The 57,671-nt window shown below is 64.8% G+C and carries 44 protein-coding genes and 1 pseudogene (1 of these 45 running past the window's edge); 21 read left to right on the top strand and 24 right to left on the bottom strand.

What is annotated here, in order from left to right; all coding sequences use genetic code 11:
- From IAE37_RS16475 to yddG, 6 genes are all read left to right on the top strand, one after another.
- Positions 1–431: the 3' end of a nitrate reductase subunit alpha gene (locus tag IAE37_RS16475; RefSeq protein WP_201175252.1), read on the top strand. It extends 3,334 nt beyond the left edge of the window; 431 of the gene's 3,765 nt are visible here — the last part of the coding sequence; its start codon lies off the left edge, out of view; its stop codon occupies positions 429–431.
- Positions 428–1,984 (top strand): nitrate reductase subunit beta, encoded by a 1,557-nt coding sequence (gene narH / locus IAE37_RS16470; protein ID WP_201175250.1) that lies wholly within the window; start codon positions 428–430, stop codon positions 1,982–1,984. The genes IAE37_RS16475 and narH overlap by 4 nt, the downstream gene beginning before the upstream one ends.
- On the top strand, positions 1,977–2,744 hold the full coding sequence (gene narJ / locus IAE37_RS16465; protein ID WP_201175248.1) for a nitrate reductase molybdenum cofactor assembly chaperone: 768 nt from the start codon (positions 1,977–1,979) through the stop codon (positions 2,742–2,744). Before narH ends, narJ begins: the two co-directional genes overlap by 8 nt.
- A 13-nt stretch (positions 2,745–2,757) precedes the next feature.
- Complete coding sequence (gene narI / locus IAE37_RS16460) at positions 2,758–3,441, top strand: respiratory nitrate reductase subunit gamma (RefSeq protein WP_201175246.1); 684 nt, start codon at positions 2,758–2,760, stop codon at positions 3,439–3,441.
- Between the two features lie 12 nt (positions 3,442–3,453).
- A complete protein-coding gene (locus IAE37_RS16455) occupies positions 3,454–4,236 on the top strand; it encodes a peptidylprolyl isomerase (RefSeq protein WP_201175244.1) in 783 nt (260 codons plus the stop codon).
- Between the two features lie 224 nt (positions 4,237–4,460).
- The gene (gene yddG / locus IAE37_RS16450; RefSeq protein WP_201175242.1) at positions 4,461–5,357 is read left to right on the top strand and encodes an aromatic amino acid DMT transporter YddG; all 897 of its coding nucleotides are present in this window, start codon (positions 4,461–4,463) and stop codon (positions 5,355–5,357) included.
- Between the two features lie 62 nt (positions 5,358–5,419).
- Here yddG and IAE37_RS16445 read toward each other — a convergent pair whose 3' ends face one another.
- The 5 genes from IAE37_RS16445 to gtdA form a co-directional block, all read right to left on the bottom strand.
- Positions 5,420–6,613 (bottom strand): 3-hydroxybenzoate 6-monooxygenase, encoded by a 1,194-nt coding sequence (locus tag IAE37_RS16445; protein WP_201175240.1) that lies wholly within the window; start codon positions 6,611–6,613, stop codon positions 5,420–5,422.
- Positions 6,614–6,649: 36 nt separating this feature from the next.
- Positions 6,650–7,291, bottom strand: coding sequence for a maleylacetoacetate isomerase (maiA, locus tag IAE37_RS16440; protein WP_201175239.1), 642 nt, complete (start codon positions 7,289–7,291; stop codon positions 6,650–6,652).
- An 18-nt stretch (positions 7,292–7,309) separates the two neighbouring features.
- Entirely contained in the window at positions 7,310–8,662 is a 1,353-nt protein-coding gene (locus IAE37_RS16435; RefSeq protein WP_201175238.1) for an MFS transporter, read from the bottom strand.
- A 179-nt stretch (positions 8,663–8,841) separates the two neighbouring features.
- Positions 8,842–9,540, bottom strand: coding sequence for a fumarylacetoacetate hydrolase family protein (locus IAE37_RS16430; RefSeq protein WP_201175237.1), 699 nt, complete (start codon positions 9,538–9,540; stop codon positions 8,842–8,844).
- Between the two features lie 17 nt (positions 9,541–9,557).
- Positions 9,558–10,613, bottom strand: coding sequence for a gentisate 1,2-dioxygenase (gene gtdA / locus IAE37_RS16425; protein ID WP_201175236.1), 1,056 nt, complete (start codon positions 10,611–10,613; stop codon positions 9,558–9,560).
- Positions 10,614–10,742: 129 nt separating this feature from the next.
- Here gtdA and IAE37_RS16420 point away from each other — a divergent pair, with 129 nt between their 5' ends.
- The 5 genes from IAE37_RS16420 (at position 10,743) to IAE37_RS16400 (ending at position 18,426) form a co-directional block, all read left to right on the top strand.
- Entirely contained in the window at positions 10,743–11,669 is a 927-nt protein-coding gene (locus IAE37_RS16420) for a LysR substrate-binding domain-containing protein (RefSeq protein WP_201175235.1), read from the top strand.
- Positions 11,670–11,810: 141 nt separating this feature from the next.
- The gene (gene treS / locus IAE37_RS16415; protein WP_201175234.1) at positions 11,811–13,877 is read left to right on the top strand and encodes a maltose alpha-D-glucosyltransferase; all 2,067 of its coding nucleotides are present in this window, start codon (positions 11,811–11,813) and stop codon (positions 13,875–13,877) included.
- A gap of 95 nt (positions 13,878–13,972) precedes the next feature.
- The gene (locus IAE37_RS16410) at positions 13,973–16,957 is read left to right on the top strand and encodes an autotransporter outer membrane beta-barrel domain-containing protein (protein WP_201175232.1); all 2,985 of its coding nucleotides are present in this window, start codon (positions 13,973–13,975) and stop codon (positions 16,955–16,957) included.
- Between the two features lie 128 nt (positions 16,958–17,085).
- On the top strand, positions 17,086–17,715 hold the full coding sequence (locus tag IAE37_RS16405) for a riboflavin synthase subunit alpha (RefSeq protein WP_201175230.1): 630 nt from the start codon (positions 17,086–17,088) through the stop codon (positions 17,713–17,715).
- Between the two features lie 9 nt (positions 17,716–17,724).
- Positions 17,725–18,426 (top strand): YoaK family protein, encoded by a 702-nt coding sequence (locus tag IAE37_RS16400; RefSeq protein WP_201175228.1) that lies wholly within the window; start codon positions 17,725–17,727, stop codon positions 18,424–18,426.
- 7 nt (positions 18,427–18,433) lie between these two features.
- Here IAE37_RS16400 and proP read toward each other — a convergent pair whose 3' ends face one another.
- Both proP and IAE37_RS16390 read right to left on the bottom strand, forming a co-directional pair.
- The gene (gene proP / locus IAE37_RS16395) at positions 18,434–19,939 is read right to left on the bottom strand and encodes a glycine betaine/L-proline transporter ProP (RefSeq protein ID WP_201175226.1); all 1,506 of its coding nucleotides are present in this window, start codon (positions 19,937–19,939) and stop codon (positions 18,434–18,436) included.
- A 260-nt stretch (positions 19,940–20,199) separates the two neighbouring features.
- Positions 20,200–21,033: an oxidoreductase gene (locus IAE37_RS16390; RefSeq protein ID WP_201175225.1), complete on the bottom strand. Its 834-nt coding sequence runs from the start codon at positions 21,031–21,033 to the stop codon at positions 20,200–20,202.
- A gap of 108 nt (positions 21,034–21,141) precedes the next feature.
- Between IAE37_RS16390 and IAE37_RS16385 the strand changes: the two genes are divergently transcribed.
- Entirely contained in the window at positions 21,142–22,098 is a 957-nt protein-coding gene (locus tag IAE37_RS16385) for an AraC family transcriptional regulator (protein ID WP_201175223.1), read from the top strand.
- A gap of 26 nt (positions 22,099–22,124) precedes the next feature.
- Here IAE37_RS16385 and hemB read toward each other — a convergent pair whose 3' ends face one another.
- The 12 genes from hemB to IAE37_RS16325 all read right to left on the bottom strand — a co-directional run bounded on the left by hemB (position 22,125) and on the right by IAE37_RS16325 (position 41,606).
- Positions 22,125–23,099, bottom strand: coding sequence for a porphobilinogen synthase (gene hemB / locus IAE37_RS16380; protein WP_201175221.1), 975 nt, complete (start codon positions 23,097–23,099; stop codon positions 22,125–22,127).
- 163 nt (positions 23,100–23,262) lie between these two features.
- Positions 23,263–28,551 carry a S8 family serine peptidase gene (locus IAE37_RS16375; protein ID WP_201175220.1) on the bottom strand — a complete coding sequence of 1,763 codons (5,289 nt, stop codon included), beginning with the start codon at positions 28,549–28,551 and terminating at the stop codon, positions 23,263–23,265.
- Positions 28,552–28,623: 72 nt separating this feature from the next.
- Positions 28,624–29,391: a hypothetical protein gene (locus IAE37_RS16370; protein ID WP_201175219.1), complete on the bottom strand. Its 768-nt coding sequence runs from the start codon at positions 29,389–29,391 to the stop codon at positions 28,624–28,626.
- Positions 29,392–29,717: 326 nt separating this feature from the next.
- Positions 29,718–30,494 (bottom strand): hypothetical protein, encoded by a 777-nt coding sequence (locus tag IAE37_RS16365; protein WP_201175218.1) that lies wholly within the window; start codon positions 30,492–30,494, stop codon positions 29,718–29,720.
- A gap of 3 nt (positions 30,495–30,497) precedes the next feature.
- Positions 30,498–31,916 (bottom strand): HlyD family type I secretion periplasmic adaptor subunit, encoded by a 1,419-nt coding sequence (locus IAE37_RS16360; RefSeq protein ID WP_201175217.1) that lies wholly within the window; start codon positions 31,914–31,916, stop codon positions 30,498–30,500.
- Positions 31,913–34,054, bottom strand: a complete 2,142-nt coding sequence (locus tag IAE37_RS16355; RefSeq protein ID WP_201175216.1) for a type I secretion system permease/ATPase — start codon at positions 34,052–34,054, stop codon at positions 31,913–31,915. The genes IAE37_RS16360 and IAE37_RS16355 overlap by 4 nt, the downstream gene beginning before the upstream one ends.
- A 240-nt stretch (positions 34,055–34,294) precedes the next feature.
- Positions 34,295–35,188 (bottom strand): PA4780 family RIO1-like protein kinase, encoded by an 894-nt coding sequence (locus tag IAE37_RS16350; RefSeq protein ID WP_201175215.1) that lies wholly within the window; start codon positions 35,186–35,188, stop codon positions 34,295–34,297.
- Between the two features lie 90 nt (positions 35,189–35,278).
- A complete protein-coding gene (locus IAE37_RS16345) occupies positions 35,279–36,235 on the bottom strand; it encodes a 2-hydroxyacid dehydrogenase (protein WP_201175213.1) in 957 nt (318 codons plus the stop codon).
- Between the two features lie 9 nt (positions 36,236–36,244).
- Complete coding sequence (locus IAE37_RS16340; protein WP_201175210.1) at positions 36,245–37,576, bottom strand: MFS transporter; 1,332 nt, start codon at positions 37,574–37,576, stop codon at positions 36,245–36,247.
- A gap of 100 nt (positions 37,577–37,676) precedes the next feature.
- Positions 37,677–39,251 carry an aldehyde dehydrogenase (NADP(+)) gene (locus tag IAE37_RS16335; RefSeq protein ID WP_201175209.1) on the bottom strand — a complete coding sequence of 525 codons (1,575 nt, stop codon included), beginning with the start codon at positions 39,249–39,251 and terminating at the stop codon, positions 37,677–37,679.
- 29 nt (positions 39,252–39,280) lie between these two features.
- Entirely contained in the window at positions 39,281–40,270 is a 990-nt protein-coding gene (gene araD1, locus IAE37_RS16330) for an AraD1 family protein (protein WP_201175208.1), read from the bottom strand.
- Between the two features lie 28 nt (positions 40,271–40,298).
- Complete coding sequence (locus tag IAE37_RS16325; protein WP_201175205.1) at positions 40,299–41,606, bottom strand: MFS transporter; 1,308 nt, start codon at positions 41,604–41,606, stop codon at positions 40,299–40,301.
- A 184-nt stretch (positions 41,607–41,790) separates the two neighbouring features.
- Between IAE37_RS16325 and IAE37_RS16320 the strand changes: the two genes are divergently transcribed.
- Positions 41,791–43,524 carry an IlvD/Edd family dehydratase gene (locus IAE37_RS16320; protein WP_201175203.1) on the top strand — a complete coding sequence of 578 codons (1,734 nt, stop codon included), beginning with the start codon at positions 41,791–41,793 and terminating at the stop codon, positions 43,522–43,524.
- A gap of 233 nt (positions 43,525–43,757) precedes the next feature.
- On the top strand, positions 43,758–44,480 hold the full coding sequence (locus IAE37_RS16315) for a FadR/GntR family transcriptional regulator (protein WP_201175200.1): 723 nt from the start codon (positions 43,758–43,760) through the stop codon (positions 44,478–44,480).
- A gap of 9 nt (positions 44,481–44,489) precedes the next feature.
- Here the strand turns inward: IAE37_RS16315 and IAE37_RS16310 are convergent, their stop codons facing one another.
- The 5 genes from IAE37_RS16310 to IAE37_RS16290 are packed head-to-tail and all read right to left on the bottom strand — an operon-like array spanning position 44,490 to position 50,064.
- Positions 44,490–46,001 carry a 3-hydroxyacyl-CoA dehydrogenase gene (locus IAE37_RS16310; protein ID WP_201175198.1) on the bottom strand — a complete coding sequence of 504 codons (1,512 nt, stop codon included), beginning with the start codon at positions 45,999–46,001 and terminating at the stop codon, positions 44,490–44,492.
- Between the two features lie 10 nt (positions 46,002–46,011).
- Positions 46,012–47,145, bottom strand: a complete 1,134-nt coding sequence (locus tag IAE37_RS16305; RefSeq protein ID WP_201175197.1) for an acyl-CoA dehydrogenase family protein — start codon at positions 47,143–47,145, stop codon at positions 46,012–46,014.
- An 11-nt stretch (positions 47,146–47,156) separates the two neighbouring features.
- Positions 47,157–48,353 (bottom strand): acyl-CoA dehydrogenase family protein, encoded by a 1,197-nt coding sequence (locus IAE37_RS16300; protein ID WP_201175196.1) that lies wholly within the window; start codon positions 48,351–48,353, stop codon positions 47,157–47,159.
- A 31-nt stretch (positions 48,354–48,384) separates the two neighbouring features.
- Positions 48,385–49,248 carry an enoyl-CoA hydratase-related protein gene (locus tag IAE37_RS16295; RefSeq protein WP_201175194.1) on the bottom strand — a complete coding sequence of 288 codons (864 nt, stop codon included), beginning with the start codon at positions 49,246–49,248 and terminating at the stop codon, positions 48,385–48,387.
- 39 nt (positions 49,249–49,287) lie between these two features.
- On the bottom strand, positions 49,288–50,064 hold the full coding sequence (locus tag IAE37_RS16290) for an enoyl-CoA hydratase (protein WP_201175192.1): 777 nt from the start codon (positions 50,062–50,064) through the stop codon (positions 49,288–49,290).
- A 285-nt stretch (positions 50,065–50,349) separates the two neighbouring features.
- Here IAE37_RS16290 and IAE37_RS16285 point away from each other — a divergent pair, with 285 nt between their 5' ends.
- From IAE37_RS16285 to IAE37_RS16255, 7 genes and pseudogenes are all read left to right on the top strand, one after another.
- A complete protein-coding gene (locus IAE37_RS16285; RefSeq protein ID WP_236410004.1) occupies positions 50,350–51,951 on the top strand; it encodes an AMP-binding protein in 1,602 nt (533 codons plus the stop codon).
- Positions 51,948–52,715, top strand: a complete 768-nt coding sequence (locus tag IAE37_RS16280) for an SDR family NAD(P)-dependent oxidoreductase (protein ID WP_201175188.1) — start codon at positions 51,948–51,950, stop codon at positions 52,713–52,715. Before IAE37_RS16285 ends, IAE37_RS16280 begins: the two co-directional genes overlap by 4 nt.
- Positions 52,716–52,744: 29 nt before the next feature.
- Positions 52,745–53,527: a 2-ketocyclohexanecarboxyl-CoA hydrolase gene (gene badI, locus IAE37_RS16275; RefSeq protein ID WP_201175186.1), complete on the top strand. Its 783-nt coding sequence runs from the start codon at positions 52,745–52,747 to the stop codon at positions 53,525–53,527.
- Positions 53,528–53,584: 57 nt separating this feature from the next.
- On the top strand, positions 53,585–54,724 hold the full coding sequence (gene aliB, locus IAE37_RS16270; RefSeq protein WP_201175185.1) for a cyclohexanecarboxyl-CoA dehydrogenase: 1,140 nt from the start codon (positions 53,585–53,587) through the stop codon (positions 54,722–54,724).
- Between the two features lie 54 nt (positions 54,725–54,778).
- On the top strand, positions 54,779–55,261 hold the full coding sequence (locus tag IAE37_RS16265) for a MarR family winged helix-turn-helix transcriptional regulator (RefSeq protein ID WP_201175184.1): 483 nt from the start codon (positions 54,779–54,781) through the stop codon (positions 55,259–55,261).
- A gap of 188 nt (positions 55,262–55,449) precedes the next feature.
- Positions 55,450–56,717 (top strand): annotated as a pseudogene (locus IAE37_RS16260) (OprD family porin).
- A 143-nt stretch (positions 56,718–56,860) separates the two neighbouring features.
- On the top strand, positions 56,861–57,580 hold the full coding sequence (locus IAE37_RS16255) for a TorF family putative porin (protein WP_201175183.1): 720 nt from the start codon (positions 56,861–56,863) through the stop codon (positions 57,578–57,580).
- The last annotated feature ends 91 nt before the right edge of the window (positions 57,581–57,671 follow it).

The following is a 57,671-nucleotide window of genomic DNA, read 5'->3' as shown; positions in this document are numbered from 1 at the left end:
ACCTGCTGATGCAGACCCTGTCGCGCGGTGGGCCGATCGTCTGGATCAGCGAGGACGACGCCCGACGCATCGGTGTGGCGGACAACGACTGGATCGAGCTGTTCAACGCCAACGGCGCGATCGCCGCCCGCGCCGTGGTCAGCCAACGGGTACGCCCCGGCATGGCGATGATGTACCACGCCCAGGAACGCATCGTGAACATCCCCGGCTCCGAGGTCACCGGCACCCGTGGCGGCATCCACAACTCGGTGACCCGCGTGTGCCCCAAGCCGACCCACATGATCGGCGGCTACGCCCAGCTTTCCTATGGCTTCAACTACTACGGCACCGTCGGCTCGAACCGCGACGAATTCGTCATCGTGCGCAAGATGAAGCGGGTCGACTGGCTGGACGGCGAAGGCAACGACTACCAGCAGGAGGCGGTGAAATGAAGATCCGTTCCCAGGTCGGCATGGTCCTGAACCTCGACAAGTGCATTGGCTGTCATACCTGCTCGGTGACGTGCAAGAACGTCTGGACCAGCCGCGAAGGCGTCGAGTACGCCTGGTTCAACAACGTCGAGACCAAGCCCGGCATTGGCTACCCCAAGGAGTGGGAAAACCAGAAGAAATGGCGCGGTGGCTGGGTGCGCAATGCCGACGGCTCGATCAACCCGGGCATCGGCGGCAAATTTCGAGTGCTGGCGAACATCTTCGCCAACCCCGACCTGCCGGAGATCGACGACTACTACGAGCCCTTCACCTTCGACTACGAGCATCTGCATACGGCCAAGAGCGGCGATCACCAACCCGTCGCCCGGCCCCGCTCGCTGATCTCCGGCCAGCGCATGAACAAGATCGAATGGGGTCCCAACTGGGAAGAACTGCTGGGCAGCGAATTCGCCAAGCGTCGCCGCGACGTCAACTTCGACCAGGTCCAGGCGGACATCTACGGCCAATTCGAAAACACCTTCATGATGTACCTGCCGCGCTTGTGCGAGCACTGCCTGAACCCCGCCTGCGTGGCTTCATGCCCGAGCGGAGCGATCTACAAGCGCGAGGAAGACGGCATCGTGCTGATCGACCAGGACAAGTGCCGGGGCTGGCGCATGTGCGTCAGCGGCTGCCCGTACAAGAAGATCTACTACAACTGGAAGAGCGGCAAATCGGAGAAGTGCATCTTCTGCTACCCACGCATCGAGACCGGCCAGCCCACGGTCTGCTCGGAAACCTGCGTCGGGCGCATCCGCTACCTGGGCGTGCTGCTGTACGACGCCGACCGTATCGAGGATGTGGCGGCCTCGGCCGATGACCGCGACCTGTACCATCGCCAGTGCGAGATCTTCCTCGACCCACACGACCCAGCGGTGATCGAGCAGGCCCGCAGGGACGGCGTGCCGGACAACGTGATCAGCGCCGCCCAGGCTTCGCCGGTCTACAAGCTGGCCATCGACTGGCAGTTGGCCCTGCCCCTGCACCCGGAGTACCGCACCTTGCCAATGGTGTGGTACGTACCACCTTTGTCACCCATTCAGTCCGCGGCAGAGGCCGGCCACGTTGAGTTCGACGGTGTACTGCCGAAGATCGAATCCCTACGCATCCCGGTCCGCTACCTGGCCAACATGCTCACCGCCGGTGAAGAAGCCCCGGTGGTGCTGGCGCTCAAGCGGTTGATGGCGATGCGCGTGTACATGCGCGGCAAGCATGTCGACGGCACCCTCGACATGGCCGTGCTCGAACAGGTCGGCCTGAGCCAGCAGCAGGTCGAGGAGATGTACCGCTATCTGGCCATTGCCAACTACGAAGACCGCTTCGTCATCCCCACCGGCCACCGCGAACAGGTACCGGACGTATTCGCCGAGCGTAGCGGCTGCGGTTTCACCTTCGGCGACGGCTGCAACGGTGGGCGCAACGAATTGAGCCTGTTCGGCGGACGCAAGCAGACCACCACGCTGGTCAAGCCGGTGCAGACCTTCGACCCGCTGGAGGACAGCCGCCATGAATGATCATGACCCCAACATCGAGGCTGCCAGCGGCATGCTCAGCCTGCGCGTGTTGGCCCGGCTGCTGGACTACCCCAGCGCCGAGCTGCTGGCGGCCCACGCTGAACTGGCCTGCCTGATCGAAACCGAGACCCGCTGGCCGCCTGCCCTGCGCGCCGAGCTGGTGCGCTGGTGCCAGGACCTGGCCGGCAGCGAGCTGCTCGACCTCGAGGAGGCCTACGTGGCAATGTTCGACCGCGGCCGCGCCGTGTCACTGCTGCTGTTCGAGCACGTCCATGGCGAGTCGCGCGACCGTGGCCAGGCCATGGTCAACTTGCTCGCCGAGTACGCCGCCGCGGGCTTTCACCTCGACGCCCGCGAACTGCCGGACCACCTGCCGCTGTTCCTCGAATACCTCTCCACCCGTTCGCCCACCGAGATCGGCCAGTGGCTCGGTGAAATCCAACCGATCCTGGCACTGCTCGGCGCTCGCCTGGAGGAACGCGGCAGCCGCTACGCCCTGGTCCCTCGCGCGCTGCTCACGCTGATTGGCGCGAGCGACAGCATTGCCGCCCAGCGTCCGGCAGCCAGCGCCGAACCCGCCGACAACACGCCCCAGGCATTGGACGCGGTGTGGGAGGAAGAAGCGGTGCGCTTCGAAGCTCAGTCGGACCAGGACTGCAGCCTGCAATCAGCCGAAGGCAGGCGCCTGGCCGAACGCAAGTACCAAGCCATTCCCCAGGTCATCCAGCTCGTGCCGCCTACCCCGGCTCCAGGCCAATGAACGGAGGTGCATCATGTTCAAGGAATACCTGCTCCACCTGATCTACGGCTACTACCCCTACCTGGCGGGCACCGTGTTCCTGCTCGGCAGCTTGTTTCGCTATGACCATGGCCAGTACACCTGGAAGACCGGTTCCAGCCAGATGCTGTCGAGCAAGCACATGCGCCTGGCCAGCAACCTGTTCCACATCGGCATCCTGACCATCTTCTTCGGCCACCTGTTCGGCCTGCTGACGCCGCACTGGGTGTACGGGCCGTATCTGTCCGCCGGCCACAAGCAACTGCTGGCCATCGTCATTGGCGGCATCGCCGGTGTCTTGTGCGTGGCTGGTGGCGCCATGCTGCTCTGGCGGCGGTTCTTCAATCCGCGAGTGCGGGCATCCTCCAGCCTGATGGACAACCTGATCCTCAGCCTGCTGCTGTTGCAGGCGTGCCTGGGCCTGACCACCATCTTCTTCTCCGCCGGGCACCTGGACGGCAGCACCATGCTGACCCTGGCCGAGTGGGCACAGGCGATCGTGTTCTTCAACGGCGATGCGGCCAACTACCTGGTCGAGACCCCCTGGATCTTCAAGCTGCACATCTTCCTCGGCCTGACCATCATCCTGCTGTTCCCGTTCACCCGGCTGGTGCACGTGTGGAGCATTCCCCTGGGGTATTTCGGGCGCAACTACCAGATCGTGCGGCGACGCCACTGAGGAGCAACAGGCATGGACATGATTGCCGTGGAAAACCTGCCACAGGGACCAGCGACAGTGATTCGGGTAGGCGATACCCTGTTGAGCGAGGCGGACATCGCCGCCGAGACACCCTTTCACCCCTCGGCGTCGCTCTACGAGGCCCAGCGCAGCGCAGCCCGGGCGCTGGTGGTGCGCGAACTGCTCAAGCAACGGGCGACGATGCTCGGCCTGGCCGATGGCGACGAGGCAGTGGCACGCCTGCTGGAGGACGACCTGCAGGTACCCGACGCCTCCGACCAGGACTGCCAACGCTACTTCGACAGTCACCGCGAGCGCTTCTGCCTGCCGGCACGGATCAAGGTGCGGCACATCCTGCTAGCCGCCGCACCGGAAGATGCCCATGCCCGCGACGCCCATTACCGGCTGGGCGTGCAACTGCTCGAAGCGCTCGGCGAACACCCGGAGCGCTTTACCGAGTTCGCTCAACGCCACTCCGCCTGCCCGTCCAAGGACCAGGGCGGGGAGCTGGGCTGGCTGAGTGCAGGCCACACCGTGACCGAACTGGACCAGGTGCTGCAGCGCTTGCCGGTGGGCCTGCATGATCGACCACTGGCTTCGCGGTATGGCTGGCATGTGGTGTGGGTCGACGAGCGCGTGGAGCGCAGCCCATTACCCTACGCCCAGGTAGCTGAACGGGTGCGCCAGAGCCTGCGTGAAGAGGCGACGCGACGGGCGCTACGCGAGTACCTGCTGGCGCTGGAGGCGGAGTTTGGCGTACAGGGGTTCAGCCTGGAGGATTCGACGGTGGTGTAACCTGCGCGGGGCTATCTGGAGGCGCTTCGCGCCCCATCGCGGCGCAAGGCCGCTCCTACAGGGGGATGCAATACCTGCCGAAGTTTGGCGAAACACGATCAAGGAGCGGCCTTGCGCAGCAGCCCCTGGCCTAGTGGGTGAGGATCCAGACAGTATCTGCACCGATGACCACAAGCCTCACAACCGCTAGACTTGCCCGCCCTTCCCCGATCCGAGAACAAGCAATGCGCATCACCAGCGGCCCCGCCGCCACCGCCTGCGGTCTGGCGGCGATCCTCCTGTGGAGCACGGCCAGCGGCCTGATCCGCAGCGTCAGCGAATACTTTGGCCCGATCGGCGGCGCTGCGCTGATCTATACCTTCGGCTCTGCCCTGCTGGTGATGTTGCTCGGTCGCCCGCGGCTGCGCCACGCTTCACGCTTCTACCTGGTCACCGGCTCGCTGCTGTTCGTGACCTATGAGATCTGTCTGTGCCTGGCCCTGGGCTTTGCTGTCAGCCGCACCCAGTCCATCCAGCTGGGCGTGGTCAACTACCTGTGGCCGAGCCTGACAGTGTTGCTGGCGATCTTCATGAACCGCCAGCCGGCGCGCTGGATCATCGTGCCCGGCACCGCCATCGCCCTGCTCGGGATTCTCTGGGTGGTCAGTACCGATGGCGTATCGCTGGCCAGTATCGCCAGCAACGTCGCCTCCAACCCGCTGAGCTACAGCCTGGCGGCCACCTGCGCGATCACTTTCGCCCTGTACTGCAACGTGACCCGGCGCTATGCCAATGGGCAGAGCCATGTGGTGCTGTTTTTCCTGCTGACCGCCGCCGTGCTGTGGGCGAAGTACCTGATCAGCAGCGAGACGCTGCCGCCCTTCGCCCTGCGCCCGAGCCTGGAGCTGCTGGCGGCGGGGCTGGGCATGGCCGGGGGCTATGCGCTGTGGAACATCGGCATCCTGCGCGGCAACCTGACCTTGCTGGCCACCGCTTCGTATGCAGGGCCGGTGCTGTCGTCGGCATTCGCCGCTACCTGGCTCGGGGCCGAGCTGGGCATGCAGTTCTGGCAGGGGGCGTTGCTGGTGACGGCGGGGTCGTTGTTGTGCTGGCAGGCGACTCGGCAGCGCGGGAAGGATTGATTGCCGGGGATTGGCTTGGGATCAATCAGCCCCGCCGCCGATCCCAAGCCCCCCCGAGAACCTCAGCGCTTCATGCAGCTATCGATGCTCCAGCCATACAGCCACTGCACCGCATCATAGAACTGCTCCTGCCCGCGCCCTTCCCACAACTGGTTGCGCACCAGCCGCTCGACGCCCTTGGCATGGTAGAGCCGGCCCATTTCCCGAGCCGACCACAGCACCCGCGCGGTGCGCGGGATGCGAATCGACTCGTACAGGCGAAACGCCGCTTGCAGGTCGTGGTCGCAGGCCTTGACCGCCTCGCCCAATACCACCGCGTCTTCCAGCGCCATGCACGCTCCCTGGGCCAGGTACTGGGTCATCGGATGCGCGGCATCCCCCAGCAGGGTCGCGCGGCCTTCGCCCCATTGCTCCACCGGGTCGCGGTCGGCAGTGGCCCAGCGGCGCCAGGAGGTCGGACGGTCGAGCATCTGCCGTGGGCGCTCGTGGATGCCCTCGAAGTACGACAGCACCTCTTCCTTGCTGCCATCGGTCACGCCCCACTGCTCCTGGTTGCGGCTATGGAAGGTCACCACCAGGTTGTACTGCTGGCCGCCACGCAGCGGGTAATGCACCAAATGGCAATGCGGGCCGGCCCAGAGCATCGGCGCGTTGACGCGCAGGTCCTCGGGCATGTTCTCGCGCTCGACCACCGCGCGGTACACCACGTGCCCGGTAACCCGTGCCGGGTCGCCGACCATGCGCTCTCGGATCACCGACTTCACGCCATCACAGCCGATGACCGCGTCGGCCTGGTAGCGATTGCCCTTGGTGTCGGTCAGGGTCACGCCCTGGTCGTTCATCTCCATGCCAGCGATAAGGGTGGAGGTCTGGAAGCGGATCAGTGGGTTCTGGCGTACCGCCTCGAGGATCGACAGGTGGATATCGGCGCGGTGGATCACGCCGTAGGGGTTCCCGAAACGCTGACGGAAGCGCTCGCCGACATCGACCCGGGCCACTTCGTGGGCATCGATCGCATCCATCATGATCAAGTGATCGGTAAACACCGAGCGGTTGCGCGCCGCCTCGCCGACGCCCAGGGCATCCAACGCCGAGTAGGCGTTGGGGCCGAGCTGGATGCCTGCGCCGATCTCGCCGATCTGCTCGGCCTGTTCCAGCAGCAGCACCTGGATACCTTGGGCAGTCAGGGCCTGGGCAGCGGCGAGGCCGCCGATGCCGCCACCGACGATGATGATTTTTTGTTGTTGGGCAGTCATGGTTAGGGTCTCCGTGCAAGGCAGGCTTGCAGATTCTTATTGGATGAAATCAGGTTGGCGCCCGGGCGCGGCGCGCTGGAACGCGGGCTGGGCCTGGCAGTGCTCGTACACCGCCATCACCCGCGGGTAGGCCGACAGGTCGCAGCCCATGCGCTCGGCATTGGCTACCTGCGGCACCAGGCAGCAATCGGCCAGGGTCGGCCGCGCACCGAAGCAGTACGGGCCATCGCCATGGCGCTGCAGCAGCACTTCCAGTGCCGCCAGCCCTTCGGCGACCCAGTGGGCGTACCAGCGGCCCTTGTCTTCGCTGCTGACCTTGAGCTCGCGCTGCAGGTAACCCAGCACGCGAACGTTGTTCAGCGGGTGGATATCACAGGCGATCAGCTGCGCGGCTTCCAGCACCCGGGCGCGCTGCAGCGGCTCGGTGGGTAGCAATGGCGCCTGCGGGTAAAGGGCGTCGAGGTAGTCGAGGATCGCCAGCGACTGGGTCAGGGTGACGCCGTCGTCACGCACCAGCACCGGCACGCCACCGATCGGGCTCAGCTCACGGTGCTGCGCCTGACGTTGCTCGCCGGCCCGCAGGTTGACGCCGTGGTAGTCCACTTCCAGGCCTTTGAGGGCCAAGGCGATGCGCACCCGGTAGGACGTGGAACTGTTGAAGAAACTGTAGAGCTGCATGACAGGTTTCCTGTGCGTTCAGTGGGTGATGTGAGGGGTAACGGGCAAGGCCGGGGCCTGGCGCATGCCCTTGAAAAGAATCGCCAGGGCGGCCACCACCGCCGGCAGCATGAGCACGCTGAACATCGCCTCGAAGGACAGCCCGGCGTTTACCAGCAAGGCGCCGCCAAAGGTGCCGCAGACCGAGCCGATGCGCCCTACCCCATGGGCCCAGCTGACGCCGGTGGCGCGGCTGGCGGTGGGATAGAACGCCGCGGCGAGGGCGTTGGCACCGACTTGCGAGCCGCTGATGCAGAAGCCCATCCCGGCCACGCTCAGACCCAGCAAGGCGTAGTCGGCGTGACACTGGCCGATGGCGAACAGGCAGCCCGCGCCACCGAGCAAGGCCAGCACCAGCACCCGGTGCGGGTCGAAGCGGTCCATCGCCGCGCCCAGGCAGAGCGCCCCGACAGTGCCGCCCAGCTGGAACAAGGCGCTGATCAGCGCGGCCTGGCTCAGGCTCAGGCCGGTGTCCTTGACCAGCAGCGGCAACCAGTTGGTCATGCCATAGATGATCAGCAGGCTCATGAAGAACGCCAGCCACAACGCCAGGGTGCCGCGACGCAGCGGCGCGGCGAGGATCTGCCGTACCGGCGACACCGCCAGCTCGGGCTCGTCGATGCCCAGGCCCTGGCAGCCGGCCGGGAGGTCGCCGATCCGTTGCAGGATGGCCTTGGCCTGGGCGTCGTTGGCATTGCGCCGGGCGAGGAAGCGTACCGATTCGGGCAGCGCCAGCAGCAACACCGGCAGCAACGCCAGCGGCAGCACGCCACCCAGCGCCAGCACGCTGCGCCAACCGAACAGCGGCAGCAGGTGCGCGGCAACCACCCCACCCAGGGCCGAGCCAAGGGTGAAACCGCAGAACATGCCGGTGACCATCAGCGAGCGACGGCGCTGCGGGCAGTACTCGGAGGTCAAGGTGATGGCATTGGGCATCGCCCCACCCAACCCCAAGCCGGTGAGCAGGCGCAGCAGCGCCAGGCTGTGCAGGTCGTGGGCGAAGGCGGCGGCCAGGCTGAAAGTGCCGAAACAGGCCACCGACCCCAACAACACGCGCTTGCGACCGAAGCGATCGGCCAGGGGGCCGGCCATGAAGGCGCCGAGCATCAGCCCGACCAAGGCAGCGCCCAGCACCGGGCCCAGTTCAGCGGCGCCGATCTGCCAGTGCTCACGCAGGGCCGGGGCGATGAAACCGATGGCGGCAGTGTCCAGGCCGTCAATGGCCGTGACCAGGAAGCACAGCAACAGGATGCGCCACTGGAAGGCGCGCACGGGTTGGCTGTCGATGAAGGCTTGTACGTCCACTGTATTGTTCTTGTCGGTGGAAGCCATGAGCGAAACCTCCGGGCCAGCGCACGCACGCAGGCCACGTATAGAATCCGGAGCGAGGGGCCGCGGCGCCCGCCCCCGCCCCGGGGCCCCCCCGGCGCGGGAAAAAGCCCCCCCCCCCCCCCCCCCCCCCCCCCCCCCCCCCGCCCCGGGGGGGGGGGGGGGCCCCCCCCCCGGGCCAGTCAGACGACGCGGACGGAAATCTCGCCGAGACCGTCGACACCACCGACCATCAGTTCGCCGGCCACGACCGGACCGACACCTTCGGGGGTGCCGGTCATGATCAGGTCGCCTGGCTGCAGCTCGAAGAAGCGCGACAGGTAGGCGATGGTTTCCGGCACCGACCAGATCAGCTTGTCGATGTCGCTACGCTGGCGGTCCTGGCCTTCGACCTGCAACCAGATACCGGCCTGCGCCGGGTGACCGACCTGGCTGGCGGGATACAGCGGAGCGATCGGCGCGGAGGCGTCGAAGGCCTTGCCGATTTCCCACGGGCGACCCATTTCACGCATCTTCATCTGCAGGTCGCGACGGGTCATGTCCAGGCCCACGGCATAGCCCCAGACGTGCTCTTCGGCCTGTTCCAGTGGAATGTCGCGCCCGCCCTTGCCGATGGCCGCGACCAGCTCGATCTCGTAGTGGTAGTTCTCGGTCTCGGCTGGATACGCCAGTTCCAGGGTCTGGCCGGCAGCCACCGGCACCACCGCGTCGGCAGGCTTGCAGAAGAAGAACGGCGGTTCGCGGTCAGGATCGAAGCCCATTTCGCGGGCGTGGGCGGCGTAGTTGCGGCCCACGCAGTACACCCGGCGCACGGGGAAGCGTTGCTCGCTGCCGGCGATCGCCAAACTGGTAGGGGCTGCGGGTTCGAACAGGTAAGTCATGGCAGTGGTTCCTCGGTTCAATGGTTTTCGCGGCTTTCGCGCAGCAGCCCCAGGGCTTCCTGGACAGGCCGGTCGGAATAGCTGAACAGCACGCACTCGTCGTCCGCCTGCAGGCTCAGCGGCGCCCAACTCGGCACCACGAAGGTGTCCTTGGGCTCGAAGTGGAAGACCTGGCCGCCGATGACCGCCCGGCCACGGCCCTCGACCACCGAGTACACGGTGGCGTCGGTGCAGCGGGCGGTCTTGCCGACGAAGCCTCGCGGCAACAGCTGCATGCAGGTGCCGATGGTCGGCATCGCCCAGCCCCCTGTGACCGGGTTGACGTAGCGCAGCTTGACGCCGTCCCAGGCGTCGATCTCGCCTTGGCGCTCCAGGGTGGCAAGGGCCTCGCGGGTACGGGCGTAGGGGTAGCTGAAGATCGGCGAAGTCACGCCTTGCACCTGGTGGCGCAGCGGCAACATGTTGGCGCCGTAGCGGGCCAGGCTATTACCCTCGGGGCGGCTGACCGGCTGCACGGCCTCTGGGTAGTTCTCGGCGAAACCGGCACCGAAGAAGCGCACGGTGGGGATGTCCAGGCCGTCGAGCCAGATCACTGGCTCGCCACCTTCGGCCTCGCTCGGGTTGCCGTGGTCATGCCAGGTCCAGGACGGCGTGATGATGAAGTCGCCCGGATGCATGGTGGTGCGCTCGCCGTCAACGGCGGTATAGGCACCACGGCCTTCGACCACGAAGCGCAAGGCAGACTGGCTGTGGCGGTGGCTGGGGGCGATCTCGCCCGGCAGGATCAACTGCAGCCCGGCATAGAGGCTCGGCGTGATCGAGGCCTGCCCGCGGATGCCAGGGTTTTCCAGCACCAGAACGCGGCGTACGGCCTCTTCGGCACTGATCAGCTGGCCGGCTTCCATGAGGTGGGGACGCACTTCGCTGAAACGCCAGAGCGCAGGCACGCAGGCGCTGGTGGGCTGGGGCGGAACCAGGTTGTGCAATTGCTCCCACAGCGGGAACAGCGCCTGGCTGTCGATGCGTTGATAGAATTCGGCACGTGCAGCGCCGATGGCGTCATTGTTATTCATCGCTTCACCTGTGGTGGGCTGTAACGGGCGTCGAGCACCCTGTGTGAAGCCGATTAAACGCCTGCGTGACATATAGAAAAAATGATATTTTCTTATGCACCCATACCTAAAACAAGATGAGTCATCGCCATGCACTGGACACGCCGCCTGCGCCCCCGCCACCTGCAGCTGCTGGTCACCCTGGCCGAAACCGGCAACCTGAGCGATACCGCACGGCAGGCCTACACCACCCAACCGGGGCTGTCGAAGTTCCTCAAGGAACTGGAAGAAGACGCCGGCGCCCTGCTCTTCGAGCGCCATGCCCGTGGCCTGCGGCCCACCGCGGAGGGCCTGTTGCTGGTCAACCATGCGCGGCGCATCCTCAGTGAAATGGAGCGTGCGCAGAGCAACCTCGACGCCTTGCGCGAGGGCAACACGCCGAACGTGGCGATCGGCACCTCGCCGGCCTCGGCGCCCAGCCTGGTGCCCGACGCCATGCTGTATTTCCTCGAAAAACACCCCAAGGCCCATGTCTCGCTGCAGGAAAGCACCATGAACGTGCTGCTCGAGCGCCTGCAACTGGGCCAGCTCGACGTGGTGGTCGGGCGGGTCGACAACTATCAGCCGAGCCAGGCGCTGCACAGCGAGATGCTGTTCCGCGAGCCGATGCAGGTGGTGGCCCGCCCCGATCACCCGTTGCTGCAGCGCACGGCGTTGAGCTGGGATGACCTGTACCAGTACGACTGGGTGCTGTGGCCACCGGCCACGCCGATCCGCAACCGCCTGGATGCGGCGCTGAGCAACGCCGGGCGCAAGCCCCTGCCCTGCCGTATCGAGTCGTCGTCGCTGATGGCCAACCTGTGGTTGATGCAGAACAGCGACATGCTTTCGGTGGCGTCGGGGCGAGTGGCCGAGCACTTCCATGGGCGTGGGCTGTTGCGCCAACTCGACTTCCCGCTGGAAGCGGAAGGCTCGATCGGCATGTGCTGGCGGGACGAGCCGCATATCGAGGGCGCCGTGCTTGATTTGCTGGACAGCTTGCGCAGGGCGGCGCATGAACCGATTCGCAAGGTTTGAGCACTACCCCCTCTTCGCGGGCAAGCCCGCCTTGTGGGAGCGGGCTTGCCCCGCGAAGGCACCCACCAAACCCCAGCCGAACGTTCCACTCGCAATATCGTCTTAACTTGGGCCGGTGCCGACACGCAAAGAGGACGCGCAATGACCCAACCCGACCCATCGTACGTCAAGTGGCTCGAAGACCGCTCCATGCTCAAGGCTTCCCAGGACCGCGCCCGTCAGTATTCCGGGCAGTCGCGTCTGTGGATCAACCCCTACGCCGAAGCCCAGCCCCGCCGCGCCACCGAAATCGCCTCGGTGTGGCTGACCGTCTACCCCGACGCCATCATCGCCCCCGAAGGCTGCTCTGTGCTCGCCGCCCTGGGCCACGAAGCCCTGTGGAAACGCCTCTCGGAACTGGGCGTGCAAGGCATCCACACCGGCCCCATCAAACAATCCGGCGGTATGCGTGGCCGCGACTACACACCCAGCATCGACGGCAACTTCGACCGCATCGGCTTCGACATCGACCCGCTCTACGGCAGCGAGCAGGAACTGGTGCACATGAGCCGCATGGCCGCCGCGCACAATGCGGTGACCATCGACGACCTGATCCCCTCGCACACGGGCAAAGGTGCTGATTTTCGCCTGGCGGAAATGGCCCATGGCGCCTACCCCGGCCTCTACCACATGGTGGAGATACGCGAAGAGGACTGGCATCTGCTGCCCGAGGTGCCGCCAGGCCGGGACGCGGTCAACCTGCTGCCGGCCCTGTGCGACGAACTCAAGCTGCGCCACTACATCGTCGGCCAACTGCAACGGGTGATCTTCTTCGAGCCTGGCGTCAAGGAAACCGACTGGAGCGCCACCGCGCCGATCACCGGCGTAGATGGCAAGACCCGGCGCTGGGTGTACCTGCACTATTTCAAGGAAGGCCAACCCTCGCTCAACTGGCTGGACCCGACCTTCGCCGCCCAGCAGATGATCATCGGCGATGCCCTGCATGCCCTGGACTGCCTGGGCGCGCGCGGCCTGCGCCTGGATGCCAACGGTTTTCTCGGGGTCGAGAGCCGCGCCGACGGCCCGGCCTGGTCCGAGAGCCACCCCCTGTCGATCGTCGGCAACCAGCTGATCGGCGGCATGATCCGCAAGGCCGGCGGCTTCAGTTTCCAGGAGCTCAACCTGACCCTGGACGACATCGCGCAGATGTCCAAGGGCGGCGCCGACCTGTCCTATGACTTCATCACCCGGCCGGCCTACCAGCATGCCCTGCTCACCGGCGACACCGAATTCCTGCGCCTGATGCTCAAGGAGATGCATGCCTTCGGCATCGATCCGGCGTCGTTGATCCATGCCCTGCAGAACCACGACGAACTGACCGTCGAGCTGGTGCACTTCTGGACCCTGCATGCCCACGACATGTTCATGTACAAGGGCCAGACCCTGCCCGGCAGCATCCTGCGCGAGCACATTCGCGAGGAAATCTACGAACGCCTGTCGGGCGAGCATGCCCCCTACAACCTGCGTTTCGTCACCAACGGTATCTCTTGCACCACCGCCAGCCTGATCACCGCAGCGCTGGGCATTCGCGACCTGGATCAGATCAGCGCGGCGGATATCGAGCGGGTGCAGAAGGTGCACCTGCTGCTGGTGATGTACAACGCCATGCAACCGGGCGTGGTCGCGCTGTCCGGCTGGGACCTGGTCGGCGCCCTGCCGCTGGCCGCCGAGCAGGTCGCCGAGCGCATGGCCGATGGCGACACCCGCTGGATCCACCGCGGCGGCTACGATCTGGCAGGGCTCGACGACCAGGCCCAGGCGTCGGTACGCGGCATGCCCCGTGCCCGGGCGCTGTACGGCAGCCTCGACAGCCAGCTGGAAAACCCCGGCTCGTTCGCTTGCAAGGTGAAGAAGCTGCTGGCGGTGCGCCAGGCCTACGGCATCGCCACCAGCCGCCAGGTGCTGGTGCCCGAGGTGAGCAGCCTGGGGTTGCTGGTGATGGTGCACGAGCTGCCGGCGGGCCGAGGCATCCAGATCAGCGCGCTGAACTTCAGCCAGGAGGTGATCGCCGAGGAGTTGCAATTGACCGGCTTCACCCCGGGTCCGGTGGTGGACATGATCAACGAGACGCTCGAGGGGGACCTGACCGAAGATGGCCGGCTGATGATCAACCTCGACCCTTACGAGGCACTGTGCCTGCGGATCGTCAGCAGCAGTGGCCATGTCTGACAGCGACAATGAAATAAAACACCGAGGCAATCAATGAAACCGTAATATCCAATGGCCATATTGGGCGGCCTTGTCCAACGAACCCAGGTCGCCCAATGCATTTCACGCCTCATCGCCTGGCCCTGTGCATCGCACTGGCCAGCGCTACCCTCGCCCCCGACGCCTTCGCCAAGGACTATCGGGTCGATAGCGCCACCACCGAGACCCTCGAGCTGAAGAAGTCCGACACCCTGGTGGTTGCCAGCGACGGCAGCATCGTGGCCAGCGACGACGACGGCGTGATCCTGCCCAAGCACACCAGTGGCGCCACCGTCAGCATCGGCAACGCAGGCATCATCGCCTCCACCGATGGCCGTGGCATCGACAGCAAGGACGATGGCGAAGACCTCAGCCACTACCTCATCGACAACCAGGCTGGGGCGCTGATCCAGGGCAGCAACGACGGCCTGCGCCTGCAGACCAACCCGAGCGCGGGCGGCACCTTGAGCATCATCAACGCCGGCACCATCGAGTCGACCGTCGAGGGCCAGGCCATCGACCTGGAGAGCCTCGACAATCCAGCCTTCACCACCACCCTGGTCAACCAGGCCACGGGGGTGATCCATGCCGTGGGCAACGACGCGATCAAGACCGGCTCCAACGCCACCATCACCAACTACGGGCTGATCTACACAGACACCGCGCCACAGGACGAGGACGGCCTCGACCAGAAGTGGGACGGCATCAAGATCGGCACCGCCACCGGCGTCACCATCTACAACCACGGCACCATCAGCGCCGACCGCCACGGCATCGACCTGAAGACCGACGCCACCCTCTATAACTACGCCGGCGCCAGTGTCACCGGGCGCAACGGCTCGGGCTTCGGCTCCGATGGCAGCGGCACGGTGTACAACTGGGGCACCATCACCGGGGCCATCGCCGACGGCAAGATCAATGGCGACGGCGACGGCGTCGACATCGACAACCTCGGCTACGTGTACAACGCCGGCACCATCCAGGGCCTGGGCGCCAAGGGCGTGGACAGCGGCGGCCGGCCCAACGGCAGCGAAGGCATCGCCATGGGCGGCGGCACCGTGATCAACACCGCCAGCGGCATCATCCGCAGCGTCGACAACGGCATTCTGGTCGATGACGGCGCCGAAGGCTCGGGGGTCGCCGCCACCAGCATCAGCAACGCCGGCCTCATCGAGGGCCAAAGCGGCTTCGGCATCAAGCTGATCGGCGACTTCGCCGACACCGTGATCAACAGCGGCACGATCCGCGGCGGTAATGGCCTGGCGCTGAGCATGGGCGCCAGCGACGACACCCTGGTGGTCGAGACTGGCGGGGTGTTCGAGGGCCTGGTCGATGGCGGCGAGGGCATCGACAGCGTGACCCTGAACGGCACAGGCAACTTCGGCAACAGTGCCAACTTCGAGACTCTGCAGGTCAGCGGCGGCAGCTGGACCCTGACCAGCATCGATGACTTCAGCGAAGGCGGCGTGGTCAATGCCGGCGCCACTCTCGTCAACCAAGGCAGCATCCTCGGCCAGATGCTCGTCGAGCAGGGCGCGACCTATGCCGGTGGCGGCTCGGTCGGCGGCCTGCAAGTCGACGGCACGTTGCTCACCAACACCGGCCTGGGTGTGGCCAAGGTCCAGGGCGACCTCAGTTTCGGCAAGGGCTCGACCCTGGTCTACGGCGTGAATGCCGATGGCAGCAGCGCACCGATCAGCGTCGCGGGCAGCGCCAACCTGGACGGTGCCACCTTGCGTATCCAGCCAACCCCAGGCCAATACCCCTGGCAAAGCCAGTACACCGTGCTGACCGCCGCTGCGGTCAACGGCAGCTTCGCCCAGGTCACCAGTGACTATGCCTTCCTCACGCCGACCCTGAGCTACGCCGCCACCTCGGTGGAACTGGCCTACAACCGCAACGACGTGGCCTTCGAAGACTATGCAGGCAGCGCCAGTGGTGCGGCGGCCGCCCGCAGCCTGGGTAGCCTCGGCCACGATAGCCGGCTGTACAACGCCGTGCTCGGCACCTCGGCGGCCAGTGCCGGCAACGCCATGGAGCAGCTGTCGGGCAGCAATACCGCCAACCTGGCGGCAGCGACCATGGCCGGCACCTCCCAGGTCGGCAGCACCATGCTCGGCGCCATGCAGTCGATGGGCAGCAACGGCGGGCTGCTGGTGGGCATGAACGACGGCGACGGTCCGGCCCTGGCGGCCACCGGGGTACCTCGCGAGGCACGCAACCTCAACGACCCGAACGCCCAGGGACGCCTCTGGGCGCAGGCGTTGGGCAGCTACGGCAAGGTCGATGGCAGCCACGGTGCCAGCGCGCTCGAACAGCGTACCGGCGGTGCCGTGCTGGGCGTGGACTGGGCACTGGACGGCGACTGGCGGCTGGGCGTGCTCGGCGGTTACTCGCGCACGCGCCTGGACAGCAGCGGCCTGGACGGTACCGTGCGCAGCTGGCACGCAGGCGTGTATGCCCAGCACCAGAGCGGCCCACTGGCCGTGCGCCTGGGCGCGGCATACAGCAGCCATGATGGCGACAGCAAGCGCGACGTCGCCTTCAGTGGCTTCGACGAGCGCCTCAAGGGTGACTACGACGCCGACAGCCAACAGGCCTTCGTCGAGCTGGGTTATGCCATGGGCCGTGGCCGCCTCAGCGCCGAGCCGTTCGCCAACCTCGGCTACCAGCGCTACCACCGCGACAGCTACCGCGAGAAAGGCGGCGATGCGGCCTTGGCAGTGGACGCCGATACGCAGGACAACTTCACCAGCACCTTCGGCGTGCGCCTGGCCCACCTCGGGCAACTGGCCAACGGCATGAGCCTGACGCCACGGGCGAGCCTGGGCTGGCGGCATGTGTACGGCAGCGTCGATACCCGCACGCGCCAGGCATTCCTGGCCGGCGGCGATGCCTTCAGTGTCGAGGGCAGCGCGCTGGATCGCGACAGCCTGCTGGTCGAGGCCGGGCTGGACCTGGGGCTGAGTGCGCGGCAGAGCGTTGGCTTGGGGTATAGCGGGGAGTTGGGCAGCAACAGCCGCAACCATGCGCTGGTTGGGCAGTGGCAGTTGCGGTTCTGAATTTGCATTACCTGTGCGGGCGTATTCGCGGCGGTTCGGCGCGAAAGGGCCCGTACAGCCACCTTGCATTTACCGCTCCAGAGGCATAGCTTTCGAAAGCTTTCCATTCCGTGCCCAGGAGCAACACCATGTACACCGGCATCGTCCAGGCCGTGCGCCCCCTCCTCGATGTGACCCGCTACCCCGGCCACAACCAGTTCACCATCGACCTCACCCCCGAGCTGCTCGACGAGCTGAAAATCGGCGCCAGCGTCAGCGTCGAGGGCACCTGCCTGTCGGTCACCGAGATCGACGGCAGCCAGGTCCGTTTCGATGCCATGACCGCCACCCTCGAGCGCACCAACCTGCGCTTTCTCAGCGCCGGCCAGGGCGTCAACATCGAGCGTTCTGCGAAGATGAACGCCGAAATCGGCGGCCACCTGATGGCTGGCCACATCGCCTGCACAGCCGAGATCGTCGAGCTGTCGATCGAGGAAACCGGCGCCTTCATCAAGTTCCGCATGCCCCCCGAGTGGGCCAAATACGTGTTCCCGCGCGGTTTTCTCGGCGTCAACGGCTGCAGCCTGACCGTGGCCGATGTCGAGGATGGCGTGGTGACCATCAACCTGATCCCGGAAACCCTGCGCCAGACCACCTTCGCTCGGTATCACGCTGGTGAACTGCTCAACATCGAGGTGGACCACCAGACCATGGTCCTGGTCGATGTGGTCGAACGCACCCTGAAAGGCACCCTGGCCCGCGAAAACCTGCTGCGCTGAGGCCTGCCGATGCTGCCCACTACCCTCCCCACGCGCAACGCCCGGCGCCTGCGTCTGCAGATCCTGCGTGGGCGCGTCGGCCTTGGGCTGGTCGCCGGGCTGTCGGTGCTGGCCGGCATGACCGATGCCATCGGCCTGCTGGCGCTGGGCGACTTCGTGTCGTTCATGAGCGGCAACACCACGCGCCTGGCGGTGGCCATCAGCGAGGCGGACATCGCCCTGGTGCTGCGCCTGAGCGGCGCGATAGTGGGCTTCGTCGTCGGCAATGCGCTGGGCGTGATACTTGCGCGGGCCTTCCGGCGGCGGGCCTGGCCGGTCCTGCTGGTGGTGGCAGCGCTGCTGGCGGGCGCCGCAGCCTGGCCTTTCGCTGCGAGCTTTCCGGCCTTGCTGGCGACAACGCTGGCCATGGGCATGATCAACGCGGTGGTCGAGCAGGTGAATGGCCTGCCCATCGGCCTGACCTACGTCACCGGGGCGCTGTCGCGCTTCGGTCGCGGCCTGGGCCGCTGGTTGCTCGGCGAACGCCGCAGCGGCTGGCGGGTGCAGTTGGTGCCGTGGGCCGGCATGCTGCTGGGCGCCGCCCTCGGCGCCTGGCTGCAGCACCACCTGGGCCTGCAGGCGCTGGCCGGCAGCTGCGCCCTCGCCTGCCTGCTGGCCCTGGTGTCGCGCTTCATCCCGCGCACCTGGCAGCGCGGCTACATGCCGCGCTGAGCACGCGTCACTCCTGGATGCGCGGATGCTGCTGCACCAACAGCGTACGCTTGGCTTCGAGTTCGGCGATCTGCGCGTCGATGTCCTCGATCTTCTGCTCGATGTTGTCGTGGTGCTCTTGCAGCAACTCGCGCGCCTCCTCGATGTCCGAGGCCGCCGGCGCCGCGCCACGCAGTGGCTTGTTGGCGGTTTCCTTCATGGTCACCCCGGTCAGCAGGCCGATCACCGCGATCACCATCAGGTAGTAGGCCGGCATGTACAGGTTGCCGCTGCTCTCCACCAGCCACGCGGCCAGGGTCGGGGTCAGGCCGGCGATCAGCACCGAGATGTTGAAGGCGCTGGCCAGCGCACTGTAGCGGATGTGCGTGGGGAACATCGCTGGCAGCGTCGAGGCCATCACGCCGATGAAGAAGTTGAGCAGCACGGCGATGATCAGCAGGCCGGCGAAGATCACCGCCAACTGCCCGCTGTTGATCAGCATGAACGCCGGAATGGCCAGGGCGAACAGCCCGATGCTGCCGATGATGATGAACGGGCGCCGGCCGACCTTGTCGCTGAGCAGGCCGATCAGCGGCTGCACGAACAGCATGCCGACCATGATCGCGATGATGATCAGCACCCCGTGGTCTTCGCTGTAGTGGAGGTTGTGCGACAGGTAGCTGGGCATGTAGGTGAGCAGCATGTAGTAGGTGACGTTGGTCGCGATCACCACGCCGATGCAGGTGATCAGGCTGCGCCAGTGCTGGGTGGCGACCTCCTTGAACGACACCTTCGGCCCCGAGGCCAGGCCCTCGCGGTCGCCTTGCTCGAGCTTGTCGACGTGTTGCTGGAACGCCGGGGTTTCCTCCAGGGCATGACGCAGGTACAAGCCGATGATGCCCAGCGGCAGGGCCAGGAAGAACGGCAGGCGCCAGCCCCATTCGAGAAACTTCTCTTCACCGAGGATGGTGGAGATCAGCACCACCACCCCGGCACCGAGGACGAAGCCTGCGATCGAGCCGAAATCCAGCCAACTGCCAAGGAACCCGCGCTTGCGGTCAGGGGCATATTCGGCGACGAAGATCGAGGCACCGGTGTACTCGCCGCCCACCGAGAAACCCTGGGCCATTTTCGCCAGCAGCAACAGGATCGGCGCCCAGATGCCGATCGTCGCGTACGACGGTATGAGGCCGATGGCGAAAGTACTCAGCGACATGATCACGATGGTCGCGGCCAATACCTTCTGCCGCCCGAATTTGTCGCCCAGCGCACCAAAGAACAAGCCGCCCAGCGGCCGGATCAGGAACGGTACCGAGAAGGTCGCCAGCGCGGCGATCATCTGCACGCTGGGGTCGGCGTTGGGGAAGAACACCTTGCCCAGGGCGTAGGCGACGAAGCCATAGACACCGAAATCGAACCATTCCATGGCGTTGCCCAGTGCCGCTGCGGTGATCGCTTTGCGCATCTTGGCGTCGTCGACGATGGTGATGTCCTTGAGGCCGATGGGCTTGACGCTTTTCTTGCGTGATTTCATGCCTGAATCCCTTGTGCTTCACAGTTCCCCGGGCGTGATCGTCTTGATGGCCCGGTGCTATGCATCAGATACGAGAGAACGCGAAAAAATTCACTGCTGCTTGCCTGTAACCCTGTAAGTCTTGACTGTTAATCGTATTTTTTCCACATCAGGCTCTTCGCGGCCAAAGCCACTCCGACCGTGATTCCCCTCCCGGTGTAGGAGCGGCCTTGCCGGGGCGCCGGACCGGCCGGATGGGCCGCAAAGCGGCCCCAACACGTTCACCCATCGGTCGAACGCGACAGCGTTTCCCAGGCGTCGATTTCAGCGGCCATCGATGCCAGCTTTTCGCGCACCAGGGCCAGCGCATCGCTGCCCAGCAGCAGTTGCGCCGGTGGCGCTTCGCTGGCAATCACGGCCAGCATCGCCTGGGCCGCTTTCACCGGGTCGCCGAGCTGCTTGCCGCTTTTTTCCTGGCGGGCCTGGCGGATCGGGTCGAACAACGCGTCGTAGTCGGCAATCGATCGCGCCGTGCGGCTCATCGAGCGCCCCGCCCAGTCGGTGCGGAACGAACCGGGCGCCACGGCGGTGACGTGGATGCCGAATGGCTTCACTTCCTTGCCCAGCACCTGGGAGATCCCCTCCAGGGCGAACTTGCTGCCACAGTAGTAGGCGATGCCCGGCATCGTGATGTAACCCCCCATCGAGGTGATGTTGAGGATGTGCCCACGCCGACGTGCGCGCATGTAGGGCAGTACCGCCTTGGTCACGGCGACCGCACCGAACACGTTGACGTCGAACTGTCGACGCATCTCGCCCAGCGCCGACTCCTCCACCACCCCTTCGTGGCCATAGCCTGCGTTGTTGACCAACACATCGATGGGCCCGACGCTGGCTTCTATATCCGCCACCAACGCATCGATGGCCTCGAAGTCAGTGACCTCGAACAAGCGCCCCAGCGCATTCGTCGGGTCGAGTGCCTCGAAGTCCTGCTTGGCCTGCGCGCTGCGAACGGTGCCGACCACCCGGTGGCCGCTGGCCAGCGCCTCCTGGGCCAATGCCCGGCCAAAGCCGCTGCTGACGCCGGTGATGAACAGGGTCTTGATAGATGACATGAATCCGCTCCAGTGATGGTTGACCTGGATGCACGATAATCAGTCGTGCTAGCTTCCATCAGCCTGGATTCCCGACATTTCTTGCCTATTTCTATGAAGCCACCCCCAATGCCACCCAGCACCCGAGCACCTGCTGCGACCGAGCGGCAGCGCCTGTTGACGCTGCTCGGTGATCTGGCTCCTGAAGAAGGCTACAACCTGACCGCCCTGCCGGACGTGCGGCTGCTACGCTCGGACCGCCCCCTGGCCCGCACCCCGGTGCTTTACGACCCCGGTATCGTGATCGTCTGCCAAGGGCGAAAACGCGGATACTTCGGTGGCGAGGTCTATCTGTACGACGAGCAGCACTACCTCGCGGTCGCAGTACCGGTGCCGTTCACCATGGAAACCGAGGCCACGCAGGAACGCCCCCTGTTGGCCATCTACCTGCACCTGGACTTCCAGCTGGCCGCCGAGTTGCTGGTGGAGATCGGCCAGTTCCAGCCAACGCTGCAGGAACATGCGCCGCAGAGCATGATGTCCAGCCCCATGGATGCCGCGTTGCAGGGGTGCGTGGTGCGTTTGCTGGAAGCGCTCGGCCGGCCGCTGGATGCGACCATCCTTGGCCGGAGCCTGGTGCGGGAGTTGTACTTTCGCGTGTTCACCGGCCCCCAGGGCGAGGCGCTGCGGGCGGCATTGGCGATGCAGGGGCACTTCGGCAAGGTCGGCAAGGCGCTGCGCTGTATCCACGCCCGCTATGCACAGCCGCTCGACCTGCCACAGTTGGCGGGCGAGGCTGGCATGAGCGTGCCGAGCTTCCATAGCCACTTCAAGGCCATCACCGGCACTTCGCCGATGCAGTACCTCAAGTCCACGCGCCTGCATCAGGCACGCCTGCTCATGGTCCGCCAAGGGCAGACGGCCGAAACCGCGTGCTACGCAGTGGGCTATGCCAGCCCGTCACAGTTCAACAGGGAGTTCAAACGGCTCTTCGGCCTGGCGCCGGCGGCCGAGGCGCGGCGCATGCGCCAGAGCTTCGCCCTGCCGCCGGCCTTCGCCGGGGCAGAGTACGTGTCGTCGCATTGAGCGCCAGGGGCCAGGCGCTCGCTCGGTCAGATGCCTTCGCGCGCCAGGTCCATGGCGAAGTAAGTGAGGATCAGGTCGGCACCGGCACGCTTGATCGCCCCGATGCTCTCACGCACCACACGGCCCTCGTCGATGGCGCCGGCCAGGCCGCCGAACTTGATCATCGCGTATTCGCCACTGACCTGGTAGGCCGCCAGCGGCAGACGCGAGGCAGCGCGAATGTCGGCGATCACGTCGAGATAGGCGCCGGCCGGCTTGACCATCAACACATCGGCCCCTTCCTGCTCGTCGAGCAGCGATTCGCGCACGGCTTCGCGGCGGTTCATCGGGTTCATCTGGTAGCTCTTGCGGTCGCCCTTGAGCGCGGTGCCGCCAGCTTCACGGAACGGGCCATACAGCGACGAGGCGAACTTGGTCGAATAGGCCATGATCGCGGTGTCGTGGAAACCCGCTCCGTCCAAGGCGCTGCGAATCGCCTGGACCTGGCCGTCCATCGCTGCCGATGGCGCGATGAAATCGGCACCGGCCGCGGCTGCGACCACCGCCTGCTTGCCCAGGTTGGCCAGGGTGGCGTCGTTGTCCACGCCATGGTCGTGCAGCACGCCGCAGTGGCCGTGGCTGGTGTATTCGCAGAAGCAGGTGTCGGACATCACGACCATTTCCGGCACGGTGTCCTTGCAGGTACGCGCCATGCGCGCCACCAGGCCGTTCTCGTTCCAGGTGTCGCTACCGGTGGCGTCGAGGTTGTGCGAGACGCCGAAGGTCATCACCGACTTGATGCCGGCACGGGCGTAGCGTTCGATTTCCTGGGCGAGCAGTTTTTCCGGGATGCGGTTGACGCCCGGCATGCTGGTGATCGGCACGAAATCATCGATGCCTTCCTCGACGAAGATCGGCAGGATCAGGTCTTCGAGGCGGAATTCGGTCTCCTGGAAAATCGTGCGCAGGGACTCGTTCTGGCGCAGACGGCGTGGACGAACGGCAGGAAAAAGGTTGGACATGACAGCTCCAGGGAATTTGAACGGCGTACACCATAAGCCTGTCGAGGCCTAGTGAAAAGAGCTAATACCGAGAATCTGTATTGCGTCCCGTGCAACCACGCGCTGGGCTCGGCTATAGCCCCACCACCGTTGGTCGGTGATGGGCTGCGGTTACCCGCCAAGGTCAGGCAGCAACGGCGAGGGTCGAATCCCAAGGTTGAGTCGGCGCTGTGCCAAGCGGCAGCGAATCGGCGGTTTGAGGGTTGAACGCAGCCATGGCATCGAGCAGATTGGCCAGGTTCGGCAGGGGCGGCAACGTGGCCGCAGACATCGCAGGCGGCACAGGTGAGGCGAAGATGAAGTCTTCGGACGTTACCTGGGCCAGTTCCAACGCATCCAGGTACAACAGTTTCAAGTCGCTGGCCTGACCCGAGACGGTCACCCCGTGAATCTGCGCGAAACCGTTCAGCTGGAAGCGCTCGTCCTTGCTCAGGCGCAAGTCTTCGAAGCGGGTGATGCCCGTCTGGCTCAGGTCGATCTTGTCGATGCCGTGGCGAAAGCCGCGCACTGCATTGCGGTAATCGCTGACATCATCTTGCTTGGCCACCACGAAGATACTCGGGGCGACACTGGGAGGGCTGTAGATCGTCCCTGTCAACGCAGCCACGAACTGCCCGGAGGCGTCCGAAGACAGCGATACCCCTTGCGCGCCCCCTTCGAGTAACACCGTGCCGCTGGTGGGCGCTTGCGGTGGCTTGTCCTGGCTGCCGTCGAAGTAGCCAGGCGCGGCCATGGGACCTTCCAGGAAACGGAAGTGGCTCGGCTGCAATTGCGCCGCGCTCCGGTCGGCCAGGCGCAACGTCTGCCCCGCGCCCAGGTCGACCAGCGCGGCATTGCCCTCCTGCTTGATCTGCAAATCAGTGAATGTCCGCTCGGCAAAGCCGATGAGGTCGACGACTTCGCGTTCCAGCTCGAACTGCTCGACGACATCACTACCCCCTGCTCGCCTGTGGATGACGTAGCGATCCGTTGCGCTGCCACCCCTGAGTCGATTGCTGCCACGGCCACCGTCGAGCCATGCACCCTGCGCGCCGGCAATCAGCATATCGTCGCCATCTCCGCTTATCAGGTTGTGTACCGCGCCCGGAGCCAGGGTTAGCGCCGCACCGGCAATAGTGGCGGTGCCAGCGGCCAGATCGATCGAGACGCGGCCTCTGAGGGCTGCCGCGTTGAGGGTATTGCGCCCACCGGCAGTACCGTTGACGGCGTCATCGAGCGCACCCCGTGCAGGTTCTTGGCTCAAGGCCATGGGGTACTCGTCGGTGTAGAAATACACATCATCAGCGGTCACCTGGCTGCCGACAACACGCAGATCCCAGCGGTCCAGGGTCATGGGCAGGCCGCCTATGGCGTTGCTTACCTCAAGGCGCCAATCGCCAGCCGAGCCTTCTGCCCGATGATGAGTGGACATGAAGGCATACTTGAATACGCCCGAACGTAAGCTGCCCACATCATCGTCCGCCGAACCCGGCGCTTTACCTGAACGTTGCAACAACACGCTGCGAGCACCGCCTGGTGAAATCAGAGTCAGGGTCATGTCACCTAATCGGCCGACCTGCGAATGAATGTCGACCTCGACATGCTCCACCAGCACGCCGGCCGGCATACTCAAGGAGAAGGTGCCAACCTTCCCGGGCGCTATTACCTGAGCAAGCGACTCGCTGGCGGCGGCCAGTTGCCGCTCGTTGGCTTTAGTCGCCTGGCCTGGCCAGGATTGGGCGAGGCGAACGGCTGCGCGGGCATCGATCATGCCAAACCCGTAATCGTGACTGGCGCGCATACCGCCGCCGTTCCAATTGCTCCCAGCGTTATACGCCCAGGCACTGTTGCCGTCGTCGACCTTGCGCGCCGACAGTGCCAAGATCTGCTGCACATCGCGGTAACCGAGCCCTGGGTTGGCCTGGAGCATCAACGCGGCCACACCGGAGACGATCGGTGCGGCGAAGCTGGTGCCCTGGGTAGTGCCATAGGCGCTACCGACCATCGAGCCCCGCTCGGCCTCCAGGCTGACGCCGGTAGACAGTACATGGCTGCCTGGCGCGGCTACCAGCAGGCTGGCACCGGGATTGGAGAAAGGCGCGCTGGTCACTTGCAACACCGACAAGTCGGCCTTGGCGTTGACCGCCGCTACTTCGATGGCATACCGGCTGTTGTTGATCAGCGAGCCTTGCGCGCTGCCACCCCGCTCGCGTTGGTTGCCGCCTGCAGCGACCACGATAGTGCCGAGCCCGCCGCGGCCATTGGTGGCCGCTAGCGTTGCGCTGAATGCCAGGGCCAGAGAGGTATCGATCTTGCCCTCGGGGACGTTGCCGATGGCGAAATCGGTCTTGAACCCCCAGCTGTGGTTGACCACGTCATAGTTGACCATCTGCCCCAGGCTGGTGAGATCGTCGCCCTTGTTGGCCAGGTAATGCCCGCCGATCTTGGCGTCGTAAGCAATGCCGATGCCGCCTTGATCGTTGCGCGCCCCAACCATCACCCCCGCGACCTGGGTCGCGTGATTGGAGGCCAGCGCTGGCAAGGAGCCATTGCGGCGTTGGGTGCTCAGCCAGATGTCATCGACGTTGGCCTTGAGATCCGGGTGCTGGATGTCGAACACTTCAGGCGCGACCGCAAAGTCACCGCCGGGCTCGAACTGCCCGATGCGCACGCCCTTGCCGGTAAAGTCTCGCCACACCGGCTGAACATCGATCTCGCGCAAGTACCATTGACGGGCAGCCAAGGGGTCTGCGGGCGACTGGTCATGGCGCAAAGTCACCGTGGCCCGTAACGGTGCCGATGCGCCGCTGGTGGTCTCCGTAACGTTCAGCGAGGCTTGGCCGGCTGCATCGACCAGGTCATAACGGAAGGTGATGTCGGAGTCATGGCCAGGATCGGCCCGGACTTCCACATCGCCCTGCGCGTTCAAACTGACCGCCGCGCCCTTGCCATCGCTCACCGAAGCGATGCGCAATGGCCCGACGCCGCTAAGCGGGAGATCGTTGGCAAGCAGGACCGCGGCGGGAACGATCAAAGTCCCGGCTGAGGTGGCGAACGCAGCGGCTTGGGTCGGCGCCAGGGTGTCACCGATAGGCATCGCGGCCGCCCCCTGGAGGTCGATTGCGGCAATGTCGGCGAAGCTGAGCTTTTGGACGTTGCTCAGGGTAAGCGTTCCATCGCGCCCAGTCTGCCGGTCACTGACTTGGTAACCGGTGACGGTACGGGTAATCAGATACTCGTCGTGATTGCCATGCAGGCTGACCACGTTGACCCCGCCTGCCCCGTCTATCACGGCATTACCGCGCCCGGCCTCGATGACATCGTCCGCAGCGCCGCCAATGATCCGATCTGCGCCACCACCAGCGTGAATGATGCTGCCGGCTGCTGAAGCCTGGATATGGTCGCCGCTGGGTCCGGCATAGATCACCGCCTTGCCGGTGCCGCCGAGTATGGTGTTGCGACCCGTTCCGCCCACCAGTACGTCATTGCCCGCGCCCCCGATCAGCAAGCTGTCGCCAGAGCCTCCCTTGATGAAAACGCCGCGCTGGCCGCCGCTGATGATCACGTCCTTGCCTCGCCCACCTTGGGCGATGGTCAGCCCGGCCTCGGCCAGGTTGAGCCCCACGCCCTGCTCGCCGACGATCAGCGCGGTATCGCGACCACCATTGCCGCGGATGTTGGCCTGCTGGTCGCGGGCGCTGATCACCAGCACATCGTCACCCGGCCCGCCTTCGTAGGTATTGCTGCCACCACCGCCCACCAGCCAACTGCCGCCCGGTGCGGCTTTGAGCACATCGTCGCCGGCCCCGCCTTGCAACGTGTCGACGCCCAGCAAGGCCGCATCCAGCTCGCTACCCTCGGCGCGGGTGCTGAGATAGGCGCGCCGGCTGATGTCGCCGCTGGTGGAGGTCAACAGCGTGGCGTGCGGCTGAACATCTGCCAGGTTGCCGACGCTGTCGGCGAGAAACCGTACCGCCAGCACCTCGCGTTGCGCACCATCGATCAAGAATGTGCCACGGGAAATGACTTCGTTGCCCTGGCGTACCTCACCCACCGACTGCACCTGCCCGACGCCGATCAGACTCACGCCAAGCTCGGCAAGCGGCTTGAGTTCGGCGCCCTCGGCGCGACCATCATGGTTGGCGTCGATCCACAGCTTCAATTGGGCCCATATCGGGTCTGCGGGGGTGATCGCGCCATCTGCATTGGCATCGACACTGCGCAAAGCTGCAAAGCCATCCGCGAACGGTGCCTCGCCTGGTGCGCCATTGCTGCCGGGCTGTCCCTGATAGTACTCGGAGAACAGTTGGCGCACGCTTGAAACCTGCCCGCTGCCATCGTCATGCACCAGCATCCCGGTGTTCCGATCGGCCCAGCCCGTTCGACGCAGCTGGCCACTGTTGTCGACGTCGAACAGTACAGCATCCTCCATACCGGTCATGCCGACCCCTTGCCCGCCCAGGTCGAACAGCAAGGGGTCGACGAAGGTGTTGACGGTGGTCATGGCCGCCAGCCCATTGAGTACGGCGGCGTTTCGTAGGCTGAAGTCCGGCTTGGTCGCGTCTTCACGGTAGAACTGCGACAAGTGCTGATTGGGGCGCACATTGGGGTCGGCCTGCAACTCGCCCGGACGGATGCCACCGCTGGCCAGGCTGCCCAGCTGGGCCGAGGTGAAATCGGTGTTGTTCAGGGTATTGTCGGTGAAGGCGATACTGTGGGTCAGGCGGCGCTTGACGAAGCCAGCGGAGACGTCATTGCGCAGGTCGTCCTGGCCTTGCAGGTCGCGCCGGGACTCGGTGGTGGGGGTGATTTCGATCTTGAGCGTGGCGGCCGGTGCCGGGTCGTCCGCAGTAATGAGGTCGGAAACGACCCCCTGAATCCCGTTGGCCGATACTTTGCCCAGGGCAACTACAAAGGAGCCAATGCCCTCAGGCGAGTCGATGCGCGCTTTCCAGGACTTTGCCATGCTTTGCAAGGCTTCGGGCGCGACCACAGTGGAATACGCGACGGCACTATCAGTCTGAAAGGACAACCAGAACTCGGCACTTGTGCTCCCTGCCGCCTCCAGCACAGTTCGCCAGTAGTCCTCACGGTGATCCGGATGCCTCAACTCAAAAACGGTATTGAGCGTCCAGGCATCTTTAGATCTGCCTAGATCTTCGAAGACCTTGGTATGGAATCCCCAAACCTCGACGTGATTAATATCGTTACCGATTTCTCCTTTTCTGACCTTATCATCCAGCAAACCCAGATAAGCTTTTGCCATCTCAACTCTAACTTTTTCAATGTCCGCCTCCTGCATGGGTCGACCTGCGGCGGCCTCGGTACGCTTCATGAAATCAATCGCCGCAATGCCTGCTATCGAGTTTCCCCGTGCGACGCCATTTGCAAGCACTGCATAGCGATCACCCTTCCCCGCCAAGTAATCATACATAGCCCTTACACCTTTACCTTGGAAAATTTCCCGGGCATGCTTCACATCTTCCTCTATCAAACCTGACATAAATCACCTCGCCGTTTTGCTATTCATGAGAAAAATTTCCAACTCAGATTTAATCACCCGCCACTGCGGTAGTTTTTCAGTACGCATATTCGCTTCAACCAGCACGCCACCGAACACAACAAAGTTCATTCCGCATGAATAAAAATGCGGCTCAGTGGGTTTCCAGTTGCAATCAAACACCGTAGTAACCTCTCCGTCACTTTCGTGCCAGTAGATACGTTTTCTTCCTTGTCCGAATGCCAGATTTCGCCCTTCTGCACTGTATAGAGCCAGTGACGGATCAAATCCCGAATTGCGTGCCTCTTCTGCGGGCATCTTGTCCAGTAAAATATCCCGTAGGAGCACGAGATCTCCCCCCTTCCCCCTGACCGGCGAAACTGCAACTAGCAGGCCTTCATGCTCCAAGCCTTGCTCGAAGATCAAACGGTCCTCGGCCGGCTCTAACCCTGGCCAAGTCATCGACAAAAAGACCGACCGCAGATTCGCATCACAGCCTTTCTTGTTGTTGACGAAGTCAGGATCAAATGAGCTCTTGCCCTCATACTCCGGCCAAAAAGGGAAATAAAGCCGGGAAAACCTATACACATCGCCCGCCATTTTTCCGCAGACGACAGGGTCTTTTGGCACGTACACATCGTTCATGGATTTATACAGACTCTGAGCCACGGCACCGGCATATAGCACTGCCAATAAGAGCAGCAGTACAGCGCTGCAAGCCCGCAACACCTGCCAACCTATGACGTATAACCAGACCAGCAGATCTTTGAGCATTCGCTAACGCTCCCCCCAGACTTTCCTTGACATGCCGCTGCAGCGGACTAAGAAAGTAGCTAATGACTTTGCGTTTATCGATCATCATCACCTCCCCGCAGAGTTAAAATACAAATCTTTCCTATCCGACACGGACACACCTATGGAAAAAGCTCAGCTCCAGCACTCTGAAATACTTTCATGATATACGCCACCACCCCCATACCAGTGGGCGTCATCATTAAAGCGAATAAAACAATTACTCTTAATGCATTCCAGACGATGATACAGCACCACATACATGCATCTCTTTTCATTCGCACCCCTCTCTTTTTCACCCAGCCCTTTCAATTTAATTGAACGACTTTCTTCTTTGCATGAATCAAAAAACCTTCGAGCTCTCCCTTGATCATTTCCCACCGCCACAACTTATCAGTGCGCATGATCGCATCCACCAGCAAGGCATCGAATACTACAAACGTCATTTTGCACGCAAAAAAATTCGGTTCACTGGGCCTCCAATAGCAGTCAAACACCGACGTAACTTCGCCTTCACTCTCACTCCAGTAGATCCTCATACTCTCTTGTGCCATACCACGACTGAAAGCATCTGCACGATAGAGATTCATTACTGGATCGTAACTTTTTAGTGTGTTTTCTGGCGGCATCTTGCTAAGTAAGTGATCACGCTGGAGCCGCAAATCACCTCCGCGACCCTTTATGGGCGAGACCCCAACTAATAGCCCTTCATGATCCAAGCCCTGCTCGAAGATCAAACGGTCCTCGGCCGGCTCCAACCCTGGCCAGGTCATCGACAAAAAGACCGAACGCAGATTCGCATCACAGCCCTTTTTATTATTTACGAAGTCAGGATCAAATGAGCTCGCGCCCTCATACTCAGGCCAAAAAGGGAAATAAAGCCGGGAAAATCTATACACTTCGCCTGCCATTTTTCCGCAGACGACAGGGTCTTTCGGCACGTACACATAGTTCATGGATTTATACAGACTCTGAGCCACGGCACCGGCGTACAGCACTGCTGCTATTAGCAGCAGTACAGCGCTGCAAGCCCGCAACACCTGCCAACTTATGACGTACAACCAGATCAGCAGCTCTTTGAGCATACGCTAACGCTCCCCCAGACTTTCCTTGACATGCCGCTGCAGCGGACTAAGGAAGTAACTAATGACTTTACGTTTATCGATCATCACCTCGGCCCGCACCGCCATACCAGGGGTCAAGGGCATATCCTTGTCGCCCACCCGCAAGGCACTTTTCGCCAGTTCGATCCGTGCGCTGTAAATCAACCCACGTCGTTCATCTTCAATGGCGTCGCTGGACACACTTTTGATAACCCCTGGCACCACGCCGTACTTGGTGAACGTGTAGGTCTCGATCTTCACTTCCACGGCCTGGCCGGGATGCACGAAGCCGACATCCTTGTTATCGACCTGCACTTCCACCTCCACCGGTTGGTCGACGGGCACGATCACCATCAGCGCTTGCGCCGGTGTCACCACTCCGCCCTCGGTATGGATGGCCAACTGTTGCACCGTGCCGTCGACCGGCGATGTGAGTGCCCGTAGCCGATGGCGTTGCTCGGCCTTGAACACCTCCTGGCTGAGTGTGGCAATGCGCCGATCGGCGTCGCCGTGTAGGTCGAGCATGGCCCGGCGCAACTGGGCGATCACGCCCTGGCGTCGATGCTCGGCCGCCAGACGTGCAGCGCCCAGCTCTTCGATTCGGCAGTGCTGGAGGGTCAGCTCACGCTCCTGGTCCAGCAGCGCCTGTCGCTTTTCCAGATAGGTGTGCTTGGCAACCGCCGACTCGCTGAACAACTGTTGGTAGTCGGCAGTCAGTTGGCGAGTGATGATCAGCAGCTGTTGCAGGGCTTGCGCGCGCGCCTGCGCCGAGCGGATTTCTGCAGCCCGTTGGGCTATTTCAGCGTCTACCTGTGCGAGGGTGGTGTGCAGCTCCAGGTACTGCCCCTCCAACCAGCGTTGCGCGGCAACTTGCTGGGGTAACGAGGCCTGCGGGATGAGGGCTGCCAGCGAAGCGGGCGGCTGCTGGGTGTCGACTGCCGCCAGCAACGTCTGGGCTCGAGCCCGGTCGACCTGTGCCGCCAGCAGCTCGCTGTTCAGGCGCTTGATCTCGGCTGTGGTAAGCCCTCCGTCGAGCTCGATCAACAACTCGCCCTTGCCCACCCTTTGCCCATCCACCACGTGGATCGCCTCGACGATCGCCACCTCGCTGGCTTGGACTACCTTACTGCGGCCGCTCGGAACGATCTTGCCTTGCGCGCTGGCGACCACATCGATTTCACCAGCGCATGCCCAAACCAGGGCCAGGCCGATCAAGGCCAGCAGGGTCCATTGCACTTGGCGCGGCAGTGGGTGAACCGGCGTCTCTTGCAAAGCCAGAGCAGCGGGAAGAAAGGCCAGCTCGTCTGCATTGCGTCGATCGTCCCGCGCGTCAGCGCGTCGCCGCCAAGCGGTGCGCCAGGCTTGCCGATAGCGCTGCACGAGGTCGAGCAGAGCCTCCTTCATGCCCCTGCTCCCTGTTGCAACCGGTACAGATAGGCATAGGTGCCCTGGGGATTGCTCAGCAAGGCATCGTGCGCTCCCTGTTCGATGACCTGGCCGCGCTCCATCACCACGATGCGATCGGCGTGACGCACCGCCGATAACCGGTGGGCGATGATGATGACCGTGCGCTGGGCGCAGATTCGAGCCATGTTTTCCTGGATGATGCGCTCGGACTCGTAATCCAGTGCACTAGTGGCCTCATCGAAGATAAGAATCCGCGGTTCACCCATGAGCGCTCGGGCGATGGCGATCCGTTGCCGCTGGCCACCCGACAAGCTCGCACCGTGCTCACCGATCAGCGTCTCGTAGCCATCGGGCAGCTCGAGGATGAATTCATGCGCACCCGCCAAGGTGGCGGCGGCGATCACCGCCTCGAGTGACGCTGCCGGATGGGCCAGGGCAATGTTTTCGCGCACGTTGCGGCGAAACAGCAGGTTCTCCTGGAGCACCACTCCGACCTGCCGCCGCAGGGAGGCGACATCGGCCTGTGCCAGATCCACGCCATCGACAAGCACGCGGCCGCGCTCCGGCGAATGAAGCCGCTGCAGCAGCCTCGCCAGGGTGCTTTTACCGGAGCCGGATCTACCGACGACGCCGATCACCTCGCCAGGGGCGATTTTGAGGCTGATGTCGCGCAGCACCTCGTGGCCGTTCGGGCGGTAACGGAAACAAACCCGGTCTAGCTCGATGCGCCCGGCCAGTGTGGGCAACTGCGCGCCGTGGCTGACTTCGGTACGGTTGTTGAGGATGTCGCCCAAGCGCCGGATCGACATGCCGGTTTGCTGAAAGCTGGTCCAGAGCTGGGCCATGCGCATGATCGGTTGCGCTACACGGCCAGCGAGCATGTTGAAGGCAATCAGCTCACCGACGGTCAGCTCGCCTTCGATGACCAGGCGAGCGCCCACCCATAGCGTGCCGACCGTGACCAGCTTGCCGATCAGAGCGATACTTTCATGGGCCAGATTGGCGAGCGTCTGTGTCTTCAAACCGGCCGCCACGTATGCCGCCAACTGGTCGTCCCAGCGCCGAATGACCTGCGGCTCCACAGCCATGGACTTGAGCGTGTCAATGCCATTGACCGCCTCGACCAGAAATGCCTGGTTCTCGGCGCCACGCTGGAAACTGCGGTCGATGCGTTCACGCAGCAACGGCGTGACGACCAGTGACACGAGCACATACAACGGCAATGAAGCGATGACCAGCATCGTCAGCCAGCCGCTGTAGAGAAACATCACCGCAATGAATACGATGACGAACAAAACGTCCAATAACAAAGTGATGCTGTTACTGGTGAGAAAGCTGCGGATGTTTTCCAGTTCTCGTACCCGGGCAACGGAGTCACCTACCCGGCGCGCCCGAAAGTAGGCAAGCGGGAGTTCGAGCAAGTGCCGGAACAACTTCGCACCCAATTCCACATCTATCCGCGAGGCCGTATGTGCCGACAGATAACCACGCAGGCAACTGAGCAGAGTCTCGAACACTGATACGGCCAACAAACCCATGGCAATCACGTCCAGCGTGGTCAAGCCTCGATGCACCAGCACCTTGTCCATCACGACCTGGAAGAACAAGGGCGTAACCAGCGCCAGCACTTGCAATACCAATGAAACCAGCAATACCTCGGCAAGCAACTTGCGGTACTTGATCACCGCTGGGATGAACCAGGTCAGGTCGAAGCGCTCCAGCCCTCGCGGTAAGGCGGCTTGCGAACGGACCAGGATGAGATCCCCTGCCCAGCGGCGCTTGAGTTCCGCCAGTGTCCAGACTTGCGGCGTGCAGACTCGGGGATCCTGCACCAGTACCTGCTCGCCCTCCATGCGGGCGATGACGAAATACCCGCCTTGGCTGTCCACCGCCACGACCGGCAGCGGCAGGTGCTTCAGCCGCGCCGGGTCACTGGACCGATGTTTTGCCTTGAGCCCGGCCTGCTGGAAAGCCTGGAGAATCTCGGTCAGAGAAAGAACTTGCTCGCTGCTTGCGAATCGGTGGGCCAATTGCTTGGGGCAAATGGCAACGTCGTGATAGCGCGCCAGTAAGACAAGGCAAGCCAGACCGCTGTCTTGCGCGTATCGATTGGCCGATGCAGTTTCATCCCACACTTTTTCACTCCATGTGAAAGTTGCACATGAAACAATAATAGTGCTCGATATCGCTATTACGGCCTTACATAATGCTCAGCAAGTTGCAGGAAGCTTCCGAAAAAATAAAACAACTGTAGGAATGTTCTTATAATTAATTAACAGCGAGTGGGTACCAATGAGGGGCGGCCCTGGAACTTACCCTATTGCTTCAACGCAGGCGCCTGCCCGGCAGTCCGCCAGGCAGGCATTCGCAGCAGGCTATTGCAGCCAGGGCGGAGGGGGCTCTTCGGCCCGGGCCGGACCTTGCTCGGCCTCGGCCCGCGCCGCTCGGCGGCGCGCATCGTCGAGCCGGGCGGCGTCGATCTCGCGCATCACCCCCGCCACGTCGGCAGCCTGCTCATCGTCGGCGAACTGCCCGGTCAATGGGCTGTCCGGGCGCAGTTCACCGCCCTCGTACAGGGCCCACATTTCCTGGGCATAGCGCGTCGCCTTGAGCTCCGGGGCGAAGCGCCCGAAATAATGCGCCATGTTCGCCACGTCGCGCTGGAGCATGCTGAAGGCATGGTTGTTGCCGGCAGCGTCCACCGCCTGCGGCAGGTCGATGATCACCGGGCCCTCGGGGCCGAGCAGCACGTTGAACTCCGACAGGTCGCCATGCACCAGCCCGGCGCAGAGCATCAGCACGATCTGGCGGATGACGAAGGCATGGTACTCACGCGCTTGCTCGGCCTCCAGGTGCACATCGTTCAGGCGTGGGGCGGCGTCGCCATCGGCGTCGGTGACCAGCTCCATCAACAGCACGCCGTCCTGGAAGTCGAACGGCTTGGGCACCCGCACACCGGCACCGGCCAGGCGGAACAAGGCCGCCACTTCGGCGTTCTGCCAAGCGTCCTCGGCTTCCTTGCGCCCGTACTTGCTGCCCTTGGCCATGGCCCGGGCCTGGCGGCTGTTGCGTACCTTGCGCCCTTCCTGGTACTCGGCGGCCTGGCGGAAGCTGCGCTTGTTGGCCTCCTTGTAGACCTTGGCGCAGCGTACCTGGGTGCCGCAGCGCACCACATACACGGCAGCTTCCTTGCCACTCATCAACGGGCGCAGGACCTCGTCGACGAGCCCGTCTTCGATCAGCGGTTCGATTCGTTTTGGCGTCTTCATCAGGCTTGGTTTCGGGGTCCTGTCTGGCCACTTGGCGGAGAAGCGGCCATCCTCTCACAGGCTGATGCGTCTTGCTCGTCTGTCTGCGTGTCAGAGCACCGGATGGTCGGGCGCCCTGCCCTCGAGCACCGCCGCCAGTTGCGCCGCCGCGGTGCGTGCCATCAGCGCACGGGCCTCGACGGTCGCCGAGCCGATGTGCGGCAAAGCCACTACCTGGGGCAGGGCCAGCAGCGGTGAGTCGGCCGGCAGCGGCTCGCGCTCGAAGACATCCAGGCCGGCTGCACGGATCTGCCCCTCGGCCAGCGCCTGCACCAGCGCCGGCTCGTCGACAACTGCGCCACGGGCAATGTTGACGAACACCGCATCGTCACGCATGGCCGCGAACTGCTCGCGCCCGAACAGGTGATGAGTGGCCGGGCTCAGCGGCACGCAGACGCAGACGAAATCCGCCTCGCCCAGCAACTGCGCCAGTGGCACGCGGCGGGCGCCGAACTCCGCCTGGTACCCGGGCTTGTCGCTGTTGCCGCTGTACAGCACCGGCATGCCGAAACCGAAGTGCCCGCGCCGGGCCACGGCCGCACCGATGCGGCCAAGCCCGACGATGCCGAGGGTCTTGCCGTGCACGTCGAGGCCGAAGCGCGAAGCGTCGATACCGCGCGTCCACTGGCCGTCGCGCACCAGCTGCGCCAGTTCGCAGGCACGCCGGGCGGCCATCATCAACAGCATGAAGCCGGTGTCGGCGGTGGTTTCGGTCACTGCATCGGGGGTGTTGGTCAGGCGGATACCGCGTTGGCGCAGGTAGTCCAGGTCGTAGTTGTCGAAGCCGGCCGACACGCTGGCGATGACCTTGAGCCCAGGCGCCCGGTCGAGCAGCTCGGCGCCCAGCGGCAAGGTGCTGCCGATGAGCCCATCGGCGGTGGCCAGGGCCGCGAGGAAACCCTCGCGGTCGGCCATCGGCTGGTCGAAACGCTGGAAGTGGTAACGCCGGCCCAGGTCGGCCAGCACCTCGGCACTGGAGATAGGGCCAAAGGAAACGACACGTTGCATGAAACCTCCTCAGTCGTTGCGTGGTTCAGATGGAGCCGCATACAGGCGGCGCGGGACGGCCCAGACGATCAGCACCACCGCCAGCAGGCTGACCGCCGTCAGCAGCCACAGGGCCGGGGTCGGCGAACCGCTGGCATCGCGAACCTTGCCCACCAGGTAGGGGCCGACGATGCCGCCGAGCTGGCCGATGGAGTTGATCAGCGCGATGCCCGCCGCTGCCGCAAGGCCAGCCAGGTACTTCGGTGGCAGGGTCCAGAAGATCGGCATCCAGGCGATGATCCCGGTCATGATCAGGCCCATGCCCAGCATCAACAGCCACAACTGGCCGCTGAAGCTGGCACACAGGGCATAGCCGACGGTGGTCATCGCCGCGCAGCTCGCCATGTGCCAACGGCGCTCGCCGCGCAGGTCCGAGCTGCGGCCGATCAGCAGGTTGCCGACCACCGCCACCAGGTACGGGATCATGGTCAGCAGGCCGATGTCCATGGCATCCGCCACGCCGGCATTGCGGATCAGCTGCGGCATCCAGAACAGCAGCCCGGTCAGTGCCATCACCAGGCACAGGTAGATCGCCGACAGCGCGACCGAGGCCGGCTCGCGCAGGATCGCCCGAATCGAGCTGCCGCCCTCGGGCTTGGGTTCGGCATCGAGACGCTCGCGCAGGTAGCGCTTCTCTTCACCATCGAGCCAGCGGGCGTCCTCGATGCGGTCGCTGACCAGCCACAGCACCAACAGGCCGAGCAGCACCGACGGCAGGCCTTCGAGCAGGAACAGCCACTGCCAGCCGGCAAGGCCGTTGACGCCGTCGAAATGGCTGAGGATGAACCCAGCCAGCGGGCCGCCGACGATGCCGCACAGGCAGATCGAACTCTTGAAATAGGCATTGATGCGCGCACGGCGATCGCTGGGGTACCACTGGGTGAAGAAGTACAGCACCCCTGGCACGAAACCGGCTTCCATGACGCCGATGAGGAAACGCAGCACGTAGAACCAGGTTTCGCTGGTGACGAACATCATCGCCGCCGAGGTCAGCCCCCAACTGATCATGATGCGGGCGATCCAGATACGCGCGCCGATGCGGTGCAGCAACACGTTGCTCGGCACTTCGAAGAGGAAGTAGCCGACGAAGAACAGGCTCGCCCCCAGGCCGTAGACAGCGTCGCTGAAACCCAGCGCGCTCTGCATCTGCAGCTTGGCGAAACTGATGTTGACGCGGTCCAGGTAGGCGAACAGGAAACACACGATGAACAACGGCACGATGCGCCAGTTGATCTTGCGGAACAGACGGTTATCCAACGATTCCCGCTCGACCAGGTCGGCGGGTACGGAACGACTGGGCATGGCTGCAACCTCTTGTTGTTGTTCTTGGGGTCATTCGGCGAAAGCCCGCCCGGGCATGGCCGGGCGGGCGTACAGCGGTGCAACGGTTACGCTACTGGCGTCAGTTCAGCGCCTCGCGGCTGTGCTGGCCGTCGACCAGGCGTTGCAGGCCCAGCGGGTTGGCATTCTTCAGCGCATCGGGAAGCAGCGCGTCCGGGTAGTCCTGGTAGCACACCGGGCGCAGGAAGCGGTCGATGGCCAGGGTGCCGACCGAGGTGCCGCGGGCATCGGAGGTCGCCGGATAAGGCCCGCCGTGGACCATCGCATCGCACACCTCGACACCGGTCGGGTAGCCATTGACCAACAGCCGTCCGGCCTTGCGCTGGAGCACCGGCACCAGGGCGGCGAAGCGCTGGAAGTCCTCGGGCTCGGCGATCAGGGTGGCGGTCAGTTGCCCGTGCAACGCTTCCAGCGCGCGGCGCAGCTCGGCTTCGTCAGCCACTTCGACGACCACCGTGGTGGGGCCGAAGACTTCTTCCTGGAGCAGTTCGTCGCCATTGAGCAGCAGGCTGACATCGGCCTGGAACAACTGCGCCTGGGCTAGGTCGCCGGCCTGTTCGGCACCGGCCAGGTGACGCACGCCGGGGTGCTGGTGCAAGCGCTGCACGCCGCTGGCATAGCTGCGCAGGGTGCCGGCGTTGAGCATGGTCTGCCCGGCTTGATCGCCCAATTGCGCGGCCAATGCGGCGACGAAGGCGCTGAACGCTTCGCCGGCGATGCCGATGACCAAGCCTGGATTGGTGCAGAACTGCCCGCAACCGAGCACCACCGAGGCGGCCAGCTCCTTGGCCACCTGCTCGCCGCGAGCCTGCAACGCCCCAGGCAACACCAGCACGGGATTGATGCTGCTCATCTCGGCGAACACCGGAATCGGCTGCGGGCGCGCCGCAGCCAAGTCGCACAGGGCACGGCCACCCTTGAGCGAACCGGTGAAACCCACCGCCTGGATCGCCGGATGGCGCACCAGCGCTTCGCCGACACCGGCGCCGTAGATCATGTTGAACACCCCGGCAGGCATGCCGGTGGCCACGGCGGCCCGCTCGATGGCCTCGGCCACCTGCTCGGCAGTCGCCATATGGCCACTGTGCGCCTTGACCACGACCGGGCAGCCGGCAGCCAGGGCTGCGGCGGTATCACCGCCAGCCGTGGAGAAGGCCAGCGGGAAGTTGCTGGCGCCGAACACCGCCACCGGCCCGACGCCGGTGCGGTACTGACGCAGATCCGGGCGCGGCAAGGGCTGGCGCTGCGGCTGCGCGCGGTCGATGCGCGCCCCCAGGTAGTCGCCACGGCGCAGCACCTTGGCGTACAGGCGCATCTGGTTGCTGGTACGGCTACGCTCGCCCTGGATGCGCCCGGCCGGCAGTGCGGTCTCGCGGCACACGGTTTCGACGAAGGCGTCGCCCAGCGCGTCCAGCTGGTCGGCGATGGCATCGAGGAACTGCGCACGGCGCTCCGGCGCCAGGCCGTTGTATTCGGCGAACGCCGCGTCTGCGGCCTGCGCGGCGCCAGCCACCTCTTCAGGGGTGGCCTGGACGAAGGCCTGCGGCAGTGCCTCGCCGGTACGCGCATCGAGGCTCTGCAGACGCACAGTGCCGGCAGCGCTGCGCTTGCCGCCAATGAAGTTGCTTCCAGACATGGTTGACTCCTGTAGCTGAAGAAAAAGGCTCAGAGGCTTTTCACGACCCCGGGGCGGACCTGCTCGGGCGCGGCGGCGATACCGTTGCGCAGCGGCTGGCCGAAGGCATCGAGGCTGACCTCGAAGGTGTCGCCCGGCCGCGCCTGGATACCGTCGGCGAACGACAGCGTGGCGGTGCCGAAGTAGTGCACGTGGATATCGCCGGCGCGCAGGAACTGGTCGTACTTGAAGTGATGGAACTCAAGGTTCTCGAAGCTGTGGCACATGTTCTGCTCACCGGAGAGGAACGGCTTGCTCCACAGTTCCTGGCCATCACGCAGGATGCGGCTGGTGCCTTCCAGGTGCGCCGGTAGCGCGCCCAGGCGCAGCTCCGGGCCGAAGCTGCAGGCGCGCAGCTTGGAATGGGCCAGGTACAGGTAGTTGCGCCGCTCCATGACATGGTCGGAGAACTCGTTGCCCAGCGCGTAACCCAGACGATACGGCGTGCCGTCGGCACCGATCAGGTACAGGCCGACCAGTTCCGGCTCCTCGCCGGCATCTTCGGCGAAGGCCGGCAGCGGCAGGTCGGCGCCGGGGCGCACGACGATGCCGCCGTCGCCCTTGTAGAACCACTCCGGCTGCGCGCCCTCCTCGCCCGCTGGCGGCCGGCCGCCCTCCAGGCCCCACTGGAACATGCGCATGCTGTCGGTCACGGCCCCTTCGGCCTGCTGCTGGTGCATCTTGTCGCGGGTGGCGGCACTGCCCAGGTGGGTCAGGCCGGTGCCGGTGACCAGGCAGTGCGCCGGGTCCGGGTGGTCCAGCGGCGGCAACACGCGGCCTGCGGCCAGCAGCGCCAGGTAGTCGTGGCTTTCGCCCAGGCCTGCGGCCTGCACTTCGCTGGCCAGGTCGCGGCCGCTGGCGATGGCCTGCAGGGCCAGTTCACGGGTGCTGCTGGCGCCACGCACTTCCAGGGCGTGCTCGCCTTCCACCACGCCTACGCGGCGCTCGCTGGTGGCGGTTTCGAATTGGATCAATCGCATGCTTGTGCTCGCTTTTCGGTTGCGAAGATTAGCGGGAGGCCTCGGCCACCCGCGTGGAAGCCAGGCGCTGGCGGCGCTCCAGGCGGTTGTAGACGACGCCGGTGAGCAACAGCCCGAACAGCATCACCACGGCCAGGAAGTACAGGCCTGACGACAGCTGCCCGGTGTGCTCCTTGAGCGCGCCGATGCCGAATGGGCCCAGGTAGCCGCCGAGGTTGCCGATCGAGTTGATCAGGGCGATGCCCGCCGCGGCACTGGCCCCGGAGAAGAACCGGCCCGGCAGGGTCCAGAAGATCGCGGTGCAGGAGAACAGCGCGAACGCCACCAGGCACAAGGCCGCCAGCTGCATCCCCGGTACGGTTAGCCAGGCACTGAGGAACAGGCCGATGGCGCCCAGGGCGTACAGCAGGCCGAGGTGGCCGTAGCGGTCGTTGAGGCGGTCGGAACTGCGCGGGACGATCAGCAGGCCGATGATGCCGAACAGGTAAGGCACCGCCGAGACGAAGCCGGTGACCAGGTCACTGCCGCCGAACTGATGGATCAGCGTCGGCAGCCACAAGCCCAGGCCATAGATGCTCAAGGTCACCGGCAGATAGAACAGCGCCAGCAATAACACCCGGCCGTCCTTCAAGGCATGCAGCGGGTTGCCGTGGCGGGTCTGGCCGAACTCGCGCAGGTCGTTGGCCAATTGCTCCTGCAGCCAGCTGCGTTGCTCGTCGCTGAGCCAGCGCACCTTGGCCGGGCCGTCCGGCAGCAGGCGCAGGGTCGGCCAGGCCAGCAGCACCGCCGGAGTACCGATGCAGATGAACAGCCACTGCCAGCCATGCAGGCCATAGCTGCCGTCGAGCCCCAGCAGCGCGCCCGACAGCGGCCCGGTGACGAGCATCGCCAGCGGCTGCGAAAGGATGAAGAAACCGAGGATCTTGCCGCGATGGCGTACCGGGTACCACTGGGTGATGTAGTACAGCACGCCCGGGAAGAAGCCGGCCTCGGCCGCCCCCAGCAGGAAGCGCATCACGTAGAAGCCGTTGGGCCCGGTGACGAACGCCATGCCGATGGTGATCGCGCCCCAGGTCACCAGGATGCGGGCGAACCAGCGGCGTGCGCCGAAGCGGTCGAGCAACAGGTTGCTCGGCACCTCGAAGAGAAAGTAACCGATGAAGAAGAGCCCGGCGCCAAGGCCATAGGCTGCGTCACCGAGGCCGATATCGGCACCCATGTGCAGCTTGGCGAAGCCCACCGCCGAACGATCGACATAGGCCACCAGGTACAGCAGGACCAGAAAAGGGATGAGTTTCAGAGTGATCAGGCGGACGAGCCGCTGCTCCTGAATCATGGCGATGTCTCCAATTGTTCTTGTAATGGGCACAGCACCGGGCCGGGGCTTTTTGGCAGTCCTCTGACCTGGCCGAACGATCTTATAGTATTACTATTTAAAACAACAAGCCTTCACAGATACCATTTTAGGCGGTAGAGTCGACCTCATAACGACAAATAGTAATACCAATAAGGTGTCTCCCATGTCTGATAACAAAACCCCGCTGCGCTCCGCTCAATGGTTCGGCACCGCCGACAAGAACGGCTTCATGTACCGCAGCTGGATGAAGAACCAGGGCATCCCCGATCACGAGTTCCAGGGCAAGCCGATCATCGGCATCTGCAACACCTGGTCCGAGCTCACCCCGTGCAACGCCCACTTCCGCAAGATCGCCGAACACGTGAAAAAGGGTGTGCTGGAGGCCGGAGGCTTTCCGGTGGAGTTCCCGGTGTTCTCCAGCGGCGAGTCCAACCTGCGCCCCACTGCCATGCTCACCCGCAACCTGGCGAGCATGGATGTGGAAGAAGCCATTCGCGGCAACCCCGTGGACGCCGTGGTCCTGTTGACCGGCTGCGACAAGACCACCCCGGCGCTGCTGATGGGCGCCGCCAGCTGCGACGTGCCGGCCATCGTGGTCACCGGCGGGCCGATGCTCAACGGCAAGCACAAGGGCAAGGACATCGGCGCCGGGACCATCGTCTGGCAGATGCACGAGGCGTATAAGGCTGGCCAGATCGACCTCAACGAATTCCTCTCGGCCGAAGCCGGCATGTCGCGCTCGGCAGGCACCTGCAACACCATGGGCACCGCCTCGACCATGGCCTGCATGGCCGAAGCGCTGGGCACCTCGCTGCCGCACAACGCTGCCATTCCAGCCGTGGATGCGCGCCGCTACGTGCTGGCCCACCTCTCGGGCATGCGCATCGTCGACATGGTCCGCGAAGACCTGCGCCTGTCGAAGATCCTCACCCGCGAAGCGTTCGAGAACGCCATCCGCGTCAACGCCGCCATCGGTGGCTCGACCAACGCGGTGATCCACCTCAAGGCGATTGCCGGGCGCATCGGCGTCGACCTGCAGCTGGAAGACTGGACCCGCATCGGCCGCGGCACGCCGACCGTGGTCGACCTGCAACCGTCGGGGCGTTTCCTGATGGAAGAGTTCTACTATGCCGGTGGCCTTCCGGCAGTGATCCGCCGCCTGGGCGAACATGGCCTGCTGCCCAACCCGGCCGCCCTGACTGCCAACGGCAAGAGCCTGTGGGACAACTGCCAGGCCGCGCCGCTGTATGACGAAGAAGTCATCCGCCCGATCGACAAGCCGCTGGTGGCCGATGGCGGCATCTGCATCCTGCGCGGCAACCTGGCGCCCAAGGGCGCGGTGCTCAAGCCCTCGGCGGCGAGCCCGGCGCTGATGCAGCACCGCGGCCGCGCGGTGGTGTTCGAGAACTTCGAAGACTACAAGGCGCGCATCAACGACCCGGAGCTGGACGTGGACGCCAACTCGATCCTGGTGATGAAGTACTGCGGGCCCAAGGGCTACCCCGGCATGGCCGAGGTCGGCAACATGGGCCTGCCGGCGAAGCTGCTGGCCCAGGGCGTGACCGACATGGTGCGTATTTCCGATGCCCGCATGAGCGGCACCGCCTACGGCACCGTGGTCCTGCACGTGGCCCCAGAAGCGGCGGCCGGTGGGCCGTTGGCGGCGGTGCGCGAAGGTGACTGGATCGAGCTGGACTGCAAGGAAGGCCGGCTGAACCTGGAGGTTTCCGACGAGGAGCTGGCCGGCCGCCTGGCTGACCTGCAAGCGCCACCGCAGCTGATCAGTGGCGGCTATGCGAAGTTGTACCTGGACCACGTGATGCAGGCCGACGAAGGTTGCGACTTCGACTTCCTGGTCGGTTGCCGAGGCTCGGCGGTGCCCAAGCATTCGCATTGAGGCTGGCCTGCTGCCACAGGGTTCGCCGCCCCCAGGCAAACCGACATACCTGTAGGAGCGGGTTTACCCGCGAACCCGGCACTGCGGTGCATGGCACGGGCTTCGCCCGTGTTCGCGGGTGAACCCGCTCCTACAGGTTTCACGCCCCCTCCAAACTTGGGTGCGCGCGGACAAACCAGCGCCGCAGTGATGCTATGATGGCTGCCCCGCCCGAAGGATCGCCTCCGCCGCACATGAACTACCGCCAGCCCACCACGCGCAAGAGCATGCACGCCACCCTGGTCCAGGACCTCGGCCTGCAGATCGTTTCCGGCCAACTCGCACCCGGGCAGAAGCTGCCCTCCGAGGCCAGCCTGTGCGAAACCTACGCGATCAGCCGGCCGGTGTTCCGTGAAGCGATGCGTGCCCTCACCGCCAAGGGCCTGGTCGAAGCCCGCCCTCGGGTCGGTACCCAGGTGCGACCGCGCCATGACTGGCACATGCTCGATCCCGACGTGCTGCACTGGCTGATGCAAGTCACGCCCCAACAGGAATTCTTCAACACCCTGTCCAGCGTGCGCTGGGTCATCGAGCCGGCATCCGCAGCGCTGGCTGCCACCAACGCCACGGCCGAGGACATCGCCTCGATCGACGAGGCCTACCAGCGCATGGAGGCCGCACGCACCCACGAGGAGCGCCTGCAACCGGACCTGGACTTCCACGCCCGCATCGCCGACGCCACCCACAACGATCTGCTGGCGTACCTGTGCAATATGCTGTCGATGGCACTGCGCGAATCGGTGCGCTATTCCAACCAGCGCGCCAACTTCGACGAACTCGCCCTGCCCCGGCACAAGGCGATCCTCACCGCCATCCAGAACGGCGACGCGCTGGGTGCCCGGCATGCCTCGCTGGTCCAGTTGGAAGATGCGCGGGTGGCGTTGAGCAAGGTGCTGGGGCAGGATCCGATCGGCTGATCGGCGCCCTCACTCCGGCGCCGTCAATGGCAGCCCCAACTGCACTCGCCGCCGCAACCAAGGGCTGACGCGATAGCGCGGCTCCTGATACGCCTCATGCATCCCCTGCAAGATTTGCAGTATCAGCTCCGCTCCATGATGGTCGCCAAAGGCCAGCGGCCCATGCGGGTAGCCCAATGCCAACTGCACCGCGCGATCCAGGGTCTGCGGATCGGCGATACCCCGCTGGGCGATCTCGCAGCCCAGGTTGACGATGCTCGCCAGCACCCGCTGGGCGATAAACCCCGGCGAATCATTGATCACCTCCACCGCCACGCCATCGCCAGCCAAGGCGGTTCGTGCCTGAGCCAGTACCTCGGCGTCCAGCGCCGGCTGGCGCATCAATACCCGGCGGCGCTCGAACCCGGCGAAGGTCTCAAGCGCCAGCGTGCGCTGCGGCGGTAACAGCTTGCGAGCGATCAGCGTGCTGGCGTCCTCGCCCAGCGGGGTCACCAAGCAGATCGCCCGTTCGCTCGGCTGCGGGCCCTCCTCCAAGCACACCCCCGCCCGCCCAAGCACGCTGGCCACCTGCTCGCGCACCGACGGATCGCGGCTGTCCAGCCAGAACGGCCGAGTCAACGCCACCGCCGCGTCGGGCACAGGCTCAGGCGCTTGCTGCACGCCATCGACGTAGCGATAGAATCCCTGCCCGCTCTTGCGCCCGAGCAACCCTGCGGCCAGGCGTGGCGGAACCAAGGGGCTCGGGGCGTAGCGTGGGTCCTGGTAGAACTGGTGGTGCATCGACGCCATTACCGCATGCGACACGTCCAGCCCGACCAGGTCGAACAACTCGAACGGCCCCATGCGAAAGCCCAGGCAATCTTTCAGGATCCGATCGATCTGCGCCGGCGTGGCAATGCCCTCGGCCAGGATGCGCAAAGCTTCCGGGCCGTAGGCGCGACCCGCATGGTTGACCAGAAAACCCGGTGAGTCCGGTGTCACCGCCGCATAATGCCCAGCTCGCTCGGCCAGCCTGCTCAGACGCTCGATCACCTCCGGCGCCGTACGCTCGCCGCGCACCACCTCGACGATCTTCATCAACGGTACCGGATTGAAGAAATGAAAGCCGGCGACCCGTTCGGGATTCTGACAGCCACTGGCAATGGCGCCGATGGATAGCGACGACGTGTTGCTGGCCAGGACCGCATCGATGCCGCCCAGCGCCTCCAGCTGGCGAAACAGTGCCTGCTTGGCCTCCAATTGCTCGACGATCGCCTCGATCAGCAGGTCGCAACCCGCCAGGTCTGCCAGTGCCGGCGCTGCCTGCTGGCAGGCCAACGCCACGCCCAACGCCTCGGCATCGAGTTTGCCCTTGCTGGCCAGGCGCTCCAGTTGCTGGCGGTTGTAGGCCAGCGCCTGGCCGATGGCCTGCGCCCGGCTGTCGTGCAAGAGTACGGGGATACCAGCGCTGGCGAACAATTGGGCGATCCCCCGCCCCATCGCGCCACAGCCAATGATGCCGATTCGCTTGAATGGGTGCATACGAGCTCCTTCAGGCCGCCGACAACAGCGCGGCATAGGCTTGCAGGTGATGGTCGTCGTCACCCAACTGGTGGCTGAGCATCACCAGTCGCTTGGCATGGTGGGCCAACACGTACTCCCAGGTCATGCCGATGCCGCCATGCAACTGGATGGCCTGCTCGGCGATCATCCGCCCAGCGCGGGTGACGATGAACTTGGCGGCGCTCAGGCGCTGGCTGCGGGCCAGGCTGTCGGGCTGATCGGCGACGCAGGCGGCGAGGATCGCCATGGACGTGGCCATCTCCAGCTCGGCCTGCATGTCGGCCATGCGGTGCTGCAAGACCTGGAACTTGCCAATGGGCGCACCGAACTGCTTGCGCGTTTTCAAGTAGTCCAGGGTCAGCTCGCAGGCCACCTGCATGCTGCCGACCGCCTCAGCGCATTGCGCAGCGAGCGCCCGGCCCTGGTGGTAGCGCAGCACCGGCAAGGCCTCGCCGAGGGTGCCCAGCAATTCGCCGCAGGCACTTTCGAGCAGCACTTCGCACGCCCGCGGACCGTCGATGTTGGCATGCTCACGGCGCCTCACGCCCGGCCCGGACGGGTCGACGATGAACAGGCTGATACCCTGCTCGTCACGCTCGCCGCCCTGGGTGCGGGCACTGACCAACAAGCATGCGGCGCTGCCACCACCGAGCACTACGACCTTGCGCCCGGTCAGACGCCAGGCACCCTCGCGCAATTCGGCTCGGGTCCGCACATCCTCCAGGCAGTAATGGCTCTGCGCCTCTTCACAGGCAACCGCCAGTTGCGCCTGGCCGGCGACGACCTGTTCGAGCAAGGCCTGGTGCGATGCACCGTCGGCCAGTTGGGCGAGCAAGCCGCCGGCATGGATCTGCGAGCTCAGGTAAGGCTCCAGGCACAGGCCCCGCCCCAGCTCGGTCATCACCAGCATATTTTCCACGCCGCCACCGCCGAAACCGCCCCGCTCCTCACTGAACGGCACCGCGCACAGGCCCAGCTCGGCGAGCTGCTGCCAGAAGTCGGCGCCGTGGCCCAGAGAGCTGCGCGCGTATGCCTCGCGCCGCTCGAAAGTGTAGGTCTCGCGCACCAGGCGCGCGACGGTGTCCTTGAGCATCTGCTGCTCTTCGCTGAGTTTGAAGTCCATGCTGTGCCCCTTCAGAGTTCGAGAATCATCTTGGCGATGATGTTCTTCTGGATTTCATTGGAGCCGCCGTAGATCGACAGCTTGCGCAGGTTGAAGTACTGGCTGGCCGGCGCCGCGCTGTAGCTGGTGTGCAGCGGTTCGGCCGGCTCGCCCAGGGCCAGCTCGGCCTCGACGAAGGGCAGCGCGTGCACGCCCAGGGCCTTGCGCAGCAGATGGCTGATGGCCTGGCGGATCTCCGAGCCCTTGATCTTCAGGATCGAGCTCTGTGCACCCGGCACCCCACCGTCCTGGACCGCAGCAAGAATGCGCAGGGTGCTCATCTCGATGGCCAGCAGTTGCATCTCCAGTTCCGCCACCTGGGCGCGGAACAGTGGATCGTCGAGCAAGGGCCGACCGCCGCGAAGCTCGCTGGCCGCCACCTGCTTGAGGTGCGCCAGCGCCGCCTTGGAGCCGCCAATACCGGCCTGGCCGGTACGTTCGTGGGTCAGCAGGTACTTGGCGCAGGTCCAGCCCTGGTTCTCGTCGCCGACGCGGTTTTCCACCGGTACCCGCACGTTGTCGAAGAACACCTCGTTGACTTCATGCTCGCCTTCCAGCGTGATGATCGGGCGCACCGTGATACCCGGGCTGCGCATGTCGATCAAGAGGAAGCTGATACCGCGCTGGGCCTGGGCCTCGGGGTCGGTGCGCACCAGACAGAAGATCATGTCGGCATGCTGGCCGAGTGTGGTCCAGGTCTTCTGCCCGTTGACCACGTAGTGTTCGCCGTCGCGCACTGCGCGAGTCTTCAGGCTGGCCAGGTCCGAGCCGGCGCCCGGCTCGGAGTAACCCTGGCACCACCAGTCCTGGCCGTCGAGGATACGCGGCAGGTAATGGGCCTTCTGCTGCTCGCTGCCGAACTTGATGATCACCGGGGCGACCATGTTGACCCCGAAGGAGATCAGCCTGGGGGCACCCGCCGCGGCGCATTCTTCCTCGAAAATATGCCGCTGGACCACGTTCCAGCCAGTGCCGCCATGTTCCACCGGCCAGTTGGCAGCGTACCAGCCCCGCTTGGCGAGGATGCGCTGCCAACGCTGGTGGTCGGCCTTGTGCAGGTGCTTGCCCAAGCGCACCTTGGTAGCGATGTCAGCGGGCAGTTGGTCGACCAGGAACTGCCGAACCTGGTCGCGAAAAGCCAGCTCGCTGGCGGAGTAGTCGATGTCCATGAAGTTCTCCTCGAAAGTGGGGGGACGCGGCCTAGCCCGCGTTGCGGCTGGCCTTGGCCGCCTGGCGCTGGGCGAAGAACGTCGTGACCAGGGCCGCGCGCTCGGGCGATTGCATGCAGTCGAGAAACAGCGCGCGCTCGCGCTGCAGGCCTTCGGCCAATGGCAGGCAGGTAGCGGCCTCGACGGCGGCGATGCAGCGCAATGGGGCATAGGCGTCCGGGCGCTCGCGGCCTTCGCGCAGGCGCCGTTGCTGGAACAGCCCAGCGTCCACCGGTGCCACGCCCCGTTCCCCGCTGCGCCGAGGGCCAGCGTCTGCCGCCAACAGGCGCATGGCATGGCCAAGGCCAGCGGTTACCGGTTCTTCTTCGTCATCGAACAGCGCATCGACCAGCCCCGCGTCCAGGGCCTGTAACGCGTCGATCGGTTCACCGCCAACGATCATCTCCAAGGCCCGGGCCACCCCGACCAGGCGCGGCAGGCGCTGGGTCCCACCAGCGCCGGGCACTAGCCCCAGCTTGACCTCTGGCATGCCGAGGCGCGTGGTCTGGTGGGCGATGCGGTAATGGCAAGCCATCGCCACCTCCAGGCCGCCACCCAGCACCGAGCCGTGCAGGGCTGCCAGCACCGGCTTGCTGCACGCCTCAATGGCTTGGGTCAGCTCAGGCAGGGTCGGCGCCTGGGACGGCTGGCCGAATTCGCGGATGTCGGCACCGGCGATGAAGGTGCGCCCGGAGCAATGCAACAGCAGCATGCGCACCCCGGGGTTGGCCTCGGCCTCGCGCAGAGCCTGTAGCAGCCCGGCGCGCACGGCATGGCCAAGGGCATTGACCGGCGGGCTGTAGACCCGGATCAGCGCCAGTTGGTCGATCAGCGTCAGTTTCACGGGAGAGGACATGAGCAGCTCCTGCAAGCGATGAGTGAAAAGATGGCCGCCTCAGCGATGGCGCCAGACCGGGACGCGCTTCTGGGTGAATGCCTGCATGCCTTCCTTCTGGTCGGCACTGGCGAAGCTGGCGTGCAGCAGCCGGCGCTCGTAGAGCACCCCTTCGGCCAGGGTGGTCTCGAAGGCGCGGTTGACCGCTTCCTTGTTCAGCTTGACCGCCAGCGCCGAGTGGCTGGCGATCTCATGCGCTACTTCCAGGGCCACATCGAGCAGCTGCGCGGCGGGTACCACGCGGCTCAGCAACCCGGCCCGCTCGGCCTCGGTTACATCCATGAAACGCCCGGTCAGGCACAGATCCATGGCCCGGGCCTTGCCGATGGCGCGGGTCAGGCGTTGCGTGCCGCCCGCGCCCGGCAGGGTACCGACACGCACTTCCGGCTGGCCGAAACGGGCGTTGTCGGCGGCGATGATCAGGTCGCACATCATCGCCAACTCACAGCCGCCGCCCAGCGCCAGCCCGGCCACTGCCGCGATCACCGGCTTGCGGCACCGGCATACCTGCTCCCAGTTGGCGGTGATGAACTCGTCCATGTAGGCATCGGCGAAGCCCTGCCCCTGGATTTCGCCGATATCGGCACCGGCGGCGAAGGCCTTGGCGTTGCCGGTGATCACCATCGCCCGCGTTGCCGGGTCGCGTTCGAAGGCGCGCAGCGCCTCGCCCAGCTCGGTCATCAAGGCATTGTTCAAGGCATTGAGCACAGCGGGCCGGTTCAGGCGGATCAGCCCGACCGGTCCGTGTTGCTCGACGAGGATGTTGTCATGGACCACGGCGTACTCCTCTTTGATTGACAGCGATGCACGCGACGACGGGCACCACACTCGGATCGAGTCTATGCCAGCGCAAAAGATAAAGACAATATGTTGACATAATAATTTTCACGAGCGTATTGTCTCCCCATCGCCAACGGCAGCGCGGTTGTCGACAACGCCACGTATCAATCACTGGTACAGTCAATGAAAACAACAATAAAACCGCTTCTGGAACGTCGCTCTCCTTCACCGAGAATCGCCGACTGTAAAGACAACATCATTACAGATTACTGGGACTCAGGCTTGGCCGAAGCAGCACAGCGCACCGCGCTGGTGGCCTACCGCGTGGGCGACGGCCAGCGCATCGAGCTGAGCCGCGAGGCGCTCGATCGCCATGTCACCCGCATTGCCCTGGGGCTTGCGTCACTGGGGGTGGACAAAGCCGACGTGGTGTCGTGCCAGCTGCCCAACTGGTGGCAGATGTTCGCCCTGCACCTGGCCTGCGTTCGCATTGGCGCGGTGCTCAACCCGCTGATGCCGATCTTCCGCGAGCGCGAACTGCGCTTCATTCTCGAACATGCGCAAAGCCGGGTATTGGTCGTTCCGCACAGCTTCCGCGGCTTCGATTACCAGGCCATGGCCAATGCCCTGCGCCCGTCGTTGCCGAGCCTGGAGCATGTACTGACGATCGGCGGTGACGACAGCTTCAGCCGCCGCCTGCTCGACCACCCCTGGGAACAGCAGGTCGATGCCCAGGCTCTGTTCAGCGAGCGCCGGCCGCATGCCGACGATATCGTCCAGCTGCTCTACACCTCCGGCACCACGGGCGAACCCAAGGGCGTGCTGCACAGCTCCAATACCCTGTTCGCCAACATCCGCCCCTACGCCGAGCGCTTGCACCTGGGGCGCGATGACGTGGTGTTCATGGCCTCCCCTATGGCCCACCAGACCGGCTTCCTGTATGGCCTGATGATGCCTGTCTACCTACAGGCTCCCGCCGTGCTGCAGGATGTCTGGGACCCGCGCTTCGCCGCACAGGTGGCGGCAGCCGAGCGCCCGACGTTCACCATGGCATCGACGCCGTTCCTCGCTGACCTGGTGGACATCGCCGCCGAGCAGGGCGAAGCGCTCGCCTCACTGCGGGTATTCGCCGCCGCCGGCGCACCGATCCCCAGCATTCTGGTGGCAAAGGCCAGCCAAGCCATGGGCGCACAAGTGGTGTCGGCCTGGGGCATGAGCGAGACCGGCGCAGTGACCATGACTTTCCCCGACGACCCGACCGAACGCGCCATCCACACCGACGGCTGCGCGCTGCCCGACATGCAGGTGCGCGTGCTCGACGACCACGGCCAGCCCGTGCCGGCCGGTGTCGAAGGCCACCTGCAGGTGCGCGGCGCCAGCCTGTTCCTCGGCTACCTCAAGCGCCCGGAGTGGTACACCGTGGACCGCGAAGGCTGGTTCGACACCGGTGACCTGGCGCAGATGGACGCGCACGGCTACATCCGCATCACCGGGCGCACCAAGGACGTGGTGATCCGCGGTGGCGAGAACATCCCGGTGGTGGAGATCGAGAACCTCATCTACACCCACCCCGCCGTCACCTCGGTGGCCCTGGTCGGCTGCCCCGATGAGCGCCTGGGCGAGCGGGTGTGCGCCTACGTCACTCTGCACGAGGGCGAGCCTGGGCTGGGCCTGGCCGAACTGGTCGCCTTCCTGCTCGAACACCAACTGAGCAAGAACTACCTGCCCGAATACCTCGAGGTGCTGCCGGCGCTGCCGCGCACCCCCTCCGGAAAGATCCAGAAGTTCAAGCTGCGCGAACTGGCCCGCGACATCCGCCTGGGCCGTGCCAACGCAGCCAGCAATCCACCTTCAAGCGCGAACGACAAGAGGATGACCCCATGAAAGGCCTGCAGGGTAAAACCGTGATCATCACCGGCGGTGGCGGCGGCATCGGCCGCGCCGTGTGCCAGCGCTTCGCCGAGGAAGGCAGCCGGGTGGCCGTGCTCGACCGCGACGCCGCTGCGGCCCAGACCACCGTCGACCTGATCCTCGAACAAGGCGGCCAGGCCAAGGCCTATGCTGCGGACATCACCGACTATGCGGCGATCGCCACCACCGTGGCTGGCATCGAAAGCGACCTGGGCGTACCCACCGTGCTGGTCAACAACGCAGGCTTCGACCGCTTCCTGCCGTTCCTCAAGACCGAACCGCAGCAGTGGCAGCAACTGATCGACATCAACCTCACCGGCGCCCTGAACATGCACCACGTGGTGCTGCCGAAAATGCTCGAGGCCGGTGGCGGCAAGGTCATCAACGTCGCCTCGGACGCCGCCCGTGTCGGCTCCTCCGGCGAAGCCGTGTATGCCGCCTGCAAGGCCGGGCTGGTGGGCTTGTCGAAAACCCTGGCGCGGGAACTTGCGACCAAGAACGTCAACTTCAACGTGGTCTGCCCAGGGCCTACCGACACCGCGCTGCTCAAGAGCGTGGCCGCCACCTCCAACAACCCGGACAAGCTCCTGGAGGCGTTCCGCAACGCCGTGCCCATGCGCCGCCTGGGCCAACCGGAGGACTACCCGGGGATCATCGCGCTGCTCGCCAGCGACGACGCCAACTTCATCACCGGCCAGGTCATCAGCGTATCCGGCGGCCTGACGATGGCCGGCTGATCCCCCTTACCTTTCCCAGGAGCATCGACATGAACTACGAAGACATCCTCTACGAAGAAAAAGACGGCGTCGCCACCATCACCATCAACCGGCCCGAGCGCTACAACGCCTTCCGTGGCCAGACCTGCATGGAGCTGATCGATGCCTTCAACCGCGCGGGCTGGAACAAGGCCATCGGCGTGATCGTGTTCACCGGGGCCGGTGACAAGGCGTTCTGCACCGGCGGCGACCAGGGCGCCCACGAGGGCCAGTACGATGGCCGCGGCCTGATCGGCCTACCAGTCGAGGAGCTGCAGGGGCTGATCCGTGCGGTGCCCAAGCCGGTGATCGCCCGGGTCAACGGTTTCGCCATCGGTGGCGGCCATGTGTTGCACGTGGTCTGCGACCTGTCGATCGCCTCGGAGCAGGCCATCTTCGGCCAGGTTGGGCCCAAGGTCGGTTCGGTCGACCCCGGCTTCGGCACCGCCTACCTATCGCGCCTGATCGGCGAAAAGCGCGCCCGCGAGATCTGGTACCTGTGCCGCAAGTACAGCGCTCGAGAAGCTCTGGAGTGGGGTCTGGTGAATGCCGTGGTGCCCCATGAGCAACTGGACGCCGAAGTGCAAAAGTGGTGCGACGAGATCCTCGAGAAGAGCCCGACCGCCCTGTCCATCGCCAAGCGCTCGTTCAATGCCGACAGCGAGAACATCGCCGGCATCGGCGGCCTCGGCATGCAGGCACTGAGCCTGTACTACGAGACCGAGGAATCGCGCGAGGGCGTGGCCGCCTTCAAGGAAAAGCGCAAACCGGATTTCCGCAAGTTCTACCAATAAACCCCTGCGCCGCCCGCCCAGGGCGGCGTCCCAGTGCCAGCGGGTCAGGAGACACACATGAACTTCGCCTTCACCGAACAACAGAACGCCATCCGCGAAAGCGTCGCCCGCTTCAGCAGCGAAGTGCTCGCCCCCGGCTATCGGCAGCGCGACCGCGACGGTCGCATCGAACGCTCGACCATCACCCAGCTCGGCGACATGGGCCTGCTCGGAGGTGAACTCGACGAAGCCTATGGCGGCAGCGGACTGGACTGCGTGACCGCCGGGATCATCATCGAGGAGCTGGCACGCGGCGATTTCAATGTCGCCTACATCCCATTGCTGGCCTCGCTCAATGGCCAGATCATCACCCAGCATGCCGACCCCGAACTGGCCCACCACTGGCTGGGCGAGATCAACGCCGGGCGCAAGGTGGTGTGCATCGCCCTGACCGAGCCCAGTGGCGGCTCCGACGCCGCCAGCCTACGGCTGAAAGCCGAACGCCACGGCGAGCACTATGTGCTCAATGGTGAAAAGACCTCGATCTCGATGGCCGACCAGGCCGACGTCGCCGTGGTGTTCGCCCGCACCGGCACCGTCGAGCAACGCGCCAGCGGCATCAGCGCCTTCCTCGTACCCATGGACCTGCCGGGCATCAGCACCACCCGCTTCGATGACGCCGGCGAGCGCGCCATCGGCCGCGGCTCGATCTTCTTCGACAATGTGCGGGTGCCGCTGAACCATCGCATGGGCGAGGAAGGCAAGGGTTTCAAGCAGGTGATGCAGGGCTTCGACTACAGCCGTGCGCTGATCGGCCTGCAGTGCCTGGCGCTGGCCCAGCAGTCACTCGACGAGACCTGGCAGTGGCTGACCGAGCGCCAGGCCTTCGGCCAGAGCCTCAATGCCTTCCAGGGCCTCACCCACCCGCTGGCCGAACTGCAGACCTACGTGCATGCCGCACGCCTGCAGTGCTACTACTCGTTGTGGCTTAAGGACAACAATCTGCCGCACAATGCCGAGGCGGCGATGAACAAGTGGTGGGGGCCGAAGCTGGCGTTCGATGTGGTCAAGCAGTGCCTGCTGGCCCACGGGCACACCGGCTATGGCGAAGACCTGCCGTTTGCCCAGCGCCTGCGCGATGTCCTCGGCTTGCAGATCGGTGATGGCACCGCGCAGATCATGAAGAATATCATCGCCCGTGAACTGACCCCCAAGTAACCCCTGCGCCCCTTGTGGCAGCGCAGCCGTTAGCCGATCGGAGAAGGAGCAGCAATGACCACCAACGAGGCGAAGAGCATCCCTAACCGGTTGTTCTTCCGGCTCTTCCAGACCGGAAACACCCTGCAGCGCCAGGTCCAGAGCGAGTTCGGCATCAGCACCGTGCAATGGGCGGTGCTCGGCGCGCTGTCTCGCGAGGGCGCCGAACAGGGTGTCTCGTTCAACCAACTGACCGAGTACCTGGTGGTCAGCCGCCAGAACCTGGACGGCGTGCTCAAGCGCCTGGAGCGCGACAACCATGTGGTGCGCGTGCCGCACCCGGACGATGGCCGCGCCCGCCTGGTGCTGCTGACCGCCTCCGGCCTACGCTTCTGGCAATCGTTGCAGGCGCGTATCTACGAGTTCTATGGCCAGGCCTTGCAGGGCTTCAGTTTCGACGACACGGTCAGCCTGCTGCATCTGCTCAACAAGCTCAACACCGACCTGTGCAAGGTCGACCTGGGCGGCGACCGCCTGCCCTCCAGCGAGGAAGACTGAAAAACAGCCCGTGATGCCCCGGCGATGCGGCCGGGCAAGTGGCGGCTGATGACGCCCAATTACGTCAATATATTTACTCGTAAAATCAGGAGCCAGACCCTCCATACCAACCGTCGATCACAACCTTATGATTTCACGCATCTGTTTATCCACCCTCGCAATAACAAAAACAATTACAGGTAAACATAATGCCGCACTTCATGACCTTACCTTCAAGGCACCTGCCCCTGCTCGCCGCCCTGCTCAGCCCCGGCCTCGCCACTGCCGCTTTCGTCGACGACAGCCATCTGCGCCTGGAACTGCGCAATTTCTACATGAACCGCGACTTCCGCGACGCCGGACAGCCCGACACCCCGCGCCACGACGGCAAGAGCCAGAACAAGGCCGAAGACTGGACCCAGGGGTTGCTGTTGCGCGCACAGTCGGGGTTCACCGAAGGCACCGTCGGTTTTGGCGTCGACGCCCTGGGGCTGGTAGGGATCAAACTTGACTCAGGCAGCGGCACCAGCGGCACCGGCGCCCTGCGCCGCGACCCGCTGAGCGGTAGCCCCGCCGACGAGTTCAGTTTCCTCGGCATGACCGGCAAGGCGCGCATCGGCAAGACGGTGCTGACGGTCGGCGATCACGAACCGGCACTGCCGGTGGTGGTGCGCAACGATACGCGCCTGCTGCCGCAGACCTACCAGGGCGCCCAGTTGCAGTCCAACGACATCGACGACCTGACGCTGATCGGTGGCCAGTTCCGCCAGATGCACCAGCGGGACTCGAGCAACTACGAAGACATCGTGATGTCCGCCGACGGTTCTACCGGCGGCAAACCCTCCGATCGCTTCAACTACGCAGGCGCGGTATACAACTTCAACCCGAGACTCACCGGCACCTTGTACCGCGCCGAACTCAAGGACAACTACCAACAGAACATCGCCGACCTGGTCTACACCCTGCCGCTGGGAGGCGATCGCAAGCTCAAGACCGACCTGCGCCTGTTCGACAGTGACAGTCGCGGGCGCACCACGGTGGACAACCGTTTGCGCGCCGCCATGGTCACCTACTCCAGCGCCGGTCACTCGCTGGGCCTGGCGTACCAACGGCAGAGCGGCGACACCGGTTTGCCGTTCTTGCTGGTCGCCGACCCTGGGCCTTCAACAACGGCACCTACCAACCTTTCGTGCGCGCCGACGAAGACAGCTGGCAGCTGCGCTATGACTACAATTTCGCGGCAATGGGCCTCCCCGGCCTGACCTTGATGGCCCGCTACATCCGCGCCGACGATTTCCAGATCCGCAGCCAGGCGGCGAGCGAACGCGAGCGCGACATCGACCTGGGCTACGTGATCCAGAGCGGTCCCCTAGCGGGGCTGGGCTTTCGGCTGCGCAACGTTATGTACCGCGGTAGCGACACCACCGACGTGGACGAGAACCGAGTGTTGATCACCTACACCTTCAACATCTGGTAACCACGCCGACGCCGATCAGTCATCCGGATCGAAGCGCTTCACGGCCCTGGTCAACCGAGGCCATTGCCCACTCAGGTGTACCACACTCGGACCAACCCAGGTATCCTGGCCCCCTCTAGAGCAAGCCTTCCAGGATGGTGACCATGACCCGGCCCTTTCTGTTTCTGACTGCGGCCCTGCTGTCGAGCCCTGCGCTGCACGCCCAACAGATGCAGCGCGAACTGGGCGACTTCGATTTCACCCTGGGTACCACACCGTCGCGCAGCATGGCCCAGGGGCTGATCTCGCCCAGCGCGGTCGGCGCCTTCCACGGTGGCCTCGACCTCAGTCACGCCAGCGGCTGGTACGTCGGCCAGTACGCCCCGAGCATGGGCGTCACGCCCGATTCGACCCTGCGCCTGGACAGCTACCTGGGCTACAAGCACCATTTCGACGACACCCTGGGTTATGAAGTGGGCCTGATCCACTACAGCCAACCGAACATCGCCGGGCCTGACAGCTACGCGCTGTACGGCGGCATCTCGGTGCTCGGCAGCCGCTTCGGCGGCGCTCTGCGCGACAATCCCGACAACCGCACCGGCACCCTGTTCGCCGATTTCGGGCACCTGCCGCTGCTGGATGTGGATCTGACCGTCAAACTGGCCCACCACCAGCTCGGCACGCCGTTCACCATCGGCGACGGCAGCCAGGTCAACGGCTTTTCCGACTGGTCGCTGCAGCTCTCGCGGCCCTGGCTGGGGCTGGACCTGGACCTGATCTACAGCAACTCCGACCTCAGCGGCGGTGGCTGCGAGGCCTATGCCGGGATCAATACCTATTGCGAAAGCGTGGTGACCCTCAAGGCTCAGCGTAGTTTCTTCTAGGTTTGCGGGTGTGAGGCTTGAGAGTTGCAGGGGGCGGAGATCGAGCGCCGCGCGGGCGGCGCTCGATCTAAGCCCCATCCCCCCCTAAAGC

Origin of the sequence: Pseudomonas sp. S31, assembly GCF_016648105.1 — a bacterium.
Classification (GTDB): Bacteria; Pseudomonadota; Gammaproteobacteria; order Pseudomonadales; family Pseudomonadaceae; genus Aquipseudomonas.
The sequence above is the reverse complement of the archived record's forward strand: the minus strand, read 5'-3'. Positions and strand labels throughout refer to the sequence as shown.

Coding starts and splice junctions, on each gene's coding strand:
- IAE37_RS16435 (WP_201175238.1), bottom strand. CDS start 8,662: ATGGCTTCCACCGACAAGAACAATACAGTGGACGTACAAGCCTTCATC.
- gtdA (WP_201175236.1), bottom strand. CDS start 10,613: ATGAATAACAATGACGCCATCGGCGCTGCACGTGCCGAATTCTATCAA.
- badI (WP_201175186.1), top strand. CDS start 52,745: ATGAACTACGAAGACATCCTCTACGAAGAAAAAGACGGCGTCGCCACC.
- IAE37_RS16295 (WP_201175194.1), bottom strand. CDS start 49,248: ATGTCCTCTCCCGTGAAACTGACGCTGATCGACCAACTGGCGCTGATC.
- IAE37_RS16360 (WP_201175217.1), bottom strand. CDS start 31,916: ATGAAGGAGGCTCTGCTCGACCTCGTGCAGCGCTATCGGCAAGCCTGG.
- IAE37_RS16455 (WP_201175244.1), top strand. CDS start 3,454: ATGGACATGATTGCCGTGGAAAACCTGCCACAGGGACCAGCGACAGTG.
- IAE37_RS16350 (WP_201175215.1), bottom strand. CDS start 35,188: ATGAAGACGCCAAAACGAATCGAACCGCTGATCGAAGACGGGCTCGTC.
- narJ (WP_201175248.1), top strand. CDS start 1,977: ATGAATGATCATGACCCCAACATCGAGGCTGCCAGCGGCATGCTCAGC.
- IAE37_RS16310 (WP_201175198.1), bottom strand. CDS start 46,001: ATGCACCCATTCAAGCGAATCGGCATCATTGGCTGTGGCGCGATGGGG.
- IAE37_RS16405 (WP_201175230.1), top strand. CDS start 17,086: ATGTACACCGGCATCGTCCAGGCCGTGCGCCCCCTCCTCGATGTGACC.
- IAE37_RS16420 (WP_201175235.1), top strand. CDS start 10,743: ATGCACTGGACACGCCGCCTGCGCCCCCGCCACCTGCAGCTGCTGGTC.
- IAE37_RS16340 (WP_201175210.1), bottom strand. CDS start 37,576: ATGCCCAGTCGTTCCGTACCCGCCGACCTGGTCGAGCGGGAATCGTTG.
- IAE37_RS16390 (WP_201175225.1), bottom strand. CDS start 21,033: ATGTCATCTATCAAGACCCTGTTCATCACCGGCGTCAGCAGCGGCTTT.
- treS (WP_201175234.1), top strand. CDS start 11,811: ATGACCCAACCCGACCCATCGTACGTCAAGTGGCTCGAAGACCGCTCC.
- IAE37_RS16385 (WP_201175223.1), top strand. CDS start 21,142: ATGCCACCCAGCACCCGAGCACCTGCTGCGACCGAGCGGCAGCGCCTG.
- IAE37_RS16445 (WP_201175240.1), bottom strand. CDS start 6,613: ATGACTGCCCAACAACAAAAAATCATCATCGTCGGTGGCGGCATCGGC.
- IAE37_RS16365 (WP_201175218.1), bottom strand. CDS start 30,494: ATGCTCAAAGAGCTGCTGATCTGGTTGTACGTCATAAGTTGGCAGGTG.
- IAE37_RS16345 (WP_201175213.1), bottom strand. CDS start 36,235: ATGCAACGTGTCGTTTCCTTTGGCCCTATCTCCAGTGCCGAGGTGCTG.
- IAE37_RS16320 (WP_201175203.1), top strand. CDS start 41,791: ATGTCTGATAACAAAACCCCGCTGCGCTCCGCTCAATGGTTCGGCACC.
- IAE37_RS16375 (WP_201175220.1), bottom strand. CDS start 28,551: ATGTATGATTACTTGGCGGGGAAGGGTGATCGCTATGCAGTGCTTGCA.
- IAE37_RS16325 (WP_201175205.1), bottom strand. CDS start 41,606: ATGATTCAGGAGCAGCGGCTCGTCCGCCTGATCACTCTGAAACTCATC.
- IAE37_RS16265 (WP_201175184.1), top strand. CDS start 54,779: ATGACCACCAACGAGGCGAAGAGCATCCCTAACCGGTTGTTCTTCCGG.
- narH (WP_201175250.1), top strand. CDS start 428: ATGAAGATCCGTTCCCAGGTCGGCATGGTCCTGAACCTCGACAAGTGC.
- IAE37_RS16410 (WP_201175232.1), top strand. CDS start 13,973: ATGCATTTCACGCCTCATCGCCTGGCCCTGTGCATCGCACTGGCCAGC.
- IAE37_RS16300 (WP_201175196.1), bottom strand. CDS start 48,353: ATGGACATCGACTACTCCGCCAGCGAGCTGGCTTTTCGCGACCAGGTT.
- IAE37_RS16305 (WP_201175197.1), bottom strand. CDS start 47,145: ATGGACTTCAAACTCAGCGAAGAGCAGCAGATGCTCAAGGACACCGTC.
- hemB (WP_201175221.1), bottom strand. CDS start 23,099: ATGTCCAACCTTTTTCCTGCCGTTCGTCCACGCCGTCTGCGCCAGAAC.
- IAE37_RS16335 (WP_201175209.1), bottom strand. CDS start 39,251: ATGTCTGGAAGCAACTTCATTGGCGGCAAGCGCAGCGCTGCCGGCACT.
- IAE37_RS16255 (WP_201175183.1), top strand. CDS start 56,861: ATGACCCGGCCCTTTCTGTTTCTGACTGCGGCCCTGCTGTCGAGCCCT.
- IAE37_RS16400 (WP_201175228.1), top strand. CDS start 17,725: ATGCTGCCCACTACCCTCCCCACGCGCAACGCCCGGCGCCTGCGTCTG.
- narI (WP_201175246.1), top strand. CDS start 2,758: ATGTTCAAGGAATACCTGCTCCACCTGATCTACGGCTACTACCCCTAC.
- aliB (WP_201175185.1), top strand. CDS start 53,585: ATGAACTTCGCCTTCACCGAACAACAGAACGCCATCCGCGAAAGCGTC.
- IAE37_RS16430 (WP_201175237.1), bottom strand. CDS start 9,540: ATGACTTACCTGTTCGAACCCGCAGCCCCTACCAGTTTGGCGATCGCC.
- yddG (WP_201175242.1), top strand. CDS start 4,461: ATGCGCATCACCAGCGGCCCCGCCGCCACCGCCTGCGGTCTGGCGGCG.
- maiA (WP_201175239.1), bottom strand. CDS start 7,291: ATGCAGCTCTACAGTTTCTTCAACAGTTCCACGTCCTACCGGGTGCGC.
- IAE37_RS16280 (WP_201175188.1), top strand. CDS start 51,948: ATGAAAGGCCTGCAGGGTAAAACCGTGATCATCACCGGCGGTGGCGGC.
- IAE37_RS16370 (WP_201175219.1), bottom strand. CDS start 29,391: ATGCTCAAAGATCTGCTGGTCTGGTTATACGTCATAGGTTGGCAGGTG.
- IAE37_RS16315 (WP_201175200.1), top strand. CDS start 43,758: ATGAACTACCGCCAGCCCACCACGCGCAAGAGCATGCACGCCACCCTG.
- proP (WP_201175226.1), bottom strand. CDS start 19,939: ATGAAATCACGCAAGAAAAGCGTCAAGCCCATCGGCCTCAAGGACATC.
- araD1 (WP_201175208.1), bottom strand. CDS start 40,270: ATGCGATTGATCCAATTCGAAACCGCCACCAGCGAGCGCCGCGTAGGC.